Below are 55,496 nucleotides of genomic sequence, written 5' to 3'. Positions count from 1 at the left end.
CGGACGCCTTCCAGGAGTGCGACACGGTCGGCATCACCCGTCCGTGCACGAAGCACAATTACCTGGTCCGCGACGTCAACGATCTCGCCCGCGTGCTGCACGAGGCGTTCTATGTGGCGCAGAACGGCCGGCCCGGCCCGGTGGTGGTCGATATTCCGAAGGACGTGCAGTTCGCCAAGGGCGTCTATGTCGGCCCGGAGAACATCCAGCACAAGACCTACCAGCCGAAGCTGAAGGGCGACGACGAAAAGATCCGCGCCGCGGTCGAACTGCTGGCCAAGGCCAAGCGGCCGGTGTTCTACACCGGCGGCGGCGTGATCAATTCCGGACCGGAGGCCAGCCGCCTGCTGCGCGAATTCGCCCGGCTGTCCGGCTATCCGGTCACCTCGACGCTGATGGGTCTGGGAGCCTTCCCGGCCTCCGACAAGCAGTGGCTCGGCATGCTCGGCATGCACGGCACCTACGAGGCCAACATGGCGATGCATGATTGCGACGTCATGGTCTGCGTCGGCGCGCGCTTCGACGACCGCATCACCGGCCGCATCGACGCCTTCTCGCCGGGCTCGAAGAAGATCCACATCGACATCGATCCCTCCTCGATCAACAAGAACGTCAAGGTCGACATACCCATCATCGGCGACGTCAAGCATGTCCTCGAGGACATGCTCGCCTGCTGGCGGGCGATCAAGGCCGAGCCGGACCGCAAGGCGCTCGCTTCCTGGTGGGGGCAGATCGACCGCTGGCGCGCCCGCAAGTCGCTGGCGTTCCAGAACTCCAGCGAGCTCATCAAGCCGCAATTCGCCATCCAGCGGCTTTATGAGGCTGTGAAGGAGAAGGACGTCTACATCACCACCGAGGTCGGCCAGCACCAGATGTGGGCCGCCCAGCACTTCCCCTTCGAGGAGCCCAACCGCTGGATGACCTCCGGCGGCCTCGGCACCATGGGCTACGGCCTGCCCGCCGCCATCGGCGCGCAGGTGGCGCATCCGAACAGCCTCGTCATCGACATCGCCGGCGAGGCCTCGATCCAAATGTGCCTGCAGGAGCTCTCGACCGCGCTGCAGTTCAACCTGCCGGTGAAGATCTTCGTGCTGAACAACGAATATATGGGCATGGTCCGCCAGTGGCAGGATCTGCTGCATGGCGGGCGCTACTCGCACAGCTACTCGGAATCGCTGCCCGACTTCGTGAAGCTGGCCGAGGCTTATGGCGGGGTGGGCATTCGCTGCGCGCGGCCGGGCGACCTCGACGGCGCCATCCAGGAGATGATCAATGTCGACCGGCCGGTGCTGTTCGACTGCCTGGTCGACAAGATGGAAAACGTGCTGCCGATGATCCCGTCGGGCAAGCCGCACAACGAGATGATCATGCCCGATCATCCCGAAGCGCTGGACGACGCGATCAGCGAGGAAGGCAAGATGCTGGTGTGACGCCGCGACGGCCGTTCCGTCCTACCGGCTTTTCTTCCCTCTCCCCGTCGGGGAGAGGGCCTGCCGCTCCATCGATCCGTTGCTTTCCATTTGCTTTCCGAGCACCCCATGCCCCCCGTCAATCATGAAGCCCCCGAGCGTCACACGCTCTCCCTGCTGGTCGACAACGAGCCGGGCGTCCTCGCCCGCATCGTCGGCCTGTTCTCCGGTCGCGGCTACAACATCGACAGCCTCACCGTCTCCGAGGTGAGCCACGATTCCCGGCGCTCGCGCATCACCGTGGTCACTACCGGCGCGCCGATGATCATCGAGCAGATCAAGAGCCAGCTCGACCGGCTGGTGCCGGTCCACCGCGTCGTCGACCTCACCGTCACCGGCAAGGCGGTGGAGCGCGAGCTGGCCCTCATCAAGGTGCGCGGCAAGGGCGAGATCCGCCAGGAGGCGCTGCTGATCGCCGACAGCTTCCGGGCACGGACGGTCGACACCACGCTGGAGAGCTTCGTGTTCGAGATCACCGGCAAGCCGGAAAAGATCGACCAGTTCGTCTCGCTGCTGGAGCCGCTCGGCCTGGTCGAGGTCTCGCGCACCGGCGTCGCCGCCATTGGCCGCGGCCCGGACGCCATGTGAGGATGCCGTCGCCGGCACGAATCGGAGCCGGTGGCGGGATCTTGCGCAACATGATGATGACTGCCGGGAACGAACAGCCGGGAAGCGGCGGCGATGAGTGAGAGCGCGGTCGGCGCTCCCGCCATCGGCCACCCGCGCAAGCCGCTCTGGCTGCAGGCGGCGCCGGTCATCTTTCTGCTGCTGTGGTCCGGCGGCTTTGCCGTCGCCAAGATCGGCATTCTCTACACCGGCCCCTTCACGCTGCTGGCGCTGCGCTACGGCATCGTGCTGCTGATCCTGTTGCCGCTGATCGCCTGGTTCCGGCCGCCCCTGCCGCGCAGCCCGCGCGTCTATCTTCATCTCGCGGTGATCGGAGTCCTGATCCAGGGACTCTATTTCAACTTCAGCTATTTCGCCTTTCGCTTCGGCATCTCCGCCGGGGCGTTGTCGCTGATCGTCTCGCTCCAGCCCATCGTGGTCGGGCTGGCCGCTCCGCTTCTCGCCGGCGAGCGGGTGGGAGCGAAACGGTGGGGCGGGCTGCTGCTTGGCCTCGCCGGAGCGGCGTTGGTGATCGCCTCGCGCGCCTCGATCGAAGTCGCCGCGCCGGGCGTCGTGCTTCTGGCGGTCGGGGCGCTGCTCGCCATGTGCGGCGGGGCGCTTTACGAGAAGCGGTTCGGCAGCCCGCAGCATCCGCTCATCGCCAATGGCGTGCAATATGCGGTGGGCTTTCTCTGCACCCTGCCGCTCGCCCTCCTCATGGAGGATGGCCATGTGGTCTGGTCCGGCCCCTTCATCGCCGCGCTGGCCTATCTCGTCATCGGCAACTCGCTGATCGCGATCTCGCTCTATCTCGCGATGATCCGGGCCGGCGAGGTCTCGCGCGTGTCGGCGCTGTTCTTCCTGGTCCCGCCGTGCTCGGCGCTGCTCGCCTGGGGGCTGCTGGGAGAGGCGATGCCTCCGCTCGCCTGGGCCGGCATGGCGCTGGCGGCGGCCGGTGTCGGGCTCGCCTCGGTCACCCGCGCGCGCTGGAAGAGTTTCCGGTTTGGAGGGCCGCGCCGGTAAGGCGATCCGTTCCGAGAAACGCGCTTGCGGGGCGGGAATTCCTGGGATAGGAGAACCGTAACGTACGGTACGGATTTTTCCAGAACATGGCGACACCCCCCGACCAGAGCGGCGACGAGCTGACGGCCCGGCAGCAGGCGGTGCTGGACGCGGTGTTGGCGCTGATGGTCGAGCAGGGCGGCGACGTTACCATGACCGCCGTCGCCCGCCGGGCCTCCTGCTCCAAGGAGAGCCTCTACAAATGGTTCGGCGACCGTGACGGGCTGCTCACCGCCACGGTGCGCTGGCAGGCCTCCCGGGTGCGGGCCGGCAATTACGACCGCACCAGGCTCGACGCCCTGGCCCTGCGCGACAGCCTGATCCGCTTCGCCGCCAACTGGCTGAGCGTGATCTCCAGCCCGACCTCGATCGCGCTCAACCGTTTCGCCATCGCCCAGGCCAGCGCGCGGGGCGGCAATCTCGGCGCCATCATGCTGGCGAATGGCCGCTTTGCCATTGGCGAACGGCTGAAGCCGGTGCTCGATGCCGGGCGCGAGGCCGGGCTGCTCGCCTTCGACGATACCGAGACCGCCTTTCGCAGCTTCCTCGGCCTGGTCGGCCGCGATGTGCAGATCCGTCTGCTGCTCGGCGACGCCCTCGAGGTCGTCGCGCCGGAGATCGAGCGCGACGCCGCCCGCGCTACCGACCAGTTCCTCGCCCTCTACGGCACGGCCGCCACGGCCGCCGGCCGCAACCAGACCAACGCGTGACACAGGAGACACCCATGCGCGTTTATTACGATCGCGATGCCGACCTCAACCTGATCAAGGGCAAGAAGGTCGCCATCATCGGCTATGGCTCGCAGGGGCGCGCCCACGCGCTGAACCTGAAGGATTCCGGCGCCAAGGAGATCGCCATCGGCCTGAAGCCGGGCTCGGCGACCGCCAAGAAGGTCGAGGCCGACGGGCTGAAGGTGCTCACCGTCGCCGAGGCCGCCAAATGGGCCGACCTGATGATGATGGCCACCCCGGACGAGTTGCAGGCCGACATCTATCGCGACGAGATCGCCCCGAACATCCGCGACGGCGCCGCCATCGCCTTCGCCCACGGTCTCAACGTGCATTTCGGCCTGATCGAGCCGAAGAAGACCGTCGACGTGCTGATGATCGCCCCCAAGGGTCCCGGCCACACCGTGCGTGGCGAGTATGAGAAGGGCGGCGGCGTGCCCTGCCTCGTCGCCGTGCATCAGGACGCCTCGGGCAACGCGCTCGACCTCGGCCTGTCCTATGCGTCCGGCGTCGGCGGCGGCCGCTCGGGCATCATCGAGACCACGTTCAAGGAAGAGTGCGAGACCGACCTGTTCGGCGAGCAGGTGGTGCTGTGCGGCGGCCTCGTCGAGCTGATCCGCGCCGGTTTCGAGACGCTGGTGGAAGCCGGCTACGCGCCGGAGATGGCCTATTTCGAGTGCCTCCACGAGGTGAAGCTGATCGTCGACCTCATCTATGAGGGCGGCATCGCCAACATGAACTACTCGATCTCCAACACCGCCGAGTGGGGCGAATACGTCTCCGGCCCGCGCATCATCACCGCCGAGACCAAGGAGGAGATGAAGCGGGTGTTGAAGGACATCCAGACCGGCAAGTTCACCTCGGAGTGGATGCAGGAATATCGCGCCGGCGCCGCCCGCTTCAAGGGCATCCGCCGCATGAACGACAGCCACCAGATCGAGCAGGTCGGCGAGAAGCTGCGTGGCATGATGCCGTGGATCGGCAAGAACAAGCTGGTCGACAAGGCGAAGAACTGAGGTCAAGCGGGATTCCGCTTTCCACAGCCCGTCCACAGGGAAGTGGGGCAGTTATCCCCAGGGCCTCCGTCCTTACTTGAGGCCTCCGCTATAATACCGTCAACGGTTTGCGGAGGCCCCGATGGGCGAGGCCGACGACTTCGAGTGGGATGACGACAAGGACGCGGCGAACCGCGCCAAGCACGGTTTGCCGCTTGCCTTCGGTATGTTCGTTTTCGACGGCAGGCCGCGTTTTGAACGCGCATCGCCTAAAATTGTCGCGGGCGAGGGGCGAACCGAGGCGATGGCCGATTTAACCGGGCGTGTTATACTCTGCGTCTTCGTATGGAGAGGGCGCCGGCGTCGATTGATTTCGGTTCGGCGGGCGCATCGGAGTGAACGACGTGCCTTCGAGGAAGCAATTCGAGGAATCTGAACGGCTGCTGCGTGGCTTCGACTGGTCGAAGGTCGATGCGATGACGGACGAGCAGATCATCGAGGCGGCCAAGGCCGATCCGGACAGTTCGCTTCCCACGGACGCTGAGCTCGCCGAGTTCGACCTCGTCATACCCGCCAAGAGCCGCCGGAAGCCGCCGAAGGAAGCCGCCGAATAGCGGCCGTTCTCACTGCTCCAATCACCGGTCTGTCCAGAACATCATCGCCGCCGCGCCAGTGCTCCACTGTGCCCGCTGCCATGCTATGGCCATGCCGGCGGGCATCGCGTTCGTCGGCGCCACCGGAGGGGCACCATGATCGTCGTTCGGCTGACCAAGAGCTTCATGGTGGCGGCGCTGGCGGGCTTCGCGCTGCTGGTCGCCTATAACAATGTGGCGGACTGGGGAGCGAACTATGTCTTCGTCCAGCACGTCCTCAGCATGGACACCACCTTTCCCGGCAATCCGCTTATCGGTCGCGCGATCACCGATCCGGCACTGTGGCGTACCGCCTATGTCGCGATTATCGCTGCCGAGGCGGTCGTCGGCATCGTGCTGGGGAGCGCGGCGCTCCGCATGCTGCTGGCCCTGCGCGACGAGGATCGCTTCGCTGGCGCCAAGACCTGGGCGGTGGCCGGCGTCGGTCTCGGCTTCGCGTTGTGGTTCTTCGGCTTCATGGTGGTCGGCGGCGAATATTTCCAGATGTGGCAGTCCAGCACCTGGAACGGGCAGGAATCGGCCTTCCGCTTCTACATGACGATGCTGGCGGTGGTGATCTTCGTCAGCCTGCCGGAGCCGGATCAGGGGACCGCTTCCCTACGCTGAGGCGCGCCGGGCGGGCCTCACCCGCCGCTCCAGAACTTCATCACCGCCGCGCCCGGCGCCAGCAGCACGAAGGCCCACAGCATCGCCGAGGCGATGTTGGCCATCTGGAAGATGAGCTGCGGCATGGCGAACATGCCGGCCACCAGCGGGATCACCGCCCGGATCGGCCCGAAGAAGCGGCCGATGAACACGCTCCATGAGCCGTAGCGGTGGAAGAAGCGCTCGCCGCGCTCCAGCATTTGCGGGTGGCGGGTGAACGGCCACAGCCGGCGGGTGTGTTCCTTCAAATGGAAGCCGACCCAGTAGGATACCGCGTCGCCGAGCGCCGCCCCCGCCGCCGCCGCCGCCCAGACCGGCAATAGCGCGATGCCGCCCGCCTCGATGAGGGCGCCGATGCCGATGAGGATGAAGGTCGCCGGCACCAGCAGCGAGATCACCGCCAGCGATTCGCCGAAGGCGAGGGCGAAGACTATATAGGGCGCGAGATGCGCATGCGTCTCGACAAAGGCCAGCGCGTCGTGCGCCCAGCTTTCGAAATTCAGCAACCGATATCCTCACAGCCTGTCGCGCAGGGCGTAGTAGCTCAGCCCCGCCGCCAGCAGCGGCCAGCGCATCAGCGGGCCGCCGGGAAAGGCAGGCACCGGCAGTTTTTCCAAAAGGTCGAACCGCCCGAGCTGGCCGGCCACCGCCTCGGCGAGGATCTTGCCGAAATAGGGCGCCAGCATAACGCCCTGGCCGGAATAGCCGGCGGCGGTCAGCACCTTCGGCGAGAGCCGCCGCACGAAGGGCATGCGGGTCATGGTGATGCCGAGAATGCCGCCCCAGCCATAGTCGATGCGCACATCGGCGAGCTGCGGGAATATCTTCAGCATGTAGGGCCGCACGAAGGCGCCGGGATTGGCGCGCAGCCGCCGCGTATAGCTCTCGCCACCGCCGAACAGCAGCCGTCCATCCTCGCTGAGGCGGTAATAATTGATGACGAAGCGGCTGTCGGCCACCGCCGCGTCATTGGTGATAACGCTCTTCGCCCGCGCCCCGAGCGGCTCGGTGGCGGCGATGTAGTTGGCGATCGGCATCACATGGCGGTCGACGCGAGCGTCGAGCCCGTCCTGCAGCCCGTCGCCGCATTCGAGCACCCATTCCGCCTCGACCAGGCCGTCGCGGGTCGCCACCTTCACCCGCCCGTTCTCCTCGATCCGCCGGGCCCGCGAGTGCTCGTAGAGCCGGGCCCCGGCCGTCACCGCGGCGCGGGCGATGCCGAGGGCGAGGTTGAGCGGGTGCAGATGCCCGCCGTCACGGTCGATCACCCCGCCATGATAGGCATCGGTGCCGACGAGTTCCCGCAGTTCCTCGCGCGACAGCGGGTCGACATGCGGATAGCCGTAGACGTCGGCGAGCTTGCGGGCATAGGCGTGCGAATGCGCGACATAGCCCGGCTTGTGGTCGGCCATGATCAGCCCCCGGCGCGGGGCGCAATCGATGGCGTGGCGGGCGATCAGCGCATGGAGATCGGCCTTGGCGTCCTCGGCGAGGCGCCACAGCGCCTTCGCCATGTCGAGCCCGACCTTGTCCTCCAGCCAGTCCTGGTCGCGGCGCTGGCCGGTGTGGATCTGGCCGCCATTGCGGCCGGAGGCGCCGGAGCCGATCTTCGCCGCTTCCAGCACCACCACGTCGAGCCCGGCCTGGGCGAGATGCAGGGCGGCGGAGAGCCCGGTATAGCCGCCGCCGATCACGCAGACATCGGCGCGTACCGTGCCCTTGAGCGGCGGAAAGGCGGGGAAGGGCGTTGCCGTGGCGGCGTACCAGCTGGTGGGATGGCCGTTTTCGGTCAGGGCGTCACTCAAGATCCATCACCGTCGCGCGAACAGTTTTTCGACATCGGCCAGCGACAGCGTCACGAAGGTGGGCCGCCCGTGATTGCACTGGCCGGCATTGGGGGTGCGTTCCATCTCGCGCAGCAGGGCGTTCATCTCCTCGGGCCGCAGCCGGCGGCCGGCGCGCACCGAACCATGGCAGGCCATCGTGGCGGCGACATGAAGCAGCCGCCGCTCCAGCGGCAGGTCATCGTCCCACTCCGCGGCATGCTCGGCAAGCTCGCGGATGAGCGCGGGGACATCGGCCTCGCCGATCAGCGCCGGCACTTCGCGCACCAGCAGCGCTCCCGGCCCGAACGGCTCGACCACCAGGCCGAAGCGCGCCAGCGCCTCGGTGCGCTCGGCGAGCCGTGCCGCCTCGGAAGGATCGAGATCGACCACCAGCGGCACCAGCAGCATCTGCCGGGCGAGGCCGTCGCGCTCGATCGCCGCCTTGAGCTTCTCGTAGACGATGCGCTCATGCGCGGCGTGCTGGTCGACGATGACCACGCCGTCCTGCGTCTGTGCGACGATGTAGGTCTCGTGCAACTGCGCACGGGCGGCGCCGAGCGGCCGGTCGATGGCGTCGGCCTGCGCCGGGGCCTGATGGGCGCGGGCATCGGCGGCGGGAGCGAGATCGAGGCCGAGCCCCATCCCCATCCCGGATTCGCCTGCATGTTCCGGCGCCGTGAATGCGTCCCGCTGTTCCGGCGCGGCGAAGCCATCCGGCGCCGCCGGCGCCTCCCTGCCCTCCGGCCGGGCCCAGGATTGCCGCCAGTCCGAGGGTGGCGCGGATCGCCGCCAGTCGAGCCCGTCCATCGGCACGCGGAAGGGGGCCGCGCCCGGCCGCGCCAGCCCGGCGAGCCGATCGGCGGCGGTGGTGGCGGTGCGCGGCACCCCGGCGGTGAGCGCGTCGGTGAGGGTGCGCACGATCAGCGCGCGGATATTGCCGGCGTCGCGGAAGCGCACCTCGGTCTTGGCCGGGTGGACGTTGACGTCGACGCCCTCCGGGTCGACCTCGAGGAACAGCACCGTCACCGGATGGCGGTCGGAGGGCAGAAGGTCGGAATAGGCGGCGCGGATGGCGCCGATCAGCACCTTGTCGCGCACCGGGCGACCGTTGACGAACAGATATTGCGACAGCGAGTTGGCCTTGGAATAGGTCGGCAGGCCGGCGAGGCCGAACAGGAGCGCGCCCTCGCGCATGCCCTCGATGTCGAGGGCGTTCCGCGCCACCTCATGGCCGAGCACGTCGGCAATGCGCGCCCGCCGGCCCGCCGCATCGGCGCTGCGCGCCGGCCAGGTGACCGGCGCACGCTCGTCCGCCACCACGGTGAAGGCGACCTCGGGGCGGGCCAGCGCGAGGCGCCGCACCGCATCGACGGCGGCGGCGGTCTCGGCGCGCTCGGATTTGAGGAATTTCAGCCGCGCCGGGGTGGCGAAGAACAGGTCGCGCACCTCCACCCGCGTGCCCGGCCCGAGCGCCGCCGGCCGCACCTCGCCCTTCACGCCGGCCTCGACGCGGATCTCGTGCGCGCTCGCCGCCCCCGCCGGGCGCGAGAGGATGGCGAGCCGCGCCACCGCGCCGATCGAGGGCAGCGCCTCGCCGCGAAAGCCGAGGGTGGCGATGGACATCAGGTCCTCGGCATCGAGCTTGGAGGTGGCATGGCGCTCGACGCACAGCGCCAGATCCGCGGCGCTCATGCCGCATCCGTCGTCGGTCACCCGCATCAGCCGGCGCCCGCCGCCGTCGATGACGATCTCGATGCGCGTCGCTCCGGCGTCGAGGGCGTTCTCGACGATCTCCTTCAGCGCCGCGGCCGGGCGCTCCACCACCTCGCCGGCGGCGATGCGGTCGACCAGCGTGGAAGGGAGCAGGCGCAGCGGCATGGGACGACTTGGTTGCAGATGACGGGTGGATCGAGGCGGAAACGCCGATTCGAGCCGGGTCAGCCTACACCGTCGCGCCCCCGCGCGCGCCCCGCCTGCCGTCACGGGGCTGTGGGCGGCGGTTCACGAATTGGGAAAGCCGAGCCAGGGCTCGATGCGCTCGAAGGTCTCGTCCATCGCCCAGGCCGGGAAGAAGGGGATGGGGAAATGGCCGTAGAACAGCGACAGCTGCCATTCCGCCGCTTCCTCGCCTTCCTTGGCAATGGCGGCGACATAGAGCGCCGAGGCGATGCCGGAGCGGTCGGAGCCGCCTTTGCAGTGCACGAGGATGGGTTTGGGCGCGTCGCGCATGATGGCGATCAGCTGCTCGACCTCCTTCTGCGTCAGCTCGCGCCCGGCGGAGAGGCCGAAATCGATATGGGTGAGGCCCAGCTTCTCGCTCTCAGCCACCTCGTCCCTGTACCAGGGATGGTTGGAGGCGCCGCGCAGGTTGATCACCGTCTTGATGCCGTAGTCCCGCTGGATGCCGGCGAGCTGGTCGGCGTTCACCTGGCCGGCGCGGTAGAGCTCTCCGGCGACCACGGTGTGGAAATTGCCGATGAGCTGCTCGATGCCGAGATAGACGCCGATCAGCAGCACCACTATGCCCAGTGTCTGGGTGCAGCGCCGCAGCAGGCGGGGCGGGCGGCTCGCCCGGCGGGGCACGGCTATGCCGTCCGCTGCGGTCTCGCCGGCGGCACTGAGGAGGTTGGTCTGGCTCATGGGCGGAGGCTCGGATGGCGGGAAGTCCACGGCAGGAAACGGCCGCGCGATGGTAACCATTCCTTCCGCGCAATCGTGTCGGAATTCAGCCCGCCGCCGCCAGTCGCTCTGCCTTCTGCCGCTCGACTTCCTGCCGCTTGGTGATGATCGAGGCTATCACCACCACCACGGTGACGATGGCGATGAGAATGGTGCAGGCGGCATTGATTTCCGGCGTCACCCCGAGGCGCACTTGGCTGTAGATGCGCATCGGCAGGGTGGTGGCGCCGGGCCCGGTGGTGAAGCTGGCGATGACCAGGTCGTCGAGCGACAGGGTGAAGGCCAGCATCCAGCCGGAAATCACCGCCGGCAGGATGATCGGCAGCGTCACCACGAAGAAGGTCTTGAAGGGCGGGCAGCCGAGGTCGAGCGCCGCTTCCTCCAGCGACCGGTCGAAGGTGACGAGCCGCGACTGCACCACCACCGAGACGAAGCACATGGTGAAGGTGATGTGGGCCAGCGTGATGGTCCAGAAGCCGCGGTCGAAATTGACCGCCACGAACAGCAGCAGCAGCGACAGGCCGGTGATCACCTCCGGCATCACCAGCGGGGCGTAGACCATGCCGGAGAACAGCATGCGGCCGCCGAAACGGCCGTAACGGGTCAGGGCGATCGCCGCCAGGGTGCCGAGCACGGTGGCGATGCTCGCCGAGAGGAAGGCGACCCGCAGCGTCACCCAGGCGGCATCGAGCAGCTGCTGGTTTTGGAACAGCTTCCAGTACCACTCGACCGAGAAGCCCGCCCACACGGTGACCAGCCGCGAGGCGTTGAAGGAATAGATCACCAGCAGCACGATCGGCAGATAAAGGAAGGTGAAGCCGAGCACGATCGAGGTGGTGTTGAACCAGGAGAGCCCCTTGCGCATCTAGCGGCCCTCCATCTCTTTGGCCTGGACGTTCTGGTAGAAGACGATCGGCACCACCAGCACCAGGAGCAGCAGCACCGCCACCGCCGAGGAGACGGTCCAGGAGCGGTTCACCGAGAACTCGGTCCACAGCACCTTGCCGATCATCATGGTGTCGGAGCCGCCCAAGAGGTCGGGGATGACGAATTCGCCCACCGCCGGGATGAAGCACAGCAGGCAGCCGGCGAGCACGCCGGGCAGCGACAGCGGCCAGGTGATCTTCCAGAAGGCGGCGATCGGCGGGCAGCCGAGATCGGCGGCGGCTTCCAGCAGCGTCTCGTCCATCTTCTCCAGCGTCGAATAGAGTGGCAGGATCATGAAGGGCAGGTAGGAATAGACGATGCCGATATAGACCGCGGTATCGGTGGCGAGGATCTGCAGCGGCTCGTCGATCAGCCCCAGCGCGAACAGCAGCTGGTTGAGCAGCCCCTCCGGCGACAGGATGCCGATCCAGGCATAGACGCGGATCAGGAACGAGGTCCAGAACGGCAGGATCACCAGCATCAGCAGCGTCGGGCGGACCGATTTCGGCGCCCGCGCCATGCCATAGGCGATCGGGTAGCCGACTATCAGCAGCAGCAGCGTCGAGATGCCGGCGATCCAGAGGCTGGAGCCATAGGCCTCGATGAACTCGTTGTCCCAGGAAAGCACATAGGCGTAATTGTCGAAGCTGAGCTGGCTGAACGCCTCCTTGAAGGCGTCCCAGCCGGCGGCGAGGTCGAACACCGGCTCATAGGGCGGCTGGGCGATGGCGTCCTGCGAGAGGCTGATCTTGAAGACGATCAGGAACGGGACGAGAAACAGAACCAGCAGCCAGAGATAGGGGACGGCGACGACCATCCAGCGTCCCGGGGCTTTCGCGGCCATGCCCGCCTCCTCAGCTCGTCAGCACCACGCCGGAATCCGGCGTCCAGGAGACCCACACCTTGTCTTCCCAGGTGATGGGGCGCTCCACCATGCGGGTGAGGTTGGGCTTGGCGGCCTTGATGCGCACCCCGCCTTCCAGCTCGACATGATAGATCGACAGGTCGCCGAGATAGCCGATGTCCCAGACTTCGCCGCGCAGGCAGTTGGCCTCCTGCCAGGCCGGCGGCTCGAGGTCGACGCGCACCTTTTCCGGGCGGATGGCGACGAAGGCGGCGTCGCCGGGCTTTGCCTCGACATTCTGGGCGATGGAGAGCTTGGCGCCGCCGCCGACAGCGGTGTAGAGGCTCACATTGCCGGGCTCGATGGCCTCGATCTTGGCCTCGATGATGTTCACGTCGCCGACGAAGTCCGCCACATAGCGCGAATTGGGCTGCTCGTAGATCACCGCCGGCGGCGCCACCTGCACCAGCTTGCCATGGTTCATCACCGCGATGCGGTCGGCCACGGTCATCGCTTCCTCCTGGTCGTGGGTCACGATCAGGAAGGTCATGCCGAGCTTCATCTGCAGGTCCATGAGCTCGAACTGCGTCTCCTCGCGCAGCTTCTTGTCGAGCGCGCCGAGCGGCTCGTCGAGCAGCAGCACCTTGGGCGCCTTGGCGAGCGAGCGGGCGAGCGCCACGCGCTGGCGCTGGCCGCCGGAGAGCTGGTGAGGCTTGCGCTTGGCGAATTTCTCCAGCTTGACGAGCTTCAGCATCTCGTCGACGCGGGCGGCGATGGCGCCCTTCTCCATCTTGTCCTGCTTCAGGCCGAAAGCGATGTTGTCCCACACGCTCATATGCGGGAACAGCGCATAGGACTGGAACATCATGTTGGTCTGCCGCTTGTAGGGCGGCATGCCGACGAGGTCCTGCCCGGCCAGGGTGATGCGCCCTTCGGTCGGGTCCTCGAAGCCGGCGAGCATGCGCATCAGCGTGGTCTTGCCGCAGCCGGAGGGGCCGAGCAGCGCGAAGAACTCGCGCTCGTAAATGTCGAGGGAAAGATTGTCGACGGCGGTGAACTCGCCGAAGCGCTTGGAAACGTTCTCGTAGCGGATGAGCGGCACGGCGGCGGGGTCGGTCCAGGGAGCGAATTTGCGACGGATGCCGCCAATGGTGGTCTGCGTCTTCTCGGTGACGCCCGTGCTCATCTGCTACCCCGTCATGCCCGCCGGCGGACCGGCCCCATCGGCGAACGCTATCCGCCTTCCGGCGGCGGCTCAATGACAGATTGCAAACAATTTTGCCATGCACCGAATCGGGCAGGTGCCAGCGCGGCGCCAGCCCCCTTGACGGCCGGATTGAGGGCGTGATTGCCTCGCAAGGGCGCGGTAGACGCGCAGTGGAAGGTTGATATGGCTAAGAAGAAGCGTTCCGAGCAGGACGCGGTCGGTTCTCCGCGCGGCGTCGCCAATCTGGCGGAAGCAAAGGCGTGGATGGCGGCGCGGGGCATCACCGAGATCGAATGCGCGGTGCCCGACCTTGCCGGGGTGGGACGCGGCAAGATCATGCCGGTGTCGAAATTCCTCAACGGCCCGGTGATGAACCTGCCGCTCAGCGTGTTCTTCCAGACCATTTCCGGCGACTACCCGCCCTATGACAATCTCGTCGATTCCGTGGTGGTCGACAGCGATCTCGTCATGGAGCCGGATTTCTCGACGCTTGCCGTCGTGCCCTGGGCGCAGGATCCCACCGCGCAGATCATCCACGACGCCTATCACCGCGACGGGCGCCCGGTGGAGCTTGCCCCGCGGCAGGTGCTGAAGAACGTCGTCGACCTCTACGCCAAGAAGGGCTGGAAGGCGGTGGTCGCGCCGGAGATCGAGTTCTACCTCGTCGAGCCCAACACCGACGCCGATTATCCGCTGAAGCCGCCGATCGGCCGCTCCGGCCGGCCGGAGATCGGCCGCCAGTCCTATTCGATCCAGGCGGTCAACGAGTTCGACCAGCTGTTTGAGGACATGTACGACTATTCCGAGGCGCAGGGCCTGGAGATCGACACGCTGATCCACGAGGACGGCGCGGCGCAGATGGAGATCAACCTGCTGCACGGCGACCCGATCATGCTCGCCGACCAGGTGTACCTGTTCAAGCGCACCATTCGCGAGGCGGCGCTGGAGCACAAGATCTACGCCACCTTCATGGCCAAGCCGATCGCCGACGAGCCCGGCTCGGCGATGCACATCCACCAGTCGATCGTCGACGGCGAGACGGGAAAGAACATCTTCTCCGACAAGGACGGCGACCCGACGCCGGAATTCTTCGCCTTCATCGCCGGCCAGCAGCGCTATCTGCCGGCGGTGATGTCGATCCTCGCGCCCTATGTGAACTCCTACCGCCGGCTGACCCGCGATTCGATGGCGCCGATCAACGTGCAGTGGGGCTACGACAACCGCACCGCCGGCCTGCGGGTGCCGCCGTCCTCGCCGGCGGCGCGGCGGGTGGAGAACCGGGTGCCGTCCTCGGATGCCAATCCCTATCTCGTCATCGCCGCTTCTCTGGCCTGCGGCTATCTCGGCCTCGTCGAGGGGCTGCGCCCGACCGAGCCTCTGGAAGCCGACGCCAAGGGCCTCGACTTCGAGCTACCGCGCGGCCTGCTGGAGGCGGTGGCGGCGATGCAATATTCCGACGAGATCGCCACCGTGCTCGGCCCGTCCTTCGTGAAGACCTACACGGCGGTGAAGCAGCAGGAATTCGACACCTTCATGCGGGTGATCTCCCCCTGGGAGCGGGAATATCTGCTGCTGAACGTGTGAAGGTGTGGGTAGGGCGGCAATTGCCGCTGGAGGGATTTCTTTACTCCCTCTCCCCGAGGGGGGAGAGGGGTGGGGTGAGGGGGACGGCGCTCCAAGGCTCCGCATCGCGTCCCTCTGTCTCCCCCATAGCGGGGAGGAAAAGGAAAGCCAGGCCGTTGCCTTGCGTCATCCCGGCCGCAGCGAAGCGGAGAGCCGGGATCGCCCACCATGTCACGCGCGATCCCCGGCGCGCGATCCCACATCGGCGGGACGGCCGTCCGGGATGTCGTCCTAAAGGGGCGCGGCCGTCCGACTCGCCGGAAGACCGACGCCGCATCCCGGCTCGCCCCGCTGGCCTCACCCTTTCAGCATCTCGCGCACCAGCGGGATCACCTTGGCGCCGTAGAGCTCGATGCAGCGCAGGCACTTGTCGTGGCCGAGCGGCCCGGCGCTGTATTTCAGGTCGAAATGGTCGAGGTCGAGCGTCTGCGCGGTGCGGGCGATCTTCGCCGCCACCGTCTCCGGCGAGCCGAGATACAGCGAGCCATGCGTCACCTCGCGCTCGAACTCGTCGCGGCCCATGGGCGGCCAGCCGCGCTCGGCGCCGATGCGGTCGCGATTGGCCTTGAAGGCCGGGAAGAATTCCTCGCGGGCCTGCTCGTCGGTATCGGCGATGTAGCCCGGCGAATGCACCCCCACCGCCTGGGCGGCGGTGCCGAGCTGGGCGGCCGCCTTGTGGTAGAGCTCGACATAGGGTTTGAAGCGCGCGGCGCTGCCGCCGATGATGGCGAGCATCAGTGGCAGGCCGTAGCTCGCGGCGCGCACCACCGATTCCGGCGAGCCGCCGACCCCGATCCAGGTCTTCATCGTGCCGCTCTCGGGCAGGGGATAGACGTGCTGGCCGGCCAGCGGCGGGCGCAGCTTGCCCTGCCAGCTCACGCCCCCCGGCGAGGCCTGCCCATCCGGCCCGGCATTGTCGCGCAGCAGCGCGGCGAGCAGGTCGAGCTTCTGCGAGAACAGCTCCTCATAGTCCTTGAGGTCGTAGCCGAACAGCGGGAAGGATTCGGTGAACGAGCCGCGGCCGAGGATGATCTCGGCGCGCCCGTTCGAGATCGCATCGACGGTGGCGAAGCGCTGATAGACGCGGATCGGATCGTCCGAGCTCAGCACGGTGACGGCCGAGCCGAGCCGCACGCGCGTCGTGCGCGCGGCGATGGCGGCCAGCACCACTTCGGGGGCGGAGACGGCGAAGTCCTCGCGGTGATGCTCGCCGACGGCGAAGAAGTCGACGCCGAGCTCGTCGGCGAGCACGCCTTGCTCCACCACATTGCGCAGCACCTGCGCATGGGTGAGCGGACGGCCTTCGCTATCGGCCATCACGTCGCCGAAGGTGTCGAGCCCGAGATCAAGATGCTTTGCCATGACGCGGATGCCCTGAATGCGTGAGGTGACGAACCGGAGGTGACGAACCGGCTTGCCGCCGGCCGCCCTCATATGGCCGCTCCCGTCCTCATCTCCATTGCGTCGGCTGCAATGCGAGGATTTCGCGTCTGCAAGCTCCTGCCGGCGCTGTCGATGGGCGCCGGGCATGAAAAAAGCCCGCCGGACGGACCGGCGGGCTTAGTTAGGCGGCATAAGGGGATAGGAACCGCCGAAACTGGCTGCGGGTTTTCGGCCCGGCATGATCAGTGGCACCCGGCGGCTTCGCGGGGGGCGGCCTTCGGTTCGGCAGCGCTGGCGCCGGAATGCGGACGTGTCGCGTCCAGGCTCGCACGCACCGCCTGCCGGCGGCCGGCGCGGCGCTCGACGGCACGCACGACGAGCACGCTGGTCGGATCCTGCCAGACCGGGCCGGAAGCGGCATCGCGCAGGTCGGCGCGCGTGAGGCCGATATCCTTCAGCATGCGGTCGTCGAAATCGCCGAGCTGGTTGAGCAGGCTGCGGCGGTGCACCGCCTTGGCAATACGCACGAGGTTGACATAGGCGCCGGCCAGCAGCCCGCTGGCGGCGGCACCGAAGGAAGAGAACGCGGTTCTGCGGACTTCACCCATGTACGACATCGATTCCTCCATCTGCGTCGGTCGCGCGGCGGTGTGGGCTTTTTCGCTGATGGCGCGTCCCGCGCCCACCCGAATTCGCCGTCACCCGTTCGCGACGGGATGGTTATGCGCGCGATCGAATGATCACACTAGCGAATGTTTATGATCCGAGTTATCATTGATCTTGATGATAGCGCGCGATGAGGCCCGGCATGACCGCCCTGCTCGACATTGATCAATTAAGAACATTCATAACCATCGCCGAAACCGGCAGCTTCACCAAGGCGTCCGATGTGGTGCACAAGACCCAGTCGGCGGTCTCGATGCAGATGAAGCGGCTGGAGGAGCGGGTCGGCAAGCCGATCTTCGCCCGCGACGGGCGCGCCTCGCGCCTTACCGACGAGGGCGAGCGTTTGCTGGATTACGCCCGCCGCATCGTCAAGCTGAACATGGAGGCGGTTGCGAGCCTGTCAAATGCCGAGCTTTCCGGCCGCGTGCGGCTGGGCGTGCCGGACGATTACGCCGACCGCTATCTGCCGGAAATCATGGCGCGATTCTCGCACACTCACCCCAATGTCGAGCTGACCGTGGTGTGCGATCCATCAACAGATCTGATCGATCGCATCGACACCGGCGATCTTGACCTCGCCATCATCACCGATTGCGAGATGATCGCCCGTGAGACCGAGATCATCCGCCGCGAGCAGCTGCTCTGGGTGGGCTCGAGCCGTCACGCGACGCATCTGGAGGAGCCGCTGCCGCTGGCGCTCGGCCGGCAGAGCTGCAACTGGCGGCAGGAGGCGATCGCCCAGCTGCAGGCCCTCACCCGTCCGTTCCGCATCCTCTATACCTCGTCCAACTCGACGGCGGTGTCGGCGGCGGTGCTGGCCGGTCTTGCCATCTCGGTGCTGCCGGAATCCGGCCTGCGGCCGGGCATGCGGGTGCTCGGCCCCGGCGAGGGCTTTCCGACCCTGGCGCCCTGCCGCATCGGGCTGGTGCGCAACCGGCACGAGCCTTCCGCGCTGGCCGATGCGCTTGCCGATCACATCGTGCAGGGACTCGACAACATCTCGGAAGCGGCCATCGCGGCGGAGTGAGGCGGAACCCTCGCCTCGCGGCATCCGTTGTGGCGAAGCAAGCGTCACAGGCGAAGGCTTCAGGGAGGCCGCCATGGCAACCAGTCCCGTACCCGGCGATATCGTGCCGTTCCTGCGTTATGCCGATCCGCGCGCGGCGATCGACTGGCTCGGCCAGGCGTTCGGCTTCGCGCCGATCCTGGTGGTCGACGACGACGAGGGCGGCGTCGCCCATGCCGAGCTGCGGCTCGGCAGCTCGGCGATCATGCTGGGCGGCGTCAAGGAGGATGTGCTGGGCATGGTGACCCCGGCCGCCGCCGGCGGCGCCACCCAGGGCGTCTATCTGGTGGCAGCGGATGCCGACGCGCTATGGGTGCGGGCGCGGACCGCCGGCGCCAAGGTGGTCATCAATCTCTACGATACCCCCTATGGCTCGCGCGAATTCACCGTGCGCGACCCGGAAGGCCATCTGTGGAGCGTCGGCACCTATCGCGCCGGCTCGTGGGAGGGCTGAGATTCGGGAGGGCTGAGGATTCGGGAAGGCTGAGGATTCGGGAAGGCTGAGCCGGCGTCGGCGTCTCGAACGCCCCTCAATAGGCATCCTCAACGAAGACCGGGTCCACCGAACCGCCCCAGGGGCCGGAAAAGCGCTCCAGCAGCCGCTCGGCCGGCGTCCGGCCCTCGGCGAGGCTCTCCTCCAGCGGCTTGAGGAAGCGGCTCTCGTCGCGGCCCTGGCTGTCGCGCATGTCGCGGCGCTCGAGGCCGGCGCGGGCGATGGCGACCACCTCGCGCGCCAGCTCCAGCATCGGCCGGCCGGCGATCTCGGCGTTGAAGCCGAGCTTCGGCACGTCGTCGCGCAGCTTCTGGCGCTGCTCGGCGCTCCAGCCCTTCGCCAGGTCCCAGGCGGCGTCGAGGCTGGCCGTGTCGTAATAGAGCCCGGTCCACAAGGCCGGCAGCGCGCACAGGTTTTTCCAGGAGCCGGCATCGGCGCCGCGCATTTCGAGGTAGCGCTTCAGCCGTACCTCGGGGAAGATCGTCGAGAGGTGGTTGGCCCAGTCCGACACCGTCGGCCCCTCGCCGGGCAGTGCGGGGTGCCTGCGGGCCATCAGGTCGCGGAAGGACGAGCCGGCGACGTCGATATAGGTGTCGCCGCGCTTGATGAAATACATCGGCACGTCGAGCGCATAATCGACATAGCGCTCAAAGCTCATGCCGTCCTCGAAGGCGAAGGGCAGCATGCCGGCGCGGGCATTGTCGGTGTCGCGCCAGATTTCCGAGCGGAAGGAGAGGAAGCCGTTCGGCCGCCCTTCCGTGAAGGGCGAGTTGGCGAACAGAGCGGTGGCGACCGGCTGCAGCGCGAGCCCGACGCGCAGCTTCTTCACCATGTCGGCTTCGGAAGCGAAATCGAGATTCACCTGCACGGTGCAGGTGCGGAACATCATGTCGAGGCCGTGGGTGCCGACCTTCGGCATGTAGTCGGCCATGATGCGGTAACGCCCCTTCGGCATCACCGGCGTCTGCTTCAGCGTCCATTTCGGGCTCATGCCCAGGCCGAGAAAGCCGAAGCCGAGCGGCGTCGCCACCTGCCGCACCTGCTCGAGATGCCCGTTCACCTCGGCGCAGGTCTCGTGGATCGAGATGAGCGGCGCGCCGGAGAGCTCGAACTGCCCGCCCGGCTCCAGCGAGATCGCCCCGCCGCCGATGGTGTCGGCGAGGCCGATGATCGCCTCGCCCTCCATGATCGGCTCCCAGCTGTTCAGTGCCTGCATGCCGTCGAGCAGCGCGCGGATGCCGTTGTCGCCCTCATAGGGAACCGGATCGTGGCCTTCCAGGGTGAAGGGGAATTTCTCGTGCTCGGTGCCGATGCGGAATTTTTGCGGCGCCTTGCAGCCCGCTTCCAGCCAGGCGACCAGTTCGTCGCGGCTTTCGATGGGCTGGGTATCGATCTGGTCTCGCGCCATGGGAACTCCGGCGGGCTCGGGCAGCGCCAATTGGGGCGCGCGAACATACACAGGCCGAGGGGCAACGCAAATCGGTGAAATCCCGCCATTCCGCCGTGTTATTCGCGGCCTGACGCAGCGTCAGTCCGGCCGCGCCGCGCCGACCAGGGCGAGAGCCGCCACCGCCGCGGTGTCGGCGCGCAGGATGCGGGGGCCGAGCGAGAGACTGATGGTTCTATCGCGCGCGACAAGCATCCGGCGCTCGATGTCGGCAAAGCCGCCCTCGGGTCCGACCAGCACCGCCAGCGGCGCGGCGCCGGCGTCGCGGATCTTCGCCACCGGGTCGCCCGGCCCGGCGGCCTCGTCGCAAAATAGAATCACTTTTTCGTGTTCGAGCCCGGCCAGCCAGCGCTCGAAGGCGAGCGGCTCGGCGACCTCCGGCACGGCGAGAATGCCGCACTGCTCGGCGGCTTCGACCACGTTCGCCCGCATGCGATCGGTATTCACGCGGGTCGCCTGGGTGTGGCGGGTGATAACCGGCACCAGCCGCCCGGCGCCCATCTCCACCGCCTTCTGCACCATGTAGTCGAGCCGGGCATGTTTCAGCGGCGCGAAGACATAGTCGAGGGCGGCAAGCGGTGTCTGCGCCCGCAGCCGGTTCTCGCAACGTAAGACGACGTCGCGTTTTCCCGCGCTCTGGCGCACCGCCCGCCACTCGCCGTCGCGGCCGTTGAACAGGTGCAGCGCCGCGCCCGGCTCCAGCCGGATCACGTCGGCGACGTAATGCGCCCGGTCGCGGTCGAGGCGTATCTCGGCACCTTCGCCGAGTGCGTCGGGTACGAAGAGTCGCTGGGCCCGGAAGTCGTAGGTCTCGGCTTCGGCGGATTCGCCGCGCATGCGCGCCATAAGTCTGCCTGCATCTGGCTATGTGAGTGGCGGCGGCAGTCGGAATTAACCATTCTGCCGTGATATTGCCCTATCTTTCAGGCCTCTGTATCACGCTTGGTAAGCGACGTCCCTTCAGCGGAAGACGGAATGACACCTCAGATTTGCGACGGCCATCGGGCCGGCCTTCGCGCGGCGCGTATCGCCTTCATCGGCCTCGCAGCCGCGACCGGCGTGGTGCTGGCGGCGAGTTCGGCCGGTGCGCAATGGATCGGCACGCCGGGTGGCAGCACCGAGTCTTCGCCGCCGGCCGTCAGCGCGACGCCCGCTCCGGCGGCCATCCCCGCTCCGGCGACGCCGGCCCCGGCGCCATCGCCCGGCGGCGCGGATGCGGATCTCGGCAGCGCCGGCCTCGCCACGCCCTCGCTGTCGTCGCCGTCGCTTGCCGCGCCGTCCGCGGCGCCGGGGCTGGCGATGCCCGGCGGCATGGTGCAGCAGCCCAGCGCCGACATGGCGGATTGCCAGACCAATGTGGGCAAGCTGCGTACGGATATCGAGACCCGCGGCGGCGCCCTCCAGGCCGCGACCAAGAAGAAGCTGCCGCCCTCCGAGCTCTGCCCGTTGTTCCGCAACTTCGCCAGTTCGCAGCAGAAGTTCCTCACCTATCTGCGCACCAACAAGACCAAATGCGGCGTGCCGGATGAGGTGCTGACCAAGCTGCGCGAGAACACCAACAGCATTTCCGGCGTGCGCGACAAGGTCTGCAAGGTGGCGGCGGAGATGCAGTCCGGCGGCGGCGCCGGCCCCTCCGGCCCGCCGCAGCAGGGTGCGGTCGCCGCCGGCCTCGGCCTGTCGAGCGGCTTGCCCGGCGTCAGCGCCAACAAGCCCGGCGGCGTGTTCGACACGCTCGGCGGCAGCGCGCTGCGCTGACCGTCTCCGCGTCGCTCAGCATGACGGCTCCCGCCGCTGCCGTTCCCGCCGATGCCGCGGGCAATTGGGTGGAGCGCGTCGCGCCCGCCTTCGCGCGTCCTTATCTGCGGCTTGCCCGTCTTGACCGGCCGATCGGCTCCTGGCTGCTGCTGATCCCCTGCTGGTGGTCAGTGGCGCTCGCCGCCCGCACGCTGCGGGCCGATGGCCTATCGCCCGATTTTCTGGCGGCGCTGGCCTATATCGTGCTGTTCGCGCTGGGCGCGGTGGCGATGCGCGGCGCCGGCTGCACCTGGAACGACATTCTCGACCGCGACATTGACGGCAAGGTGGAGCGCACCCGCTCGCGGCCGCTGCCCTCCGGGCAGGTGAGCCTGCTCGCCGCCTTCGCCTTCCTGGCGATGCAGGCGCTGGTCGGGCTTCTCGTCCTGCTGTGCCTGCCGCGTTTCGCGCAGATCACCGCGCTGTCCTCGCTCGGCATCGTCGCCGTCTATCCGTTGATGAAGCGGGTGATCTGGATTCCGCAGGCGGTGCTGGGGCTGTGCTTCTCCTGGGGCGCGCTGATGGGCTTCGCGGCGCTGATGCAGGCGCTGCCGCCGGCGGCGCTGCTGCTGTATGCCGGCAGCATCCTGTGGGTGATCGGCTATGACACCATCTACGCGCATCAGGACCGTGCCGATGACGAAATCGTCGGGGTGAAGTCCTCCGCCCGGCTGTTCGCGCAGGCGACGCGGCCCTGGCTGGCCGGTTTCTATGCCGGGGCGGCGCTGCTGATCGCCGCGGCGGTGGCGGCGGCCGGCGGCGGCCTCTTCGCCTATGCCGGGGCGGCGCTGTTCGCCGCCCATCTCGCCTGGCAGGTGGCGCGGCTCGATATTGACGATCCGGCGCTGTGCCTCAGGTTGTTCCGCTCCAACCGCGATGCCGGCCTGGTGCTGTTCGCCGGCTTCGCCCTGCAGGCGCTCGTCGGTTGAGCCGCGAGGTTGTTCGCGCCGATGGCCGGTGATAATCACCCGCCATCGCATAAAGGGCCGAACTCATGACCATCCGCCTGCACCGCGGCGACCTCGTCGATCTGTCGCGCTATTCGCCGGAAAAGTCGCCCTTCGTGGCGATCGATACCGAGACGCTCGGCCTCAATCCGCATCGCGACCGGCTGTGCGTGGTGCAGCTCTCGCCGGGCGACGGCTCGGCGGACGTGGTGCAGATCCCGGCCGGCGCCGGGCCGGGCAGCGCGCCCAACCTCGAAGCCCTGCTCGCCGATCCCGGCATCTCCAAGCTGTTCCACTTCGCCCGTTTCGACGTCGCGGTGCTCGGTAAGGCCTTCGGCGTCACGGTCGAGCCGATCTGGTGCACCAAGATCGCCTCCAAGCTGGTGCGCACCTATACGGATCGCCACGGTCTGAAGGAACTCGCCCGCGAATTGCTCGGCATCGACCTGTCGAAGCAGCAGCAGAGCTCGGATTGGGCCGCCGCGGAGCTCTCCGATGCCCAGCTGCAATACGCCGCTTCCGATGTGCTGCACCTGCACGCCATCCGCGAAAAGCTTGCCGCCATGCTGGCGCGCGAGGGACGCACCGCGCTGGCCGAATCCTGCTTCCGTTTCCTGCCCACTCGCGCGGCGCTCGATCTCGCCGGCTGGCCGGAAGACGATATTTTCGCGCATAGCTGAGCGCGATCAAAGGCTTGCATCTTTGTGGCCACCCCGTTGGCCGGCGCGGCTTGCATGGCGGGGGTTGAGTCGCCATTTTAGGCGCCGCTGGAGGAGCCGGCGACCGGGGACGTGCCTCAACTCATGAATCGTCAGATCACATCCGCCGAGCGTCGCGCGTCGGGGTCGGAAAACGTGGCGCCGCCGCGGCGGGCGGTCGTTGCGAGCCAGCGCTTCCGCGATGCCGCCAGCCACAGCCGCTGGGTGCGCCTGTTCCGGCGCGGCATGCCGCTGCTGGTGCTGCTGTGCGTTGTGATCATTGGCGGCGTCGCCTGGCTGGATCCGTTCCGTCTGCCGGTGAACCTGCCGGTGGAGCTCGGCCGCGCCTCGCTGTCCGGCAGCCGTATCAAGATGGAATTCCCCAAGCTCAACGGCTTCACCGAGGATAATCGCGGCTACAACCTCACCGCCGAATCGGCGTCGCAGGATCTCACGACGCCGAACCGCATCGATCTCGACATGATCAATGCGCGCATCGAGCTGGCCGAGCAGGGCTGGGCCAAGCTGACCGCCAGGGTCGGCAGCTACGATACCAAGACCCAGGACATCCATCTCGGCGAGGGCGTCACCTTCGCCACCAATGCCGGCTATGCCGGCAAGCTGCAGGATGCGGCGATCAGCATGCGCGACGGACGGCTGGTCAGCGAGCACCCGGTCGAGCTGACCTCCACCGATGCGCGGCTGACCGCCGACCGCATGGAAGTGACGCAGAAGGACGCGCGCGCGCTGTTCACCGGCAATGTCACGCTGGTGTTCAAGCTGCCGCAGGAGAAGGCCGAGGCCCAGCCGGCGCCCACCGCGGTGGCGCTGGATCCCGCCTCCGCCCCGCGGTCGACGCAGGCAATACCATGATACAGGCCGGCGTGGCCCGCGCTCGGATGACCGGTGCCTTCGGCGGCAACGCCGTCGCGCCGTCGGCATCCGCCCACCGATCCGGCCGGCTGCCCATTGAATGCCCGCTCGCAGCCGGATAGACATAGGTCATGCACGCTTTGTCCCGCTCCGCCGCCCTCCTGCTCGCCCTCGCCCCCGCCCTCGCGGTGGCGCTGCTCGTCCGCCCGGCCGTGGCGCAGGTGCAGAACGTGCCCAACGCCCTGCAGGGCTTCGCGGCCAATCGCGACCAGCCGATCAAGATCGACGCCAACAGCCTCGAAGTGCGCGATCAGGAGAAGAAGGCGATCTTCTCCGGCAATGTCGTGGTGCAGCAGGGCGACACCAATATGCGTGCCCGCGAACTGGTGGTGTTCTACGACGGCAAGACCGCCGGCGACGCCAAAGGGGCAGCCGATGCCAAGGGCGCTGCGGATGCCAAGGGCGCGGCCAGCGCCGATCCGGCGGCGGCCCCCGCTGCGGGCAGCCCGATCAACTCTTCCTCCATCCGCCGGCTGGAGATCAATGGCGGGGTGATCGTCACCACCAAGGAACAGCAGGCCACCGGCGATCAGGGCATCTTCGAGACCAAGTCCAACAGCATCACTCTGACCGGAAATCCGGTGGTGCTCACCTCCGGCCAGAACGTGATCCGCGGCCGGCGACTGGTGGTCGACCTCACCACCGGCACCTCGCGCATCGAGGGGGGCCGGGTGGAGAGCCTGATCGTGCCCGGCGCCATGAGGCAGATGGACGGCGCCGCGCCCCGGCCCGGCGCCCCGGCCAAGCCGAAGCCCTGAGCCCGGCCGGCGCCTAGGGGGCAACCCCAGGGGCCGGTAGGCCGATTGCCGGGGTTGAGGCGGTCGCTGGCGGCCTCCTGATCGGTGGCTGAAGGCCAGGCGCCGCGGCCTCCCGCATCGCCGCCGGAGCCCCGCCGCCGGCTTCGGCGCCCTTCCGTTTCCGTTCGCCCGCCACCCCAGCCCGATACCCCGGGATGATTTCGGCCCGGTTTTTGCTTGCTGCGTTTGCCAGCGGGCTCGGGATTGTTTATCACCCTTCCAGTGGTGCTTTCACCACGGAGGGTGCGCGTGAGATTGTTTCCGGCAGGAAGCCGTGAACGCCAGATGGTTCCGCCGGCTGCGGCGGACTTCGGTTCCGGAAATGGTGGCCTCCATCCGCAGGCCGGGGCGGGCTCCCGCCGGCGCGCCGGAGAGGCGCCGCAGGGGGCAGGGCTGCTGCGGGCCACCGGCCTCGTCAAGCAGTATGGCGGCCGCCGCGTGGTGCGCGAGGCCAGCCTCGGCGTGCGGCGCGGCGAGGCGGTCGGCCTGCTCGGGCCGAACGGTGCCGGCAAGACCACGATCTTCTACATGATCACCGGCCTGGTGAAGGCCGATGCCGGCCGCATCGAGCTGGACGGCCACGACGTCACCCATCTGCCGATGTACCGCCGCGCCCGGCTCGGGGTCGGCTATCTGCCGCAGGAAGCCTCGATCTTCCGCGGCCTGTCGGTCGAGGACAATCTGCGCGCGGTGCTGGAAATGGTCGAGCCCGACCGCAAGCGCCGCGAAATGGAACTCGACGCGCTGCTCGAGGAGTTCCGCGTCACCCATGTGCGCAAGTCGCCCTCCATCGCGCTGTCGGGCGGCGAGCGCCGCCGTGTCGAGATCGCCCGCGCGCTGGCGACGCGCCCGACCTTCATGCTGCTCGACGAGCCGTTCGCCGGCATCGACCCGATCGCGGTGGGCGACATCCAGGCGCTGGTGCGCCATCTCACCCATCGCGGCATCGGCGTGTTGATCACCGATCACAATGTGCGCGAGACCCTCGGGCTCATCGACCGCGCCTACATCATCCATTCCGGCACGGTGCTGATGGAAGGTTCGCCCGCCGAGATCGTGGCGAACCCCGAGGTGCGCCGGCTTTATCTCGGCGAGGAGTTCCGGCTGTAAAATGGTGCACGCGTCGCGCTCACGCCCTCGCCGCGTCCGGCATGGAGGCCTGCCCTCATGTCGCTGAGCCCGCGTCTCGAATTCCGCCAGACCCAGTCGCTGGTGATGACGCCGCAGCTGATGCAGGCCATCAAGCTGCTGCAGCTCTCCAATCTCGATCTCGTCGCCTATGTCGAGGCGGAACTGGAGCGCAACCCGCTGCTGGAGCGCCAGTCCGAGCCGGAAGGCGAGGGCGGGGCGGGCGCCGAGCGTGCCGGCGAGGGCGTGCTGGAGGTCGCGGTCCACGAGGCGCACGACGCCGCGCACGAGGCGCGTGGGGACGACCGTGAGGCCCGCGCCGCCGACTGGCTGGAGGAGCGGCTGGATTCCTCGCGCAGCGCCATCGAGGACCGGCTCGACACCGGTCTCGAAAATGTGTTCCCCGATGATGTCGGCCGCGAGCCGTCGGGTCCGGCCCAGGGTGCGGAGGCTCCGGCCTATTCGGAATGGGCCGGCGTCGGCGGCGGCGGGCGCGACGAGGAGGGCTACAACCTTGAATCCTTCGTTCCCGCCGAAACGTCGCTCGGCGACCATCTCTCCGGCCAGCTTACCCTGGCGCTCACCGATCCGGTCGACCGGCTGATCGGCCATCACCTCATCGATCTCATCGACGAGGCCGGCTATCTCGCCGCCGATCTTGCCGGCGTCGCCGACAAGCTCGGCGCCCCGCTGGCCCGCGTCGAGGCGGTGCTCGCCACCATCCATGCCTTCGATCCGCCCGGCATCGGCGCCCGCTCGCTCGCCGAGTGCCTGGCGCTGCAGCTCAAGGAACGCAACCGCTACGATCCCGCCATGGCGGCGCTGCTGTCGCATCTCGACCTGCTGGCGCGGCGCGAATTCAATGCGTTGCGCCGCCTGTGCGGCGTCGACGAGGAGGACCTCGCCGAGATGGTCGCCGAGGTGCGCCGGCTCAATCCCAAGCCCGGCCTCGCCTTCGGCTCCGGCGTCATCCAGCCGGTGGTGCCGGATGTGTTCGTCCGCCCGGCCGCCGATGGCTCATGGCATGTCGAGCTCAATTCCGACACGCTGCCGCGGGTGCTGGTGAACCAGGCCTATTACTCGAAGGTCTCGAAGACCACCCGCAACGACCGCGAGAAGGCCTTCCTCACCGATTGCATCCAGACGGCGACCTGGCTCACCCGCTCGCTCGACCAGCGGGCGCGCACCATCCTGAAGGTGGCCATCGAGATCGTGCGGCAGCAGGATGCCTTCCTGACGCTGGGCGTCCAGCATCTGCGGCCGCTGAACCTGCGCATGGTGGCGGACGCCATCGGCATGCACGAATCCACCGTCTCGCGCGTGACGTCGAACAAATACATGGCGACGCCGCGCGGCATCTTCGAGATGAAGTATTTCTTCTCGTCTTCCATTTCCTCTTCCGATGGCGGCGAAGCACATTCGGCGGAATCCGTACGTTTTCGCATCAAGCAGATGATCGACGCCGAGAACCCCGACGACGTGCTCTCCGACGACACGCTGGTACAACGCCTGCGGGAATCCGGCATCGACATTGCCCGCCGAACGGTGGCAAAGTACCGTGAGGCCATGCGCATTCCCTCGTCCGTGCAGCGGCGTCGGGAGAAGCAGGCGGCGGCCGCGGGCAGTTGACCCATGGGCCGTCGCGGCTCTTTCCGGCCGGGCGGAAATCCGCGAAGCTGTGCGCCGTCGGGCGGTACATCTTGGTTTACGTTGACACTTTCCCTCACGGCTCCTACCTCTTAAAGGCACCGGCCGGGCAAGTAAGGGGTTCGGGCAATCGGCGGGCGGGGCGTTGTGCACGTCGCTCTCCCGTCCATGCCCCAGCAGAGGGACTAGTCACGATGCCGCTGCGGGTTTCTGGCAAAAATCTCGACGTTGGAGAGGCATTGCGCCAGCGGGTTTCCGACCGGCTGGCCGATGTCATGGACAAGTATTTCGACGGCGGCTGGTCTGGCCACGTCACCGTCGCGCGGGAGGGGTCCGGCTATCGCTCGGACTGCGCGCTGCATCTCGACAGCGGCGCCATCCTGCAGGCGCATGGCGGCGCCCAGGATCCCTATTCGAGTGCCGACGCGGCGGTGGAGCGCATCGAGACGCGGCTGCGCCGCTACAAGAGCCGGGTGAAGCGCCACGTGCCGAATGGCGAGGGAATGGCCGCCGCGCCGGAATCGGTGCCGCTGACCGTCTTCGAGGCGCCCGACCACGAGGACGGCGAGGCGCTCGACGGCTGGAGCCCGACCGTGGTCGCCGAGGCCACCGCCGACATGCCGCGCCTGGCGGTCAGCGATGCGGTGCTGGAGCTCGATTTCACCGGCGCCGCGGTGCTGGTGTTCCGCCATGCCAATCATGGCCGGGTCAACGTGGTCTATCGCCGGGCCGACGGCCATGTCGGCTGGATCGACCCGCCGCTCGCCGCCGTGGAAGACGTGCATTGAACTCCCGTTGCCACCCTCGGAGCGCGGGGCGGGATGTCCCGTTCCGCGTCTCCCCTATGCCCACGCCCTCCATCCGGATCGCGCTATGGCCCTGAACGATATTCTTTCCCCGCCTGCCGTGTTCCCCGCCTTGCGGGTCGGCAGCAAGAAGCAGGCGTTGCAGGAACTCTCGGCCAAGGCGGCCGCCCTTCTCAACCGCGACGAGCGCGAGATCTTCGAGACGCTCAATTCGCGCGAGCGGCTCGGCTCCACCGGGGTCGGCAATGGCATCGCCATTCCGCACGGCAAGCTCGCCAAGATGGACAAGCTGTTCGGCCTGTTCGCTAGGCTCGACCGGCCGATCGATTTCGAGGCGCTCGACGGCGAGCCGGTGGATCTGGTGTTCCTGCTGCTGGCGCCGGAGGCGGCCGGGGCCGATCATCTGAAGGCGCTGGCCCGGGTGGCGCGGCTGCTGCGCGATCCGGAGGCGGCCAAGAAGCTGCGGGCCTCGCACGACGCCGCCACCCTCTACGCCATCCTCAACGGCACTGCCGCGTCCAACGCCGCCTGAGCGGCGGCGCCAAGCGGCGGGCGCCTCGCCTCGCTTCAGCAGGAGAGCTCCATGGCCGATCCGCTCGATTCCGGCGTCCCGGCGCTCGGCGCCGAACAATGCCGCGCCGCCCGTGCCATGCTGGGCTGGTCGGTCGACGATCTCGCCGGCCATGCCGGCGTCACCGGCGCCTATGTCGAGGCCTTCGAGCAGGGCCGCGAGCCCGGCGATGGCGACGATCCCAATGAGAGCGTGCGCATGCGCCGGGCGCTGGAGCATGCCGGGGTCGAGTTCATCGATGCCGGCCTGCCCAGCGCCGGCGGCGGTCCGGGCCTGCGTCTGCGCTCGACGCCGTCCTACATCCAGCCGGAGAACCTCTCCTCCGCCAACGACGTGTGAGGGGCCGGCGCCCGAGCCGGCGCATGCCGGCTCACCTCACCCTTCCATGCTCGGCGAGGAAGTCGATCAGCGCCCGCACCCGCGCCGGCAGCGGCCCGCCGCTGCCGGGATGCACGGCGTGGAAGCTTTCGCGATCGCCGGGGTTCAGCGCCTCCAGCACCGCGACCAGCCGTCCCGCCGCAAGGTCGGCGCGCACGGTGAAGGCGGCCAGCCGCGCCAGCCCGACGCCGGCCAGCGCCAGCCGGCGGATGCCCTCGCCGTCGCTCGCCTGCACCCGGGCCGACACAGGCAGCATCGTGTCCCGACCGTTCTCCCGGAGCGGCCAGCCTTCCACCGCCCGCGCATAGCCGGAGCCGATCCGCACATGCGCGCCGAGATCGGCGGCGCTGTGCGGCGTGCCGGCGCGTGCCAGATAGGCCGGGGCGGCGACGATCAGCTTGCCGGTGTCGCCGAGCTTGCGGGCGAGCAGGCTGGAGGTCCGCAGCGGTCCGGCACGGATGGCGACATCGGTGCGCTCGGCCAGCAGGTCGACCACCAGGTCGGTCTCGACGATGTCGAGGCTGACGCCGGGATGGCGGATCAGGAAGTCCGGTAGGATCGGCGCCAGCACATGCGCGCCATAGGAGGCGGAGGTGCTGACCTTCACCCGTCCCGCCGGCCGCTCGCCGGCGCCGGCGGTGCGCTCGGCCTCCTCGATATCGGCGAGGATGCGCGCCGCCCGCTCATAGAAGGCGCAGCCCTCCGGCGTCAGCTCCAGCCGGCGGGTCGAGCGGGTGACGAGGCGTGAGCCTAGCCGCGCCTCCAGCCGGGCGATCAGCTTGCTCACCGCCGAGGGGGTCATCCGGCTCTGCCGGGCGGCGGCGGAGAAGCCGCCCTGCTCCACCACCCGCACGAACACTTCCATCTCGCCGGAGCGGTTGATGTCGCCGCGCGCCATTCGGTCTTTCATCTCACAGATGCTGTTCTTGTCGGCAGTCTATCTCACAGATGCGGCTGGTTCCATCTTCCCGCCATGCAGATGGATCACGGGAGCACATGATGGAATATCGCCCGCTCGGACGCTCGGGCCTGAAGGTGCCGGCGCTGTCCTTCGGTGCCGGCACCTTCGGCGGCGCCGGCCCGCTCTTCGGCAATTGGGGCACCACCGATGCGGCGGAGGCGCGCCGCCTGCTCAACATCTGCCTCGAGGCCGGGGTGACGCTGTTCGATACCGCCGACGTCTATTCCGACGGCGCCTCGGAGCGGGTGCTGGGCGAGGCGATCCGGGGCCGGCGCGACCGGGTGCTGATCTCTACCAAGACCGGGCTGCCGACAGGGGAGGGCCCCAACCAGGCCGGCACCTCGCGCCTGCGGCTGGTGGGCGCGGTGGAGGCGGCGCTGGCCCGCCTCGGCACCGATTACATCGATCTGCTGCAGCTGCACGCCTTCGACGCGGGCACCCCGGTCGAGGAGGTGCTGGCGACGCTGGATGGGCTCGTCCGCGCCGGCAAGCTGCGCTATGTCGGGGTGTCGAATTTCGCCGGCTGGCAGATCATGAAGTCGCTGGCGGCGAGCGAGCGCCATGGCTGGCCGCGCTATGTCGCCAACCAGGTCTATTACTCGCTGGTCGGCCGCGATTATGAATGGGAGCTGATGCCGCTGGGTGCAGATCAGGGGCTCGGGGCGCTGGTGTGGAGCCCGCTCGGCTGGGGCCGGCTGACCGGCCGCATCCGCCGCGGCGCGCCACTGCCGGCGGGCAGCCGCCTCAACGCCACCGCGGATTTCGGCCCGCCGGTGGACGAGGAGCGGCTCTACCGCATCGTCGACGTGCTGGACGAACTGGCCGAGGAGACCGGCCGCACCATCCCGCAGATCGCCATCAACTGGCTGCTGCGGCGCCCGACCGTGGCCTCGGTGATCCTCGGCGCCCGCAACGAGGCGCAGCTGGTCGACAATCTCGGCGCGGTGGGCTGGGCGCTCGAGGCCGGACAGATCGCCCGGCTCGACGCCGCCAGCGTGGTGGAGGCGCCCTACCCGCATTTCCCCTATCGCCGGCAGGCCGGCTTCGCCCGCCTCGATCCACCGCTGGCGGGGTGAGCGGGAGGACGGGTCGACATGCCCGCCCCGCCATCGGAAGGATCGGATTGCCGAAAGGGACGCTGCCTCTGGCTCTTTCCTGTTGCTCTCCCCGCCCGAACTCGGCTGTCGTCGAGTTCGGTTCCCGCAAGGTTGAAGCCGGCAGCATCCGGCTTCGACGGAGAGGTGGCCCGCGGAGCGGGTCGGTGAGGGGCCAGGCCATTGCGGAGCCGAAGAAGACCCTTCACCCCAGCCCTCTTCCGCAAACTCGGCTGTTGCCGAGTTTGCTCCATCCAACCCTCGAACTCGGCAACAGCCGAGTTCGAGACGGGTAGAGGGAGAAACAGCCGCTCCCTTACGGCGTGATCGCCACCTTCAGCACGCCGTCGCGCTGGTTGGCGAACAATTCATAGGCCGCCTCGATGTCGTCCAGCTTGAACCGGTGCGTCACCAGCGGCTTCAGGTCGACGCGGCCGGAGCCGATCACGTCCATCAGCCGGCGCATGCGCTCCTTGCCGCCGGGGCACAGGGTGGTGACGATCCTGTTGTCGCCGAGCCCGGCGGAGAAGGCGCCGAGCGGGATCTTCAGATCCGTCGAATAGACGCCGAGCGAGGACAGCGTGCCGCCCGGCCGCAGCACCTTGAGCGCCGATTCGAACGTGCCCTGCGTGCCCAGCGCCTCGATGGCGACATCGACGCCGCGCCCGTCGGTCAGCGCCAGGATCTGCTCCACCGGGTCGCCCTGCCTGAAGTCCACCACGTCCGAGCAGCCGAGCTGCCGGGCGATGGCGAGCCGTTCCGGCACGGTGTCGACGCCGATGATCTTCGTCGCGCCCTTCAGCTTGGCGCCTGCCACTGCGCACAGGCCGATCGGGCCGAGCGCGAACACCGCGACATGGTCGCCGATCCCAACCGCGCCGCTCTCGGCGCCGGAGAAGCCGGTCGACATGATGTCGGGGCACATCAGCACCTGCTCGTCGGAAAGCCCGTCCGGCACCGGCGCGAGATTGGCCAGCGCATCCGGCACCCGCACATATTCCGCCTGCGCGCCATCGATGGTGTTGCCGAACTTCCAGCCACCCATCGCCTTGAAGCCGTGGCGGGTGCCCGGCCCGTCCTGCGAGCCGCAGCCGCAGAGACACGCATAGGAATGGCCGGACGGGGTGATGGCGCCGGCGATCACCCGCTGGCCCTCGGAAAAGCCGGTCACCGCCGAGCCGAGCTTCTCGATCACCCCGACCGGCTCGTGGCCGATGGTGAGCCCCCGTTCCACCGGGTACTCGCCCTTGAGGATGTGGACGTCGGTGCCGCAGATGGTGGTGGTGGTGATGCGGATCAGCGCGTCGAGCGGGCCGATCTCCGGGACCGGCTTCTCGTCGAGGACGATGCGTCCCTTCTCGACGAAGATGGCGGCTTTCATCCTGGCCATGGCGTTCTCCTCTCATTGGCGGGGCCACTATGGGCACCTGCGCCGAGGAGACCATGACGCCGGTCAATTGCCGGCTTCACATCGCCGGGAGGGTTTCCGCCCGCATCCCGGAAACGGGCGCGGTTGCCCGCTCCCCGCCCCCACATTCCCGACCGCCCTCATCCTGAGGTGCGAGCGCCGCGAGCCCCGAAGGATGGTCGCCCGGGCGCGCCCGGCGGGGCCTCCTTCGAGGCTCGGCGCCACCTCGATCCGAATCGAGGGGAGGCGGTCCCTCAGGAAATGCCGCGCTCGCGCATCAGCGTCACCATCGCGGCGCGCAGCTCCGGCATGCCGGTGCCCTCGCGCGAGGAGGTGGGGAACACCACCGGGAACGCCGCCGGCCGGCGAGCCAGCGCGGTCTGCGTCTCGGCGAGGCGCTTTTCCAGCTCGCCCTTCTTCAGCTGGTCGGCTTTGGTCAGCACGATGGCGTAGGACACCGCGGCCTTGTCGAGCCCGTCGAGCACGCCAAGGTCGATCGGCTTCAGCCCGTGGCGGGAATCGATCAGCACGAACACCCGCGCCAGATTGGTCCGCCCGCGCAGATAGGCGTGGATGGTCTCTGTCCAGGCGTCGACCTTCTCCTTCGGCGCCTGGGCGAAGCCGTAGCCGGGCATGTCGACAAGGGTGAGGTCGGGTCCGAGCCCGAAGAAGATCAGCTCCTGCGTGCGGCCCGGCGTCACCGAGGTGCGCGCCAGCGCCTTGCGGCCGGTCAGCGCGTTGACGAGGCTCGACTTGCCGACATTCGACCGGCCGGCAAAGGCGATCTCGATGCCGCGCATCGCCGGCAGCGTTTCGATGGTCGGGGCGGCGGAGAGGAAGTTCCACTCGCCGGCGAAGAGCTTGCGGCCGGCCTCGATCAGCGCGGCATGTTCGGCCGCGGCGCGTGCTTCGGCCTCGGAGGGGGTGCTGTCAGCGTTCATCCGCCGCTTATCCGCCGCCCGGCGCCATTCCGCAAGCCGTCCGGCTGCGGGGACGCGGTATCAGGAGCCGATCCGCCGCAGAACGCCGTCATGATCGACCAGTTGGCGCTGCCGCGCCGCCGGCACCGCAGGGTGGAACAATTCGAGCAGCCGGGTCGGTTCCGGGCGGGCGATCCGCCCTCACGTCTCGCCCGCACGGGTGGCGACGATGATGCGCACATGGTCGGAAATCAGCGGCAGCCCGGCGGTCATGCCGAATCGCGAGCGCTGGAGATGGAATTCGGCACGCAGGCCGAAGGAGCGGTCCGGATCGCGCTGCACCCGGACGGTAACGCTCTCGGGCCGGGTGACGCCGAGCAGCGTGAGATTGCCGCGCACCCGCACCGTGTGGTCGTCGAGCTTCTCCACCGAGGTGGAGACGAAGTGGATGTCGGGATGCCGGTCGGTATTGAGGAAGGCCGGCCCGCGCACATAGTCGTCGAGCGCTGGCGCCCTGGTGTCGAGCGAGGCGGCGGCGATGGTGAAGCGCACCGAGGAGCGCTGCGGCCGATCGAGATCGATGGCGAGCCGGGAGGTGAAGCGGCGGAACACCCCTTGGGTCAGCGGATAGTCTTTGGCGCCGATCTCGAAGGCAATCCGGGTCTGCGCCGGATCGACCTTGTAGGATTGCGCCCGCACGGAAAGGGTCGCGGCGATGAGCAGCGCGACGGCGAAGCCGAGGGCCCGCACAGTGATCTGCCGCATGGGATCACCTCATGATGGGATCACCTCGACGAAGGCAGCCAGCCTCACGGCAAATCGTATACCTCGGCCGCGCGGCGTGGTCGCACATGTTCGTGTAACGCCGCCGGCGCGGCAAGGCCCGGCAAAACGGGCCTGCCAACGAAAACAGCGGGAACCGCCGCCTGGCCGTTCCCGCTGCCTGTCGTCGTGTCCGTCGTCGCGGCGCCTGCCGGCGCGGTGCCGCTAGCCGGCCTTGGCCTTCTTCCGGCCGAGACGCAGCGTGCTCTTGAGATTGTCCCAGAGCTCCACCTTCACGCCGTTGCGGCGCATGATCACCGATTGCTGCAGCACCGAGAGGGTGTTGTTCCAGGCCCAGTAGATGACGAGGCCGGAGGCGAACGAGGCCAGCATGAAGGTGAACACCAGCGGCATCCAGTCGAAGATCATCTTCTGGGTCGGATCCGGCGGGGCCGGGTTCAGCTTCATCTGCGCCCACATGGTGCAGCCCATGATGATCGGCCAGATGCCGAGCATCAGGAAGTGGCCGATCACCGGCACCTGCGAGGGGTCCCAGGGGATCAGCCCGAACAGGTTGAACAGCGTGGTCGGGTCGGGGGCCGAGAGATCCTTGATCCAGCCGAAGAACGGCGCGTGCCGCATTTCGATGGTGACGAACAGCACCTTGTAGAGGGCGAAGAAGACCGGGATCTGGATCAGGATCGGAAGACACCCCGCGATCGGGTTGATCTTCTCCTTCTTGTAGATCTCCATCATCTCCTGCTGGAGCTTCATGCGGTCGTCGCCATAGCGCTCGCGCAGCGCCTGGATCTCCGGCTGCACCGCCTTCATCTTCGCCATCGAGGCGTAGCTCTTGTTGGCGAGCGGGAAGAAGATGCCCTTGATCAGCACGGTGACCGCGAGGATGGCGATGCCGAAATTGCCGACGAGGTGATAGATCCAGTCGATGACGACGAAGAGCGGCTTGGTGATGAAGTAGAACCAGCCCCAGTCGATCAGTCGGTCGAAGCGGTCGATATTATATTGCGCCTGGTAGCCGTCGACGAGGCGCACCACCTTGGCGCCGGCGAACAGCCGGCCGTCGCGGGTCGCCTTGGCGCCGGGCTCGACGGTGACGGCGTCGCCGCGGAAGTCGGTCTGGTAGGTGAGGTCGTTGCCGTTCTGCGCGGCGGAGAAGCGCGCCTGCACCTTCTCCTGCGAATCCGGGATGACGGTCGCCGCCCAGTATTTGTCGGTGATGCCGAGCCAGCCGCCGGTCGAGGCGAAGGTCTCGGTCTTCTTCTCGGCGATGGCGCTGTACTTGATCTCGTGCAGGCCGCCCTCCGAGGTCACGCCGATCAGGCCCTCGTGGAGGATGTAGTAGCCGAGAGTGTGCGGGGTGCCGTGGCGGGACACCAGCGCGAAGGGATGCAGCGAAATCGCCGCGCCGCCATTGTTCTCCACCTCGTCCACCACATGGAACATGTAGTTGGCATCGATGGAGAGGGTGCGGCGGAACACCTGCCCCTCGCCATTGTCGTAGGTGAGGACCAGCGGGGTGTCGGCGGTGAGCTTGGCGCCTTCGGGGGCGGTCCACAGCGCGTCGGGCGCCGGCAGCTTCACATTGGAGCCGGAGGCGGCGACCCAGCCGAATTCGGCATAGAACGGGTTCGGCCCGCCGGAAGGCGAGAGCAGCACGATGATCGGCGAGTTCGGCTGCACCGTCTCGCGGTAGTTCTTCAACGACAGGTCGTCTATGCGGCCGCCGCGCAGCGACACCGAGCCGGTGACGCTTGGCGTGTCGATGGCCACGCGCGGGGTGCGGGCCAGCGCTTCCTCGCGGGTCAGGGCCTTGGCCGGGGTGGCGGCGGGCGCCGGCGCGGTGGTGCCGGGAGCCCCCGGCGCGGCGGGGGCGCCGGGCTGGGCCGCCTGCTGGGCCGCCTGCTGCTGCGCCTGACGCTGGGCCTCCATCTGCGGGATGCCGGAGAAGTACTGCCAGGCGATCAGCACCACCATCGACAACACGATGGCGACGATCATGTTGCGGTTCTCAGTCGTCATGCGCAGTCTCTCCGTCGGCGTGCGCGGTCGCCTGCACGGCGGTCGAAGCCGCGGCAGGTTGGGGCCGCGCTGGCGGATGCCGGCGCCGGTTCCCAGAATGAAGGCGGGCGATGCCCCGCTCGATGTCGTTTATGAGATCGGTGAAGCGCGTGTGAAGGGCGGCGCGACGGGCGACGATCACATAGTCGAAACCCGGCCGTGCCACGCGGGGCAGGGCGGCGCGCACGGCTTCACGCAGGCGGCGCCGGATTCGGTTCCGCTCCACGGCATTGCCGTGCTTCTTGGTAACGGTGACGCCGATGCGCGCGGCGCCGTCATCGGCGCGGTCGCGGCCCTGCAGCAGCAGCGGCCCGGAATTGGCCCGGAGCCCGCCGGCGGCGGCGAGGAAGTCCTTGCGCTTGACGAGCCGGTCCATAAGGGCGCCGTTCCTCAGGCGAGGGCGAGGCTGGCCTCAGCCCTTGCGATCCCAGCCCTTTCGACCAGAGACAGGAGGACCGCGGCGGCGGCCGTCGCGGTCATGTCAGGGGTCGGATCAGGCCGACAGGCGCTTGCGACCATGCGCGCGACGGGCGGCAATGATCTTGCGGCCGTTACGGGTCGCCATGCGCGCACGAAAGCCGTGCCGGCGGGCGCGCACGAGCTTGCTCGGTTGATAAGTGCGCTTCACGGGTGTCTCTCCGCATTCAGGTTGAGCCGCCCGGACCGGATTGCCCCCCTGATCGCCGGCCGCGACATTGGTGCGGCACTCTTGCGTCAATATTGGAGACAGCCCGGTCGCCGGAGCAGCCGAGGTTCGGAGGCGGCTTATAGGGGGGTGGGGCAGACAAGTCAACGCGGGAGCGCCGCCTTCGGCACAGAGTTCCGCCGCATCGGGGCGCCCGGCCCGCTCCGCGCGGCATCGAGTGCCGGCGTGCCGCGAGCATAGGCGGGAATGGCGGCCGGCGCGATCCTCGTCGGCCTGAGGTCCGGTGGGTCCCGATGCCGGCGGCGAACGGCCGCTCCGGCCTCCGAATCGACGGACCGGCGGGTAAGTTGGAGCCGCCGCGTGGAGCCGCTCGACGCCCCATCGCCGGAGAAGGGGGCATGTGCATCGATGTGGCCGCGGCGCGGCCTGATCACGGCCGCCGGCCCGCCGGGTTGGCGCCGGCCGGCTGGTCACGGGCGCGGGCGGGTGCGCCACTGGGGTGCGCCACGGGGAGGAACCCTCCCCAGCCGGGTGAGGAGCCTCTTGCCGGGCTGCGCGGTCCGGCGTGGCTCGCGGGAGCCTGACGGGCGATGGGGCCGCGCCCTCGCCGTCGGTCGTCTTGGGGCGGCGTACGCCCGCCATCGTCCCGGTCTGTCCCGCCATCATCGCGGGGGCGGGAGCGGACAGTTCGCCAGCCCCGTCTTCGGCGATCGGGGGCCGGTGGCCTTGGGCGGCGGGGCGCCCGATGCACGGCCGCCAAACCGGCTCATAGCGGGGGCGCATCCGCCGGCGCGGGCGCGGCCTCGCCATGGCCGCATTCGGCCCTATATGTTTTCACGTTTCCGTGCGACGCGCCGCCGCGCACCTCTGGCCGGGCGACGGGTCGCGATTAGATAAGGCTGCGATGACCACGCCTCTCGATGCCGCTTCGACCCCGGCCGTATTCGCCGAGCGCGCCCTGCCGCCTGTCCCTGCGGCGGGGGAAGCCGTCGTGCCGGCGCCCGCCGCCTATCGGCTGCCGCGCCATCTCGGCCTGTCGGGCAAGCTGCTGGCCTTCACCGTCGCCTTCGTGGTGCTGGCGGAGCTGCTGATCATCGTTCCCTCCATCGCCGCCTATCGCGTCAACTGGCTGTCGGACCGGCTCGCCGGCGCCCGCACCGCCGCGCTGGTGCTGGATGCGGCACCGCAGGAGATGGTGCCGCCCGAGCTCACCCGCGAGTTGCTGAACAGCGTCGGCGCCATCACCGTCGCCCTGAAGCGAAACGACACCCGCCGCCTGCTCGCCTCCTCCGATATTCCTCCCGAGGTCGACCTGCATGTCGATCTGCGCGACGTGGCGCCGTGGCAGGCGGTGACCGAAGCGGTGGACACGCTGTTCGCGCCTGACGGGCGCATCGTCCGCGTGGTCGGCACCCCGCCGCGGCTCGGCGGCTTCGTCGAGATCGTCATCGACGAGACGCCGCTGCGCAAGGCGATGCTGCGCTTCACCCGCAATCTGGTGCTGGTGTCGCTGATCATCGCCGCGCTTACCGGCGGGCTCATCTATCTCGGCCTCGCCTGGATGTTCGTGCGGCCGATGCGCCGGCTCACCCAGCGCATGGTCGCCTTCCGCCTGGCGCCCGGTGCGCCGCCGGCCGCGCTCGATCCCACCACCCGCATGGACGAGATCGGCCAGGCGGAGCGGGAATTCATGGAGATGCAGCGGCAGATCCGCGAGACGCTGCAGCAGAAGAGCCGGCTTGCCGCGCTCGGCCTCGCCGTTTCCAAGATCAACCATGATCTGCGCAACCTGCTCGCCTCGGTGCAGTTGCTGTCCGACCGCCTTGCCATGATCCGCGATCCGGCGGTGCAGCGCTTCGCCCCCAAGCTGGAGGCGGCGCTCGACCGCGCCATCGCCTATTGCGAGCACACGCTCGCCTACGGCAAGGCGCAGGAGCCGCCGCCGGAGCGGCGCATGGTGGCGCTGGCACCGCTGATCGCCGATGTGCAGGATACGCTGGGCCTCGGCAGCGAGGACGCCCCCGCCATCGGCTGGGTGGAGGCGGTGGAACGCGGCCTCAAGGTCGATGCCGATCCCGACCAGCTGTTCCGCGTGCTGCTCAACCTGTGCCGCAACGCCATGGAGGCGCTCGCCGCCCGCGCGCCCAACGATCCGCTGCGCGACCAGATCCGCGTTACCGGCCGCCGCGAGGGCTCCACCGTGGTGGTCGAGGTCGCCGATACCGGCCCCGGCGTGCCGGAGGCGGCGCGCGCGCATCTGTTCGAGGCCTTCCAGGGATCGGCGCGGCGCGGCGGCACCGGTCTCGGCCTTGCCATCGCCGCCGAGCTGATGCAGGCGCATGGCGGCGAGATCCGCCTGGTGCCCGGCACCATCGGCGCCACCTTCCAACTGCGCATTCCCGACCGACCGGTCGATCTCGACGCCCACCGGGCCCTGCGGTCGCATGGCTGATTCACGGCGCCGGCTGGCGCACGCCCGGCTTTCCCGTCCGATCGCCGCTCTCATCGGCCTGTTCGGCCTCATCCTACACCTCACTGCACTGAGCGAGCCTGCCATGGCGGCGACGGTAAGCGTTGCCGGCACCGAGGTTCTGGTGGATGGAAAGCCGTTCCGCGTGCGTGGCGCCGCGGGGGAGGAGGCGCTGGCCGAACTCGCCGGCTTAGGCGCCACCACGGTTCGCACCTATGGCGGCGATCCGGGAGCGGTGCTCGATGCGGCGCGGCAGGCGGGGTTGAAGGTGATCGTCGGTCTGTGGGTCGAGCATCCGCGCCGCGGCGTTGACTATGGCGACCGCGTCTTCGTGGAGAAGCAGCTCGCGGAGTTCAGGCAAGTTGTTGAAAAATATAAGGATCATCCGGCGCTGCTGATGTGGGGCATCGGCAATGAGGTCGAATCCGAACTCGCCGACGACCGCGCCGTCTGGCCGGCCATCGAGGAGGTGGCGGCGATGGTCAAGGCCGTCGATCCAGCGCATCCGCGTATCGCCGTGCTGGCGGAGACCGGTACCGACAAGGTCCGTAAGCTGCGCGCCGCCGCGCCGAGCATAGATGTGCTCGGCATAAACGCCTATGGCGACGCGCTTTATTCCGTCGCCGCCCGCGCCCGCGACCAGGGCTGGGCCGGCCCGATCGTCATCACCGAGCTCGGCGCCCGGGGGCAGTGGCAGGCCGCCACCGCCCCGTGGGGAGCGCCGTTCGAATTGTCTTCCACTCAGAAGGCGATCGAGCTCAGGCGCTATCTCGCCGCGCTTGAAGGTCAAGATATTGGTATCATTTTGTTTTTGTGGGGTTGGAAGCAGGAGGTGACGCCAAGTTGGCACAGCCTGCGCCTGCCGTCCGGCGAGTGGACCGAGGCTTCCGAAGCGATGGCCGAGGCGTGGGGAGGTCGGACGCCGGGAGGTAATCGTGCTCCGCGCATAGCCGCGCTGCGCCTCGTCGACACTCCGTCCCAGCCCTATGCCGGCGTTGGGATTTCTGAAAGCTGGGAGGTTGAATTGGAGGCCAGCGATCCCGATGGCGATCCCCTCGACATCCGCTGGATCGTTCGGGAAGAATCTCGCGTGCGTACCGTCGCCGGCGACTTCGAACCAGATGCCGGGGTGGTCGAGGGGGCGGTCTCGCCACTGGCGAAGGGCGCGCGCGTGCGCCCGCTGTCTGTTGGAAAATATCGGCTTTTTGTCGAGATTCGCGACGGACGGGGCAGCGCCGCCACGGCAAATCTCCCTTTCGAGATACGCTGATCCAGCCGCCCTGCCGCTTGTCGTCAGTCGTGGCTATCCACAAGCGAGATGACTTTGCTGCCATCCGATGTGACTGGGCTGTTGCATTGATATCGGAATCGGGGTAGCTGACGGGCCTCTCACGAGGGGCAACGCCTCGTGACGAGAGGGCCGTTAGGTCTCATGACCTCGGCCGGGCGCCCGTAGCTCAGCTGGATAGAGCACCAGACTACGAATCTGGGGGTCAGAGGTTCGAATCCTTTCGGGCGCGCCATTTCAGTACAAACCTGCGAACGCCGTTCGCCGCCGCTCACACGCTTGATGCGGCGGCAAGCCTGCGCACTAGGTCCGATTTGTTTCCCATCAGCCGAATCTCCGACTTGCTCACCACCTCGACACGCTGAGCAAGCGCGCACAGATGATCGCGGTGGTACTCGCCCGTCTCGCTGCGTAGCTCGGCGCGGGCGATCTCGGAGAAGCGCTTCGGGCTTTTGGCGGTGACCTTCGAGCTGATCCTCTCCACAGCCGCTTGCGCACGCTCGGCGTCTGCCTGGGCCTGGTCGCGAATCGCGGTCAGTTCGGCGATGCGGTCCTTCAATGAGAGATCGGCCATGTTGATGAGGCCGTTCTCGATCGCCTCATAGAGTCGCTTCAGCTTGGCCTCGGCCTCCGTCGCACGCTTGTTGAGCGATGTGGCTGCGCCGCCGCTTGACCCATTCCTCGCGCTGATCGAGAAGCTGTTCCAGTACGACGGAAAGGTGTTCAGAATCGAGGATGCGCCGCTACAGATGATCGATGACGGCTCGGTCGAGCCGATCCATGCGCATGGGCAAGACCCAAGCGGCCGGTCGTGCCCATGCGCGCGGTCGTCGAACAGGTGCAATAGCGATACATGCAGCCCGAACTGCCCTTGCCGGTCCGGAGCGTCACTGCGCCGCCGCAGCTCGCGCAGAAGAGATCCCGGTCAGAAGCGTCGGGCCACTCACCTCGCGGGGCGGCGCCCTTGCGGGATTCGCGCCTCAAGGTCCGCCTGTACGGCGCGGAACTCAGCCTCGGTGATGATCGCAGGGGCCTGTGCGATCGCGTCCTCGGCTTCCGGTTCAGGGGCTCGGATTTTGTGGTTCAGCGTATTGAACCGATGCTCACCGATATGGATGGTTCGGTCAGTATCTTATGGACGGAAGCGATCCACAGTGTCCACCATCGTGGACCCCGACAGGGGGTGTGGTCAAAGCTGGCGCGGGCTCACACATTAGCCGGCTAGACGGATTCACGGATGGTTTGAGTGAGAATCGAGGCGAAGCGCTTTACCGCCGAAGAGGGCGACTTTGCGAGGCAGGCGCGCAAGCTCGCGTTGCCGAGGTACGGCAGGAGAGGATGGTTGATGGCATTGAGGCCGTCGGGCAGTCCCAGAGGTGTCCTGACGGTTATCCCAAGGCCTGCGGACGTTGCCGCCCATAAGCCGGCAAGGCTCGAGCTCGTGAAGGTAATGCGCCAGTTACGGTCAATTCTGGCCAGGTGATCCAGGGCGGTAGCGCGGAAAAGACAGGGCTCGCCCATCATGACCAGCGGTACTGCTCCCGCGTCGATCTGGGCGTGATTGCCATTGCCGATCCAGATGATGGGGACTTCGGCAACGAAATCTCCAGACTCCTCCGTCTCCGGAGTTACACCCTCCCAGATCAATGCGATGTCGAGTCGGCTGGCCGCGATGTCGTTGAGCAGCGACGATTTGCGATCGACGCGTGCCTCCATGGCGACTTCCGGGTGTGAACGGATGAAGCGTGCCAGCATCTGGGGGAGCCAGGTCTCCGCAAGGTCCGGCGGAATACCCACTCGCACTTCGCCGGTCTCTTCGCGGGGAGCGAGGGCCTCAAGCGCTTCGTCATTGAGATCGAGCAGACGCTCGGCATAGACGAAGAAGGTCTGGCCGTCCGAGCTAAGGGTCAGTTTGCGGCCCTCCCGAAGAAACAGGTGGGAACCCAGTTGCTCCTCCAGACGGCGCATCTGCAGGCTTACCGCGGACTGGCTGCGGCCGACGCGCTCCGCCGCCTTCAGAAAGCTGCCCAGACGCACCCCCATCACGAAGGTGCGGACAAGATCCATATCCAGGTTTCGGATCGGGGGGCGGGGAGGTGCCATCGCAAGGGGCTGGCTCATCGAATGCCACTCATGGGGACGATTCATCAATTTTATTAAAGCGAGGATGGAAAATTCAATTTCCACCAATGCATGTTCCGATTAGTATGTCAAAAAGGTAGACAATATAGATATTCATGGAGAGCGGGTTGATGGTCCTTCCGGGGAAGATGCAGGAGCGGGTCAGGATCGGGGTTGCCGCCCTTCTGGGCCTGTCGCTCATCGGCACGGGCGCCACTGCTGCCGAAGGCTGGAAGCCGGAACGGCGGGTCGAGATCATCCTCGGCACCTCGGCCGGCGAAGGCGGGCTTAACCGCAATGCCCGCCTCATCCGCGAATGGCTGGTGAAGGACGGCACCATCCCGGAGAGCAGCGTCGTGGTGAACAAGCCGGGCGGCGGCCATGCGCTGGCGCTCACCTATACGGCGAGCCAGGTCGGCGCGGGCGAGACGATCCAGTTGGTCAACACGCCGCTGATCACCAACAACCTGCTTGGGCGCAGCCCGATCACCTACAAGGACTTCACGCCGATCGCGCTGCTCTATGACGAGACGGTGGTGTTCACCGTGCCGTCGAAGTCGAGCATCAGGACCGCGCAGGACCTGATCGACCGGCTGAAGCAGGATCCGTCCTCGGTGGTGTTCTCCACGGCCACCGGTCTCGGCACCGTGCAGCATATCGCCACGCTAGCGCTGGCCAAGGGCGTCGGCGTCGACATCAAGGGCGGCAAGCTGAAGACGGTGAATTTCTCCAACGGCAATGCCGAGGCGATCACCGCCGCGCTCGGCGGGCGCATCGACGTGGTGGTATCCTCGCCGCAGCCGGTGGCGCCCTTCGTCGAATCCGGCGACCTGCGCCCCATCGCGGTGGCCAGCCGCGAGCGCGCCGGCGGCTTCCTGGCCGATGTCCCGACCTGGAAAGAGTACGGCATCGATTCCGTCATCTACGCCTGGCGCGCCATCGTCGCTCCCAAGGGACTGACGCCGGAGCAGGTGAAGTTCTGGGACGACGCGTTCGCTGCCCTGGTGAAGACGCCGGAATGGCAGGAGGAGGTGAAGAAGAGCGACCTCAACCCGCGCTATCTCAACAGCGCCGAGACGGCGAAGTTCTTCGAGAACGAGAACAAGCGCTATTCCGAGATCTATGGCGGGCTCGGCCTCGATGTCGCGAAGCAGCGGTGACGCCGTGGCGCTGGACGCGGCCGCCGTGCCGCTGTTCCGCCGGCTTGGCGCGCAGGCGCGGATCAGCCTCGTCCTGTCGGCCGCCACCGCCGTCTTCGCGGTCGGCTATATCCGCGCCACCGCGGCGCTGCCGATGCCGCAACTGGTGGACCCGGTGGGGCCGCGCGCCTTCCCCTATCTGCTCGGCGCCGGGCTCCTGGTGTGTGCCGTCGGGCTCCTCGCGGAAGGGCTGGTGCTGTTCCGCGAGGAGCCGGCGGTCACGGGAGCCGGGTTCGACATGGCCGATCCGCGCTACCGCATCGCCGCGGCCGTGATGGGCTGGACGCTCGCCTATTACGCCGGCTTCGGGCCGCTCGGTTACATCCTTTCGACGACGCTGTTCCTCGCCGGCCTGATCTACGTGTTCGACGGCCGCCGGCTGTGGACCACGCTGACCGTCTCCCCCGGCTTCGCGGTGGCGAGCTACTTCCTGTTCAACAACCTGCTGGACGTCTTCCTGCCGGCCGGCTCTCTGTTCGGATGGCGCTGATGGATGCCGCCGATCTCTTCCTGCACGGCCTCGCCGTCGCCATGCAGCCGTCCAATCTCGGTTACATCGTCATTGGCTGCCTGCTCGGCACCGTGGTCGGCATCCTGCCGGGCCTCGGCCCCTCGGCCGGCATGGCGCTGCTGATACCGATCGTGTTCGGCATGGACCCGGCCAGCGCGCTGATGATGATCGCGGCGATCTATTACGGCGCCATGTATGGCGGCTCGGCGACCTCGATCCTGCTCAATACGCCGGGCGAGGCCTCCTCGGTGATGACGACGCTGGACGGCTACCAGATGGCGCGCAACGGCCGCGCCGGCGCGGCGCTCGCCGTCTCCGCCATCGGCTCCTTCATCGCCGGCACGGTCGGCATCGTGCTGCTCACCGTGCTGTCGCGGCCGCTGGCGCAGTTCGCGCTGCAGTTCGGCCCGCCGGAATATTTCACCCTGATGGTGTTCTCGATGCTCTCCGCGGCCTCGCTGGGCGGGCGCACCGTGGCGCGCGGCCTGCTCTCGATGCTGCTCGGCCTCGTCATCGCCACCGTCGGCATCGACCTGCAGAGCGGCATGCCGCGCTTCACCGGCGGCTTCCCGCAACTGCTCGACGGCGTCGACTTCATCCTCGCGGCGGTCGGCCTGTTCGCGCTCTCCGAGGTTTTCGTCAGCCTGGAGGACCATTTCCGCAACCCGGCGCAGCTGATCGGCATCAAGGGCCGGCTGTGGCTGACGCGCGAGGAATGGCGCCGCTCCGTCGGCCCGATCATCCGCGGCACCGCCATCGGCTTCGTGAAGGGCGTGCTGCCGGGCGGCGGGGCGACGGTGTCGACCATGCTGTCCTACAGCCTGGAACGCGCGCTCTCCAAGGACAAGGCGAAGTTCGGCACCGGCATGATCGAAGGGGTCGCCGGGCCGGAGGCGGCGAACAATTCCTCTGCCGCGGGTTCGATGGTGCCGCTGCTGGCGCTCGGCCTGCCGGGCTCGGGGGCAACCGCGGTGCTGCTCGGTGCCTTCGTCATCCTCGGCATCCAGCCCGGACCGCTGATGATCAACCAGCACCCGGAAGTGTTCTGGGGGCTGGTGAACAGCATGTATATCGGCAATGTCGTGCTGTTCGTCATGAACCTGCCGCTCATCTTCGTCTTCGTGCAGCTGCTGCGCATCCCGACCGGCATCCTGTTTCCACTGGTCATCGCCATCGCCTCGATCGGCGTCTACGCGGTGAACAGCAGCGTGTTCGACCTCTACATCGTGTTCGGCTTCGGCCTGCTCGGCTACGCCTTCCGCAAGCTCGACATCCCGACCGCGCCGCTGGTGCTGGCGCTCGTGCTGGGCGGCATGATGGAGCAGTCGTTCCGCCAGTCGATGACCATTTCCGGCGGCGACCTCTCGATCTTCGTGTCGAGCGGGCTGGCCATCCTGTTCCTGGTGCTGAGCGGGCTGGCCCTTCTAGCGGCGCTGGTGCTGCCGAGCCTGCTCAAGGCGCGGGGCGGCCGGGTCTTCGTCGAGGAGGCGGCCGATGTCTGAAGCGGCTGTCGCCAGGCCCCCGGCGGCCTATCCGCTCGCCCGTCCGGGTGCCGCGCTGGCCTGCGCGCGCCGGCTCGCCGCCCGTTTCACGGAAACTGCCGCGCAGTTCGATGCGAGCGGCGAGGTACCGGTCGCGAATTTCGCGGCCCTTCACGGCGAGGGACTGAGCGGCCTCACCGCCGCGCCCGCCTATGGCGGCGCGGGCGCCGGCCTTGCGGAAGCGGCCGAGGTGATCCGCGCGCTGGCGGCGGGCGAGCCCTCCAGCGCCCTGATCCTGTTCATGCAGTACCTCAACCTCGCCACCCTGCCGCATGGCCGCTGGGATCCGGCGTTGGTGCGCGAGGTGCTGACGAACTCGGTGCGCACCGGCGGGTTGATCAACTCGCTGCGCGTCGAGGCCGAGCTGGGCTCGCCGACGCGCGGCGGCCTTCCCGCGACCGTTGCCCGCCGCACCGCCGCCGGCTGGGCGATCAGCGGACGCAAGATCTATTCGACCGGCTCATCCGTACTCGGCTGGATGATCGTTTGGGCGCGCACGGACGAGCCGGAGGTCCGGGTCGGTCGCTTCGCCGTGCCGGCGTCGAGCCAGGGAATCGCGATCGAGCCGACCTGGAACGCGCTCGGCATGCGTGCGAGCGGCAGCCACGACGTGGTATTCGACGAAGTCGCGATCCCGGCCCATTACGCCGCCGACGTGCGCCGGCCGGAGGAATGGGTCGGTAAGGAGCCCATGCAGGCGGTATGGCATGGCGTTCTGCTGGGCGCCGTCTATGACGGCATCGCCCTTTCGGCGCGCGACTGGGTCGCGGGTTTCCTGCGCGAACGGGTGCCGAGCGGCCTGGGCGCGCCACTGGCGAGCCTGCCGCGCGTGCAGGAGCAGGTGGGGCGGATCGAGCAACTCCTTCAGGTCAACGAGACCCTGACACAGGGACTTGCCCGCGATGCCGATGAAGGCCGCCTCCCGACGCCCGAGCGGGCGGCACTGGCAAAGCTCACGGTGACCGAGAACGCCATCGCCGTGGTCGACATCGCGCTGCGGCTCTCAGCCAATCACGGCATTGCCCGCGCCAACCCGCTCGAACGCCACCACCGCGACGTCCTGTGCGGGCGCATCCACACGCCGCAGGAAGACGCCGCCCTCATCGCCGCCGGCACCTCCGCCCTCGCCTCCGCTCCCGCCGCCGCGGCGCCTCTGCCCATTTCCCTGGAGACCTCGAAATGAGCGTCGAACTCATCGGCTATATCGGCCATTTCAACTCGTCGGAGATCACCCGCCGCACCGGGCCGGCGGTCGACATCGATCATATCGAGGCGGTGGCCAAGGCGCATGAATATGTCGGCTTCGACCGGGCGCTGGTGGCGTTCAACTCGAACTCCGCCGAAAGCATATTGATCGGCCAGCATGTGGCTGGCGTCACCCGGCAGCTGAAACTGATGATCGCCCACCGGCCCGGCTTCACCCAGCCGACGCTGGCGGCGCGCCAGCTCGCCACGCTCGACCAGTTCTCGCGGGGGCGGATCGTCACCCACATCATCACCGGCGGCAATGATTCCGAGCTGGCGCAGGACGGCGACCACCTCACCAAGGACGAGCGCTATGCGCGCACCGGCGAATATATCGACATTCTCCGCCGCGAATGGACGAGCACCGAACCCTTCGACTATGACGGGCGCTACTACAAGGTGCGCGCCGGCTTCGGCGACGTGAAGCCGGTACGGCCGGAGGGCATCCCGGTCTTCTTCGGCGGCGCCTCTCCGGCGGCGATCGAGATCGCCGGGCGCCATGCCGATGTCTATGCCCTCTATGGCGAGACGCTGGAGCAGGTCGCCGAGCTGATCGGCCGGGTGCGCGCCGCCGCCGCGCCGCATGGCCGTTCGCCCGCCTTCAGCGTCTCGATCCGCGCCGTGCTCGCCGATACCGAGGAGAAGGCCTGGGCCAAGGCCGACGACATCCTCGCCCGCGCCACGGCGCTGCGGAATGCCGGCGGCGACCACAAGTCGCCGCACAACATCCGGCAGAAGCGCAAGACCGGCGACGTGCCGCCGAACGAGGGCTCGCGCCGGCTGCTGGTGGCGGCCGCGAAGGGACCGCGCCTCGACAAGCGGCTCTGGACCGGCATCGCCGCGCTGACCGCCGCGCAGGGCAACACCACCGCGCTGGTCGGCACCCCCGATCAGGTCGCCGACGCCTTGCTCGATTATTACGACCTCGGCGTCACCCGTTTCCTGATCCGCGGTTTCGATCCCATCGTCGACGCCATCCAGTTTGGCCGTGAGCTGCTGCCGCGCATACGCGCGCTGGTCGCGGAGCGCGACGCCGGCCACGCCGTCGCCGCCGAATGACGGTCCTCACATCGCCCGGAGTGCATCCATGAGCCTCGACGTCACCGCGCTGGAATTCATCGGCTATGTCGGCCATTTCAGCAATTCGGAAGCGCTGCGCCGCACCGGTCCCGCCCTCGACATCCCCTATATCGAGGCGGTCGCCAAGGCGCAGGACTATGTCGGCTTCGACCGGGTACTGGTCGCCTTCCACTCCACCTCGGCGGAGAGCATCCTGATCGGCCAGCATGTCGCGAGCGTCACCGAGCGGGTGAAGCTGATGATCGCCCATCGCCCCGGCTTCACCCAGCCGACGCTGGCGGCCCGCCAATTGGCGACGCTCGACCGGTTCTCCCGAGGCCGGGTGGCGGTGCACATCATCACCGGCGGCAACGATGTCGAACTGGCGCAGGATGGCGACCACCTGACCAAGGATGAGCGCTATGCCCGCACCGACGAATATATCGAGGTGCTGCGGCGGGAATGGACCAGCCCAGCGCCGTTCGATTTCGACGGGCGCTACTACAAGGTGCGCGCCGGCTTCGGCGACGTGAAGCCGGTACGGCCGGAGGGCATCCCGGTCTTCTTCGGCGGCGCCTCGCCGGCGGCGCTCAAGGTCGCCGGCCGCCATGCCGATGTCTATGCGCTGTGGGGCGAGACCTATGAGCAGGTCGCCGAACTCGTCGGGCGGGTGCGCGCCGCCGCTGCCGAGCACGGGCGCACGCCGGAATTCAGCCTGTCGCTGCGCCCGGTGCTCGCCGACACCGAGGAGAAGGCCTGGGCCAAGGCGGAGGACATCCTCGCCCGCGCCAAGGCGCTGCGAGTCGGCGGCGGCGACGGCCGCGCGCCGAACAACGCCCGCAAGGCGCGCGATCCGAATGTCGCCCCACCGAACGAGGGCTCGCGCCGGCTCCTTGAGGCCGCGGCGAAGGGCCCCCGCCTCGACAAATGCTTGTGGACCGGCATCGCCGCGCTCACCGGCGCCAGCGGCAATTCGACCGGCCTCGTCGGCACGCCCGATCAGGTGGCCGATGCGCTCGCCGATTATGCCGAGCTCGGCATTAGCAAATTCCTGATCCGCGGCTTCGATCCGCTGGTCGACGCGATCCAGTATGGCCGCGAACTGCTGCCGCGTGCGCGCGAGGTGATCGCCGAGCGCCGCAAGGCCGCCGCTCTCGCCGCCGAATGAACCTCCCGGGAACCACGTCGTGAAGCTCTATTACTCACCCACCTCGCCCTATGCCCGGAAGGTCGCCATTGTCGCCATCGAAACCGGCCATGACGCCATCATCGAGCGCGTAACCGCCGCGCCCCATCCGATTGATCGCGATGCCGGCGTCGTCGAGCAGAACCCGTTAGGGAAGGTTCCGACGCTCGTCGCCGACGGGGAACTGACGCTGTTCGACAGCCGCGTGATCGCCGAATATCTCGACGCCCACACCCGCCGTGGCCGCGTTTTCCCGGCCGATGGTCCGGCGCGCTGGACGGCGCTGACCCAGCAATCTTTGGGTGATGGCCTGCTCGATGCCGCCTTGCTGGTGCGTTACGAACTCACGTCCCGGCCACCCGAGCACCGTTGGGTGCTGTGGCAGGAGCGGCAGTTCGACAAGATCCGCTCGGCGCTGGCGCGGATCGATGAATGGTCCGGAGGGTTGGGAACCGAGCTGACCATAGGCACCATCACGCTCGCCTGCGCGCTCGGCTATCTCGATCTGCGCTTTCCCGAGTACGATTGGCGGGCAGGTCATCCGGGCGCCGCGAGCTGGTTCGCCGCGATTTCGGTGCATCCCAGCCTCACGGCCACCCGCGCGCCGCAGCCGCTTGCGGCGTAAGACACAGGACCAGACGATGAGCGAGCATTCCCACGATCATCCGCATGACCACGAACACGCGGAGGACCACTGGAAACATAACGGCGTACGCGTCATCAAGGGCGACCGGCTCGACGCCAATACCGCGCAGACGCCGGGGATGTTCCGCCAGGCTGCGGTCAACCATGCCCGCGTCGGCGCCCAGAAAATCTGGGCTGGCACCGTCACCATCCAGCCGGACGCCAAGACCGGCGTGCATCATCACGGTGCGCTGGAAAGCGTGATCTATGTGGTACGGGGGCGTGCCCGCATGCGCTGGGGCGAGCGGCTGGAATATGTCGCCGAGGCCGAGGCGGGCGACTTCATCTTCGTGCCGCCCTATGTGCCGCATCAGGAGATCAACGCCGATCCGACCGAGCCGCTCGAATGCGTGCTGGTGCGTTCGGATAACGAAGCGGTGGTGGTGAACATCACCGATGTCGACCCGGTGGAGAAGCCGGAGGCGGTCTATTGGGTCGACCCGATCCACAAGGCGCCGACATGAGCGGAGCGGCTGGCCCGAGCCATTTGGCATCTTTGGCGCAGCATGCGGGATTCAAGCCCAGCCAAAGGCGGGCTATAGAGTAAACGTAGAACGTCCGCCGGGCGTGCAGGCCCCGGTGGCGTGGCCGTGCCGCAGAAGCGCGCCGGAAAGAGCGGCTGCACTCTTTGCCCGTGCCTGAGTTGAAGCCCATCCGCCCCTTTCAAAGGGCGCTGGCGGTGCCTTCAGTCTGCGAACAGGCGCGCGTCAGCGGCGTGCCAGCTGAGCCGCACGCGCCCGCCGACCACCGGTTCATGCGCCATCGGCGCGCCGGCGGGATGCCGGACATTGATCTGCGCACCCCAGCCCGTCGTCACCGCAAAGTGGAAGGTTTCGCCGATGAAGGTGGCGTCGGTCAGGGTGGCATCGATGCCCGGCCGCGCGGCTGTGGCCGTGAGCGCGCCGATCTGCAGCCGATCGGGGCGTATCATCAGCCGCGCGCCGCTGCCGGAGCTGGCGGCCGCATGCAGCGGGATGTCGGCGCAGCCGCTGCCGTCGGGAAAGACGATGTCGGCCCGCGCATCCCGCCGGGCGGCGATAGTGCAGTCGAGGAAGTTGGAATGTCCGACGAAACCGGCAACGAAGCGGGTATGCGGTTCGTCATAGAGCTCGCGTCCCTTTCCGACCTGCTCGATGCGGCCGTGATTGAACAGCGCGACCCGATCGGACAAACTCAGCGCCTCCTCCTGATCGTGGGTGACATAAAGGATCGTCACCCCGGTCTCGCGATGGATGCGGCGGATCTCGACCTGGATCTCCTCGCGCAGCTTCTTGTCGAGCGCAGAGAGCGGCTCGTCCATCAGCAGCAACGGCGGATCATAGGAAAGCGCACGTGCCAGCGCGACGCGCTGCTGCTGGCCACCCGAGAGCTGGGCCGGCATACGGTCGGCGAAGCGCTCCAGCCGCACCAGCGCCAGCATCTCCTCGACCTTGCGGGCGACGTCCGCGCCAGACCGCCGCCGCACGCGCAGGGGGAAGGCAACGTTCTCGGCGACGCTGAGATGGGGAAACAGCGTGTAGCGCTGGAACACCATGCCGATATTCCGCCTGTTCGAGGGTTCGGCGAGGATGCTGCGGCCCTCGATGCGGATGTCGCCGCCCGACGGCTCGAAGAAGCCGGCGATCATGTAGAGCGTCGTGCTCTTGCCCGAACCGGACGGGCCGAGGAAGGTCATGAACTCGCCCCGCGCGATCTCCAGCGAAACGTCGGAGACGGCGGCGACGTTGCCGAAGCTCTTGGACACGCCACGGATATCGAGGAAGGTCATGAGCGGGCGTCCTTGCGCAGGAGAGCGGCGAGCGCCATGAGGGCGGCGGTCAGGGCGATGAGAGCTGTCGAGACGGCGGCGATGACCGGCGAGAGGTCCTGCCGCAGCGTGCCGAAGATCCGCACCGGCAGGGTCTGGAGGTCGGGGCTCGCCATGAAGATGGCGATGACCACCTCGTCCCAGGAGGCGAGGAAGGAGAAGATCGCCGCGCTGACGAGGCCGAGACGGATGCCGGGCAGGGTGACGCGGATCTTGGCTTCCAGCGGGCTGGCGCCGCAGACGATGGCGGCGGTCTCGATGTCGCGGTCGAAGCGCTCCAGCGCGTTGGAGATGGCGATGATCGAGAAGGGCAGGGCGATGACCAGATGCGCCAGCACGAAGCCGACGAAGGTGCCGTTGAGATGCAGCCGCAGGAAGAAGGCGTAGAGCGCCACCGCCAGCACGACCACCGGCAGGATCATCGGGGTGAGGAACAGCGCGCGCAGCGCCTCGCGGCCGCGGAAGGTGCCGCGGGTGAGGCCGAAGGAGGCCATCAGCCCGATGAGCACCGACAGCACGGTGACGACGGCGGCGATCTGGAAGCTGGTGAGGAAGGAGGCGATCCATTCCGGATCATCCACCAGCTCCTCATACCAGCGCAGCGTCCAGCCGGGGGGCGGGAACTGAAGCCATTGCGAGGAGCCGAAGGAGAGGGCGACGATCAAAAGGATCGGCAGCAGCAGATAGGCGCCGACCAGCAGCGCGATCAGCGAGAGGGCGACGCGCCAGGCGCCGAGGCGGGAGAAATCGAGCAGCATGGCGATCAGCTCCTCGCCTGTCCGAATCCGAAAAAGCGAAGCTGTACCAGATAGATGGCCAGCGTGATCGTGAGCAGGATGAGGGCGGCGGCGCCTGCCAGTCCCCAGTCGAGCAGCGACTGCACGAGCTGGGCGATCAGCTCCGCCAGCATCATGTTGGACGTGCCGCCGAGCAGCGCCGGGGTGATGAAGTAGCCGAGCGACATGACGAACACCATCAGCGCGCCGGCGGCGATGCCGGAGGCGGTGAGCGGCAGCATCACCCGCGTGAAGGCCTGCCAGCGGCTCGCCCCGCACAGCGCCGCCGCCTGGAACACCGAAGGATCGATGGAACGGATGGTCGCGTGCAGCGGCAGGATCATGAAGGGCAGCATGATGTAGGTCATGCCGATGGTGACGCCGACAAGGTTGTTGATCAGCGGCAGCGGCTCGGCGATGAGTCCGAGATCCATCAGCGTGCGATTGATGATGCCGGTGCGCTGGAGCAGCACCATCCAGGCGTAGGTGCGGGCCAAGAGGTTGGTCCACATCGACAAGATGACGATGGCGAACAGGAGTCGCGACCAGAACCCCGGCGCGATGGCGAGGAACCACGCGACGGGAAAGCCCAGCAGCACGGTTGCCACCGTCACCGTGGCGGCGACCAGGAAGGTGTTGCCGAGCACCTTGAGATAGGTGGTAGAGGCGAAGAACGCGGCGTAATTCTGCAGTCCCGGCTGCGGCTCCAGCACGCTGCGCAGCAGCAGCGCAAGCACCGGCAGCACGAACACCACCGCTACCAGCACCAGCGCCGGAGTGACGGCGGCGAGGCCGCTCGGCAGGCGCCGGCGTACCGGGGCGGAGGCGGGGTGCATGGCGTCGGAGACGGTCATCGTCCAGTTGTCCTGGCAGTGTCCGGTCAGACCGGTGAGGTGTACGATCAGTGCAATCGTCGTCGATAAGACCACTGATCGTCGCGAATGGCCCGCGTCCGGCGACCGGACGCGGAGCCCTACGGCTGCCGGCTCACTGCGCCTGCCAAGCGTACCAGCGCTTGCCGATCTCGTCGCGATGCGCGGCCCAATAGGCCATGTCGAGATTGATCTGCGAGGCGGTGTGCTTGTCCGGCAGATTGGCGGCCACGTCCTTCGGCATCAGTGCCGCCGATTTGATATTGACGGGGGCGTAGCCGCTGTCGGTGGCGAAGCTTGCCTGGCCCTCGGGGCTGGTGGCCTGGGCGAGGAATTTCATCGCCGCCTCCTTGTTCTTCGAGCCCTTCGGCACCACCAGCATGTCGGCGGCGGTCAGGTTCTGGTCCCAGGAGATGCCGACCTTGGTGCCGCCCTGCTCCAGCGCGAAGAGACGGCCGTTCCAGAACTGGCCGAGCGGGGCCTCGCCGGAGGCGAGCAGCTGCTGCGACTGCGCGCCGGTGCTCCACCAGACGATGTCGGCCTTGATGGTGTCGAGCTTCTTGAAGGCGCGGTCGAGGTCGAGCGGATAGAGCTTGTCGGCCGGCACGCCATCGGCGAGCAGGGCGATCTCCAGCACGCCCGGCGCCGACCATTTGTAGAAAGTGCGCTTGCCGGGGAAGCCCTTGGTGTCGAAGACGTCCGCCCAGCTCTTCGGCGCCTTGCCGCCGAGGCTGGCCGGATTGTAGCCGAGCACGAAGGAATAGTAGAAGCTGCCGACGGCGTGGTCGGTGACGAAGCGCGGGTCGAGATCGGCGCGCTTGACGATGTTGAAGTCGATCGGCTCGATCA

At 68.0% G+C, this 55,496-nt stretch carries 56 protein-coding genes and 1 tRNA gene (2 of these 57 cut by a window edge); 33 read left to right on the top strand and 24 right to left on the bottom strand.

Annotated features, from left to right (window positions below):
* From J2X65_RS16770 to J2X65_RS16735, 8 genes are all read left to right on the top strand, one after another.
* Nucleotides 1-1,430: the 3' portion of an acetolactate synthase 3 large subunit gene (locus tag J2X65_RS16770; protein ID WP_310203068.1), read on the top strand. The gene continues 331 nt to the left of window position 1, outside the view; only the last 1,430 of its 1,761 coding nucleotides appear in the window; its start codon lies off the left edge, out of view; it ends in the stop codon at nt 1,428-1,430.
* Between the two features lie 108 nt (nt 1,431-1,538).
* The gene (gene ilvN / locus J2X65_RS16765; protein WP_213365406.1) at nt 1,539-2,057 is read left to right on the top strand and encodes an acetolactate synthase small subunit; all 519 of its coding nucleotides are present in this window, start codon (nt 1,539-1,541) and stop codon (nt 2,055-2,057) included.
* A gap of 93 nt (nt 2,058-2,150) precedes the next feature.
* Entirely contained in the window at nt 2,151-3,098 is a 948-nt protein-coding gene (locus J2X65_RS16760) for a DMT family transporter (protein ID WP_310203064.1), read from the top strand.
* A gap of 86 nt (nt 3,099-3,184) precedes the next feature.
* Nucleotides 3,185-3,847, top strand: coding sequence for a TetR/AcrR family transcriptional regulator C-terminal domain-containing protein (locus tag J2X65_RS16755; protein WP_310203062.1), 663 nt, complete (start codon nt 3,185-3,187; stop codon nt 3,845-3,847).
* Between the two features lie 14 nt (nt 3,848-3,861).
* Entirely contained in the window at nt 3,862-4,881 is a 1,020-nt protein-coding gene (ilvC, locus tag J2X65_RS16750) for a ketol-acid reductoisomerase (protein ID WP_310203061.1), read from the top strand.
* Nucleotides 4,882-5,002: 121 nt separating this feature from the next.
* Nucleotides 5,003-5,296 carry a BrnT family toxin gene (locus J2X65_RS16745; protein WP_310203059.1) on the top strand — a complete coding sequence of 98 codons (294 nt, stop codon included), beginning with the start codon at nt 5,003-5,005 and terminating at the stop codon, nt 5,294-5,296.
* Nucleotides 5,265-5,474 (top strand): hypothetical protein, encoded by a 210-nt coding sequence (locus J2X65_RS16740; protein ID WP_310203057.1) that lies wholly within the window; start codon nt 5,265-5,267, stop codon nt 5,472-5,474. The genes J2X65_RS16745 and J2X65_RS16740 overlap by 32 nt, the downstream gene beginning before the upstream one ends.
* Nucleotides 5,475-5,609: 135 nt before the next feature.
* Nucleotides 5,610-6,119 (top strand): DUF2165 domain-containing protein, encoded by a 510-nt coding sequence (locus tag J2X65_RS16735; protein ID WP_310203056.1) that lies wholly within the window; start codon nt 5,610-5,612, stop codon nt 6,117-6,119.
* Nucleotides 6,120-6,136: 17 nt separating this feature from the next.
* On the opposite strand, the gene J2X65_RS16730 is transcribed toward J2X65_RS16735, so the two are convergent.
* The 7 genes from J2X65_RS16730 to J2X65_RS16700 form a co-directional block, all read right to left on the bottom strand.
* Nucleotides 6,137-6,661, bottom strand: coding sequence for a DedA family protein (locus tag J2X65_RS16730; protein WP_404977739.1), 525 nt, complete (start codon nt 6,659-6,661; stop codon nt 6,137-6,139).
* Between the two features lie 12 nt (nt 6,662-6,673).
* Nucleotides 6,674-7,963, bottom strand: coding sequence for an FAD-binding oxidoreductase (locus J2X65_RS16725; protein ID WP_310203052.1), 1,290 nt, complete (start codon nt 7,961-7,963; stop codon nt 6,674-6,676).
* 6 nt (nt 7,964-7,969) lie between these two features.
* Nucleotides 7,970-9,862: a DNA mismatch repair endonuclease MutL gene (gene mutL, locus J2X65_RS16720; RefSeq protein WP_310203049.1), complete on the bottom strand. Its 1,893-nt coding sequence runs from the start codon at nt 9,860-9,862 to the stop codon at nt 7,970-7,972.
* A gap of 123 nt (nt 9,863-9,985) precedes the next feature.
* Nucleotides 9,986-10,624 (bottom strand): dual specificity protein phosphatase family protein, encoded by a 639-nt coding sequence (locus tag J2X65_RS16715; protein WP_310203047.1) that lies wholly within the window; start codon nt 10,622-10,624, stop codon nt 9,986-9,988.
* An 85-nt stretch (nt 10,625-10,709) separates the two neighbouring features.
* Entirely contained in the window at nt 10,710-11,528 is an 819-nt protein-coding gene (locus J2X65_RS16710; RefSeq protein WP_310203045.1) for an ABC transporter permease subunit, read from the bottom strand.
* The gene (locus tag J2X65_RS16705; RefSeq protein ID WP_310203043.1) at nt 11,529-12,434 is read right to left on the bottom strand and encodes an ABC transporter permease subunit; all 906 of its coding nucleotides are present in this window, start codon (nt 12,432-12,434) and stop codon (nt 11,529-11,531) included.
* 10 nt (nt 12,435-12,444) lie between these two features.
* Nucleotides 12,445-13,620, bottom strand: a complete 1,176-nt coding sequence (locus J2X65_RS16700) for an ABC transporter ATP-binding protein (RefSeq protein WP_310203041.1) — start codon at nt 13,618-13,620, stop codon at nt 12,445-12,447.
* A 204-nt stretch (nt 13,621-13,824) separates the two neighbouring features.
* Between J2X65_RS16700 and J2X65_RS16695 the strand changes: the two genes are divergently transcribed.
* Nucleotides 13,825-15,225 (top strand): glutamine synthetase family protein, encoded by a 1,401-nt coding sequence (locus J2X65_RS16695; protein ID WP_310203039.1) that lies wholly within the window; start codon nt 13,825-13,827, stop codon nt 15,223-15,225.
* A 336-nt stretch (nt 15,226-15,561) separates the two neighbouring features.
* Here the strand turns inward: J2X65_RS16695 and J2X65_RS16690 are convergent, their stop codons facing one another.
* Together J2X65_RS16690 and J2X65_RS16685 are read right to left on the bottom strand one after the other, a co-directional pair.
* Nucleotides 15,562-16,626, bottom strand: coding sequence for an LLM class flavin-dependent oxidoreductase (locus J2X65_RS16690; protein ID WP_310203037.1), 1,065 nt, complete (start codon nt 16,624-16,626; stop codon nt 15,562-15,564).
* A 263-nt stretch (nt 16,627-16,889) separates the two neighbouring features.
* Entirely contained in the window at nt 16,890-17,333 is a 444-nt protein-coding gene (locus J2X65_RS16685) for a DUF1127 domain-containing protein (protein WP_310203035.1), read from the bottom strand.
* Nucleotides 17,334-17,455: 122 nt separating this feature from the next.
* On the opposite strand from J2X65_RS16685, the gene J2X65_RS16680 reads away from it, so the two are divergent.
* Nucleotides 17,456-18,340 (top strand): LysR substrate-binding domain-containing protein, encoded by an 885-nt coding sequence (locus J2X65_RS16680; RefSeq protein ID WP_310203032.1) that lies wholly within the window; start codon nt 17,456-17,458, stop codon nt 18,338-18,340.
* Nucleotides 18,341-18,413: 73 nt separating this feature from the next.
* Nucleotides 18,414-18,833 carry a VOC family protein gene (locus J2X65_RS16675; protein WP_310203030.1) on the top strand — a complete coding sequence of 140 codons (420 nt, stop codon included), beginning with the start codon at nt 18,414-18,416 and terminating at the stop codon, nt 18,831-18,833.
* A gap of 76 nt (nt 18,834-18,909) precedes the next feature.
* On the opposite strand, the gene J2X65_RS16670 is transcribed toward J2X65_RS16675, so the two are convergent.
* Together J2X65_RS16670 and J2X65_RS16665 are read right to left on the bottom strand one after the other, a co-directional pair.
* Nucleotides 18,910-20,280 (bottom strand): glutamate--cysteine ligase, encoded by a 1,371-nt coding sequence (locus J2X65_RS16670; RefSeq protein WP_310203028.1) that lies wholly within the window; start codon nt 20,278-20,280, stop codon nt 18,910-18,912.
* 120 nt (nt 20,281-20,400) lie between these two features.
* Nucleotides 20,401-21,165, bottom strand: coding sequence for a 16S rRNA (uracil(1498)-N(3))-methyltransferase (locus J2X65_RS16665; RefSeq protein WP_310203026.1), 765 nt, complete (start codon nt 21,163-21,165; stop codon nt 20,401-20,403).
* Between the two features lie 129 nt (nt 21,166-21,294).
* On the opposite strand from J2X65_RS16665, the gene J2X65_RS16660 reads away from it, so the two are divergent.
* The 10 genes from J2X65_RS16660 (at nt 21,295) to J2X65_RS16615 (ending at nt 29,979) form a co-directional block, all read left to right on the top strand.
* Nucleotides 21,295-22,074, top strand: a complete 780-nt coding sequence (locus J2X65_RS16660) for a hypothetical protein (RefSeq protein WP_310203024.1) — start codon at nt 21,295-21,297, stop codon at nt 22,072-22,074.
* A 20-nt stretch (nt 22,075-22,094) separates the two neighbouring features.
* Nucleotides 22,095-23,042, top strand: a complete 948-nt coding sequence (gene ubiA, locus J2X65_RS16655) for a 4-hydroxybenzoate octaprenyltransferase (protein WP_310203022.1) — start codon at nt 22,095-22,097, stop codon at nt 23,040-23,042.
* A gap of 65 nt (nt 23,043-23,107) precedes the next feature.
* Entirely contained in the window at nt 23,108-23,740 is a 633-nt protein-coding gene (locus tag J2X65_RS16650; RefSeq protein ID WP_310203020.1) for a ribonuclease D, read from the top strand.
* A gap of 123 nt (nt 23,741-23,863) precedes the next feature.
* On the top strand, nt 23,864-24,631 hold the full coding sequence (gene lptC, locus J2X65_RS16645) for an LPS export ABC transporter periplasmic protein LptC (RefSeq protein WP_310203017.1): 768 nt from the start codon (nt 23,864-23,866) through the stop codon (nt 24,629-24,631).
* Between the two features lie 131 nt (nt 24,632-24,762).
* Complete coding sequence (locus tag J2X65_RS16640) at nt 24,763-25,449, top strand: LptA/OstA family protein (protein WP_310203015.1); 687 nt, start codon at nt 24,763-24,765, stop codon at nt 25,447-25,449.
* Between the two features lie 324 nt (nt 25,450-25,773).
* Nucleotides 25,774-26,598, top strand: a complete 825-nt coding sequence (lptB, locus tag J2X65_RS16635) for an LPS export ABC transporter ATP-binding protein (RefSeq protein ID WP_310203013.1) — start codon at nt 25,774-25,776, stop codon at nt 26,596-26,598.
* A gap of 57 nt (nt 26,599-26,655) precedes the next feature.
* Nucleotides 26,656-28,245 (top strand): RNA polymerase factor sigma-54, encoded by a 1,590-nt coding sequence (gene rpoN / locus J2X65_RS16630; RefSeq protein ID WP_310203011.1) that lies wholly within the window; start codon nt 26,656-26,658, stop codon nt 28,243-28,245.
* 212 nt (nt 28,246-28,457) lie between these two features.
* Nucleotides 28,458-29,051: a ribosome hibernation-promoting factor, HPF/YfiA family gene (hpf, locus tag J2X65_RS16625; protein ID WP_310203009.1), complete on the top strand. Its 594-nt coding sequence runs from the start codon at nt 28,458-28,460 to the stop codon at nt 29,049-29,051.
* A gap of 85 nt (nt 29,052-29,136) precedes the next feature.
* Complete coding sequence (gene ptsN, locus J2X65_RS16620) at nt 29,137-29,601, top strand: PTS IIA-like nitrogen regulatory protein PtsN (RefSeq protein ID WP_310203008.1); 465 nt, start codon at nt 29,137-29,139, stop codon at nt 29,599-29,601.
* Between the two features lie 51 nt (nt 29,602-29,652).
* Nucleotides 29,653-29,979 (top strand): XRE family transcriptional regulator, encoded by a 327-nt coding sequence (locus J2X65_RS16615; RefSeq protein ID WP_310203005.1) that lies wholly within the window; start codon nt 29,653-29,655, stop codon nt 29,977-29,979.
* Between the two features lie 31 nt (nt 29,980-30,010).
* On the opposite strand, the gene J2X65_RS16610 is transcribed toward J2X65_RS16615, so the two are convergent.
* A complete protein-coding gene (locus tag J2X65_RS16610; RefSeq protein ID WP_310203003.1) occupies nt 30,011-30,916 on the bottom strand; it encodes a LysR family transcriptional regulator in 906 nt (301 codons plus the stop codon).
* Between the two features lie 101 nt (nt 30,917-31,017).
* Here J2X65_RS16610 and J2X65_RS16605 point away from each other — a divergent pair, with 101 nt between their 5' ends.
* On the top strand, nt 31,018-32,055 hold the full coding sequence (locus J2X65_RS16605; RefSeq protein WP_310203001.1) for an aldo/keto reductase: 1,038 nt from the start codon (nt 31,018-31,020) through the stop codon (nt 32,053-32,055).
* Between the two features lie 334 nt (nt 32,056-32,389).
* Here J2X65_RS16605 and J2X65_RS16600 read toward each other — a convergent pair whose 3' ends face one another.
* The 6 genes from J2X65_RS16600 to rpmH form a co-directional block, all read right to left on the bottom strand.
* Complete coding sequence (locus tag J2X65_RS16600; protein ID WP_310202999.1) at nt 32,390-33,463, bottom strand: NAD(P)-dependent alcohol dehydrogenase; 1,074 nt, start codon at nt 33,461-33,463, stop codon at nt 32,390-32,392.
* 272 nt (nt 33,464-33,735) lie between these two features.
* Nucleotides 33,736-34,422 carry a ribosome biogenesis GTP-binding protein YihA/YsxC gene (yihA, locus tag J2X65_RS16595; RefSeq protein ID WP_310202996.1) on the bottom strand — a complete coding sequence of 229 codons (687 nt, stop codon included), beginning with the start codon at nt 34,420-34,422 and terminating at the stop codon, nt 33,736-33,738.
* Nucleotides 34,423-34,602: 180 nt separating this feature from the next.
* Complete coding sequence (locus tag J2X65_RS16590) at nt 34,603-35,166, bottom strand: YceI family protein (RefSeq protein ID WP_310202994.1); 564 nt, start codon at nt 35,164-35,166, stop codon at nt 34,603-34,605.
* Between the two features lie 222 nt (nt 35,167-35,388).
* The gene (gene yidC, locus J2X65_RS16585) at nt 35,389-37,203 is read right to left on the bottom strand and encodes a membrane protein insertase YidC (protein ID WP_310202992.1); all 1,815 of its coding nucleotides are present in this window, start codon (nt 37,201-37,203) and stop codon (nt 35,389-35,391) included.
* Nucleotides 37,193-37,618 carry a ribonuclease P protein component gene (rnpA, locus tag J2X65_RS16580; RefSeq protein WP_310202990.1) on the bottom strand — a complete coding sequence of 142 codons (426 nt, stop codon included), beginning with the start codon at nt 37,616-37,618 and terminating at the stop codon, nt 37,193-37,195. The genes yidC and rnpA overlap by 11 nt, the downstream gene beginning before the upstream one ends.
* Nucleotides 37,619-37,735: 117 nt before the next feature.
* Nucleotides 37,736-37,870, bottom strand: coding sequence for a 50S ribosomal protein L34 (gene rpmH / locus J2X65_RS16575; RefSeq protein ID WP_213340341.1), 135 nt, complete (start codon nt 37,868-37,870; stop codon nt 37,736-37,738).
* Between the two features lie 922 nt (nt 37,871-38,792).
* On the opposite strand from rpmH, the gene J2X65_RS16570 reads away from it, so the two are divergent.
* The 3 genes from J2X65_RS16570 (at nt 38,793) to J2X65_RS16560 (ending at nt 41,881) form a co-directional block, all read left to right on the top strand.
* Nucleotides 38,793-40,340: a HAMP domain-containing sensor histidine kinase gene (locus J2X65_RS16570; protein WP_310202986.1), complete on the top strand. Its 1,548-nt coding sequence runs from the start codon at nt 38,793-38,795 to the stop codon at nt 40,338-40,340.
* Entirely contained in the window at nt 40,333-41,628 is a 1,296-nt protein-coding gene (locus J2X65_RS16565; protein WP_310202984.1) for a cellulase family glycosylhydrolase, read from the top strand. Before J2X65_RS16570 ends, J2X65_RS16565 begins: the two co-directional genes overlap by 8 nt.
* A gap of 176 nt (nt 41,629-41,804) precedes the next feature.
* Nucleotides 41,805-41,881: transfer RNA gene (locus J2X65_RS16560), tRNA-Arg, on the top strand.
* A 36-nt stretch (nt 41,882-41,917) separates the two neighbouring features.
* Here the strand turns inward: J2X65_RS16560 and J2X65_RS16555 are convergent.
* Nucleotides 41,918-42,490: a hypothetical protein gene (locus J2X65_RS16555; protein ID WP_310202982.1), complete on the bottom strand. Its 573-nt coding sequence runs from the start codon at nt 42,488-42,490 to the stop codon at nt 41,918-41,920.
* A gap of 377 nt (nt 42,491-42,867) precedes the next feature.
* Nucleotides 42,868-43,833, bottom strand: a complete 966-nt coding sequence (locus J2X65_RS16550; RefSeq protein ID WP_310202980.1) for a LysR substrate-binding domain-containing protein — start codon at nt 43,831-43,833, stop codon at nt 42,868-42,870.
* Between the two features lie 65 nt (nt 43,834-43,898).
* On the opposite strand from J2X65_RS16550, the gene J2X65_RS16545 reads away from it, so the two are divergent.
* From J2X65_RS16545 to J2X65_RS16510, 8 genes are read left to right on the top strand one after another with little or no spacing between them, the layout of a single operon-like run.
* Nucleotides 43,899-44,927, top strand: coding sequence for a tripartite tricarboxylate transporter substrate binding protein (locus J2X65_RS16545; RefSeq protein WP_310202978.1), 1,029 nt, complete (start codon nt 43,899-43,901; stop codon nt 44,925-44,927).
* A gap of 4 nt (nt 44,928-44,931) precedes the next feature.
* Nucleotides 44,932-45,456, top strand: a complete 525-nt coding sequence (locus tag J2X65_RS16540; protein ID WP_310202976.1) for a tripartite tricarboxylate transporter TctB family protein — start codon at nt 44,932-44,934, stop codon at nt 45,454-45,456.
* A complete protein-coding gene (locus tag J2X65_RS16535) occupies nt 45,456-46,979 on the top strand; it encodes a tripartite tricarboxylate transporter permease (protein ID WP_310202974.1) in 1,524 nt (507 codons plus the stop codon). Before J2X65_RS16540 ends, J2X65_RS16535 begins: the two co-directional genes overlap by 1 nt.
* Nucleotides 46,972-48,201 (top strand): acyl-CoA dehydrogenase, encoded by a 1,230-nt coding sequence (locus tag J2X65_RS16530; protein ID WP_310202972.1) that lies wholly within the window; start codon nt 46,972-46,974, stop codon nt 48,199-48,201. The genes J2X65_RS16535 and J2X65_RS16530 overlap by 8 nt, the downstream gene beginning before the upstream one ends.
* Entirely contained in the window at nt 48,198-49,322 is a 1,125-nt protein-coding gene (locus J2X65_RS16525; protein ID WP_310202971.1) for an LLM class flavin-dependent oxidoreductase, read from the top strand. Before J2X65_RS16530 ends, J2X65_RS16525 begins: the two co-directional genes overlap by 4 nt.
* Before the next feature lie 28 nt (nt 49,323-49,350).
* Nucleotides 49,351-50,490, top strand: a complete 1,140-nt coding sequence (locus J2X65_RS16520; RefSeq protein ID WP_310202969.1) for an LLM class flavin-dependent oxidoreductase — start codon at nt 49,351-49,353, stop codon at nt 50,488-50,490.
* Between the two features lie 19 nt (nt 50,491-50,509).
* Nucleotides 50,510-51,133: a glutathione S-transferase N-terminal domain-containing protein gene (locus J2X65_RS16515; protein WP_310202967.1), complete on the top strand. Its 624-nt coding sequence runs from the start codon at nt 50,510-50,512 to the stop codon at nt 51,131-51,133.
* A 16-nt stretch (nt 51,134-51,149) separates the two neighbouring features.
* Entirely contained in the window at nt 51,150-51,656 is a 507-nt protein-coding gene (locus J2X65_RS16510; RefSeq protein ID WP_310202965.1) for a cupin domain-containing protein, read from the top strand.
* A gap of 221 nt (nt 51,657-51,877) precedes the next feature.
* Here the strand turns inward: J2X65_RS16510 and J2X65_RS16505 are convergent, their stop codons facing one another.
* The 4 genes from J2X65_RS16505 to J2X65_RS16490 form a co-directional block, all read right to left on the bottom strand.
* Nucleotides 51,878-52,960 carry an ABC transporter ATP-binding protein gene (locus J2X65_RS16505; protein ID WP_310202963.1) on the bottom strand — a complete coding sequence of 361 codons (1,083 nt, stop codon included), beginning with the start codon at nt 52,958-52,960 and terminating at the stop codon, nt 51,878-51,880.
* The gene (locus tag J2X65_RS16500) at nt 52,957-53,757 is read right to left on the bottom strand and encodes an ABC transporter permease (RefSeq protein ID WP_310202961.1); all 801 of its coding nucleotides are present in this window, start codon (nt 53,755-53,757) and stop codon (nt 52,957-52,959) included. Before J2X65_RS16500 ends, J2X65_RS16505 begins: the two co-directional genes overlap by 4 nt.
* A gap of 5 nt (nt 53,758-53,762) precedes the next feature.
* Nucleotides 53,763-54,629 (bottom strand): ABC transporter permease, encoded by an 867-nt coding sequence (locus J2X65_RS16495; protein WP_310202959.1) that lies wholly within the window; start codon nt 54,627-54,629, stop codon nt 53,763-53,765.
* Nucleotides 54,630-54,762: 133 nt separating this feature from the next.
* Nucleotides 54,763-55,496: the 3' portion of an ABC transporter substrate-binding protein gene (locus tag J2X65_RS16490; protein WP_310202957.1), read on the bottom strand. It continues 301 nt past the right edge of the window; the window shows 734 of its 1,035 coding nt (coding positions 302-1,035); its start codon lies off the right edge, out of view; its stop codon occupies nt 54,763-54,765.

It is taken from the genome of Ancylobacter sp. 3268, assembly GCF_031456575.1.
Lineage (GTDB): Bacteria > Pseudomonadota > Alphaproteobacteria > Rhizobiales > Xanthobacteraceae > Ancylobacter.
This window is presented reverse-complemented; position numbering and strand designations above follow the sequence as displayed.

Bases quoted from the DNA above. Each gene is read 5' to 3' on its own strand.
- ilvN (WP_213365406.1), top strand. From the start codon at position 1,539: ATGCCCCCCGTCAATCATGAAGCCCCCGAGCGTCACACGCTCTCCCTG.
- J2X65_RS16760 (WP_310203064.1), top strand. From the start codon at position 2,151: ATGAGTGAGAGCGCGGTCGGCGCTCCCGCCATCGGCCACCCGCGCAAG.
- J2X65_RS16755 (WP_310203062.1), top strand. From the start codon at position 3,185: ATGGCGACACCCCCCGACCAGAGCGGCGACGAGCTGACGGCCCGGCAG.
- ilvC (WP_310203061.1), top strand. From the start codon at position 3,862: ATGCGCGTTTATTACGATCGCGATGCCGACCTCAACCTGATCAAGGGC.
- J2X65_RS16745 (WP_310203059.1), top strand. From the start codon at position 5,003: ATGGGCGAGGCCGACGACTTCGAGTGGGATGACGACAAGGACGCGGCG.
- J2X65_RS16735 (WP_310203056.1), top strand. From the start codon at position 5,610: ATGATCGTCGTTCGGCTGACCAAGAGCTTCATGGTGGCGGCGCTGGCG.
- mutL (WP_310203049.1), bottom strand. From the start codon at position 9,862: ATGCCGCTGCGCCTGCTCCCTTCCACGCTGGTCGACCGCATCGCCGCC.
- J2X65_RS16715 (WP_310203047.1), bottom strand. From the start codon at position 10,624: ATGAGCCAGACCAACCTCCTCAGTGCCGCCGGCGAGACCGCAGCGGAC.
- J2X65_RS16710 (WP_310203045.1), bottom strand. From the start codon at position 11,528: ATGCGCAAGGGGCTCTCCTGGTTCAACACCACCTCGATCGTGCTCGGC.
- J2X65_RS16705 (WP_310203043.1), bottom strand. From the start codon at position 12,434: ATGGCCGCGAAAGCCCCGGGACGCTGGATGGTCGTCGCCGTCCCCTAT.
- J2X65_RS16700 (WP_310203041.1), bottom strand. From the start codon at position 13,620: ATGAGCACGGGCGTCACCGAGAAGACGCAGACCACCATTGGCGGCATC.
- J2X65_RS16695 (WP_310203039.1), top strand. From the start codon at position 13,825: ATGGCTAAGAAGAAGCGTTCCGAGCAGGACGCGGTCGGTTCTCCGCGC.
- J2X65_RS16690 (WP_310203037.1), bottom strand. From the start codon at position 16,626: ATGGCAAAGCATCTTGATCTCGGGCTCGACACCTTCGGCGACGTGATG.
- J2X65_RS16680 (WP_310203032.1), top strand. From the start codon at position 17,456: ATGACCGCCCTGCTCGACATTGATCAATTAAGAACATTCATAACCATC.
- J2X65_RS16675 (WP_310203030.1), top strand. From the start codon at position 18,414: ATGGCAACCAGTCCCGTACCCGGCGATATCGTGCCGTTCCTGCGTTAT.
- J2X65_RS16670 (WP_310203028.1), bottom strand. From the start codon at position 20,280: ATGGCGCGAGACCAGATCGATACCCAGCCCATCGAAAGCCGCGACGAA.
- J2X65_RS16665 (WP_310203026.1), bottom strand. From the start codon at position 21,165: ATGGCGCGCATGCGCGGCGAATCCGCCGAAGCCGAGACCTACGACTTC.
- J2X65_RS16660 (WP_310203024.1), top strand. From the start codon at position 21,295: ATGACACCTCAGATTTGCGACGGCCATCGGGCCGGCCTTCGCGCGGCG.
- ubiA (WP_310203022.1), top strand. From the start codon at position 22,095: ATGACGGCTCCCGCCGCTGCCGTTCCCGCCGATGCCGCGGGCAATTGG.
- J2X65_RS16650 (WP_310203020.1), top strand. From the start codon at position 23,108: ATGACCATCCGCCTGCACCGCGGCGACCTCGTCGATCTGTCGCGCTAT.
- lptC (WP_310203017.1), top strand. From the start codon at position 23,864: ATGAATCGTCAGATCACATCCGCCGAGCGTCGCGCGTCGGGGTCGGAA.
- J2X65_RS16640 (WP_310203015.1), top strand. From the start codon at position 24,763: ATGCACGCTTTGTCCCGCTCCGCCGCCCTCCTGCTCGCCCTCGCCCCC.
- lptB (WP_310203013.1), top strand. From the start codon at position 25,774: ATGGTTCCGCCGGCTGCGGCGGACTTCGGTTCCGGAAATGGTGGCCTC.
- rpoN (WP_310203011.1), top strand. From the start codon at position 26,656: ATGTCGCTGAGCCCGCGTCTCGAATTCCGCCAGACCCAGTCGCTGGTG.
- hpf (WP_310203009.1), top strand. From the start codon at position 28,458: ATGCCGCTGCGGGTTTCTGGCAAAAATCTCGACGTTGGAGAGGCATTG.
- ptsN (WP_310203008.1), top strand. From the start codon at position 29,137: ATGGCCCTGAACGATATTCTTTCCCCGCCTGCCGTGTTCCCCGCCTTG.
- J2X65_RS16615 (WP_310203005.1), top strand. From the start codon at position 29,653: ATGGCCGATCCGCTCGATTCCGGCGTCCCGGCGCTCGGCGCCGAACAA.
- J2X65_RS16610 (WP_310203003.1), bottom strand. From the start codon at position 30,916: ATGGCGCGCGGCGACATCAACCGCTCCGGCGAGATGGAAGTGTTCGTG.
- J2X65_RS16605 (WP_310203001.1), top strand. From the start codon at position 31,018: ATGGAATATCGCCCGCTCGGACGCTCGGGCCTGAAGGTGCCGGCGCTG.
- J2X65_RS16600 (WP_310202999.1), bottom strand. From the start codon at position 33,463: ATGGCCAGGATGAAAGCCGCCATCTTCGTCGAGAAGGGACGCATCGTC.
- yihA (WP_310202996.1), bottom strand. From the start codon at position 34,422: ATGAACGCTGACAGCACCCCCTCCGAGGCCGAAGCACGCGCCGCGGCC.
- J2X65_RS16590 (WP_310202994.1), bottom strand. From the start codon at position 35,166: ATGCGGCAGATCACTGTGCGGGCCCTCGGCTTCGCCGTCGCGCTGCTC.
- yidC (WP_310202992.1), bottom strand. From the start codon at position 37,203: ATGACGACTGAGAACCGCAACATGATCGTCGCCATCGTGTTGTCGATG.
- rnpA (WP_310202990.1), bottom strand. From the start codon at position 37,618: ATGGACCGGCTCGTCAAGCGCAAGGACTTCCTCGCCGCCGCCGGCGGG.
- J2X65_RS16570 (WP_310202986.1), top strand. From the start codon at position 38,793: ATGACCACGCCTCTCGATGCCGCTTCGACCCCGGCCGTATTCGCCGAG.
- J2X65_RS16565 (WP_310202984.1), top strand. From the start codon at position 40,333: ATGGCTGATTCACGGCGCCGGCTGGCGCACGCCCGGCTTTCCCGTCCG.
- J2X65_RS16545 (WP_310202978.1), top strand. From the start codon at position 43,899: ATGGTCCTTCCGGGGAAGATGCAGGAGCGGGTCAGGATCGGGGTTGCC.
- J2X65_RS16535 (WP_310202974.1), top strand. From the start codon at position 45,456: ATGGATGCCGCCGATCTCTTCCTGCACGGCCTCGCCGTCGCCATGCAG.
- J2X65_RS16530 (WP_310202972.1), top strand. From the start codon at position 46,972: ATGTCTGAAGCGGCTGTCGCCAGGCCCCCGGCGGCCTATCCGCTCGCC.
- J2X65_RS16525 (WP_310202971.1), top strand. From the start codon at position 48,198: ATGAGCGTCGAACTCATCGGCTATATCGGCCATTTCAACTCGTCGGAG.
- J2X65_RS16520 (WP_310202969.1), top strand. From the start codon at position 49,351: ATGAGCCTCGACGTCACCGCGCTGGAATTCATCGGCTATGTCGGCCAT.
- J2X65_RS16510 (WP_310202965.1), top strand. From the start codon at position 51,150: ATGAGCGAGCATTCCCACGATCATCCGCATGACCACGAACACGCGGAG.
- J2X65_RS16505 (WP_310202963.1), bottom strand. From the start codon at position 52,960: ATGACCTTCCTCGATATCCGTGGCGTGTCCAAGAGCTTCGGCAACGTC.
- J2X65_RS16500 (WP_310202961.1), bottom strand. From the start codon at position 53,757: ATGCTGCTCGATTTCTCCCGCCTCGGCGCCTGGCGCGTCGCCCTCTCG.
- J2X65_RS16495 (WP_310202959.1), bottom strand. From the start codon at position 54,629: ATGACCGTCTCCGACGCCATGCACCCCGCCTCCGCCCCGGTACGCCGG.